The 50392-nt window shown below is 74.0% G+C and carries 30 protein-coding genes and 2 pseudogenes; 19 read left to right on the top strand and 13 right to left on the bottom strand.

Features of this window, described 5'->3' with window-relative positions:
• Both ACZ6EJ_RS19610 and ACZ6EJ_RS19605 read right to left on the bottom strand, forming a co-directional pair.
• A pseudogene (locus tag ACZ6EJ_RS19610) lies at positions 1 to 413 on the bottom strand (hypothetical protein); the annotation flags it as partial.
• A 123-nt stretch (positions 414 to 536) separates the two neighbouring features.
• Positions 537 to 728: pseudogene (locus tag ACZ6EJ_RS19605) on the bottom strand (IS21 family transposase); the annotation flags it as partial.
• 170 nt (positions 729 to 898) lie between these two features.
• Between ACZ6EJ_RS19605 and ACZ6EJ_RS19600 the strand changes: the two are divergent.
• Both ACZ6EJ_RS19600 and ACZ6EJ_RS19595 read left to right on the top strand, forming a co-directional pair.
• The gene (locus tag ACZ6EJ_RS19600) at positions 899 to 1771 is read left to right on the top strand and encodes a DUF4132 domain-containing protein (RefSeq protein WP_469268624.1); all 873 of its coding nucleotides are present in this window, start codon (positions 899 to 901) and stop codon (positions 1769 to 1771) included.
• Between the two features lie 150 nt (positions 1772 to 1921).
• Positions 1922 to 7105 (top strand): DNA-binding protein, encoded by a 5184-nt coding sequence (locus ACZ6EJ_RS19595; RefSeq protein WP_469268622.1) that lies wholly within the window; start codon positions 1922 to 1924, stop codon positions 7103 to 7105.
• A gap of 353 nt (positions 7106 to 7458) precedes the next feature.
• On the opposite strand, the gene ACZ6EJ_RS19590 is transcribed toward ACZ6EJ_RS19595, so the two are convergent.
• From ACZ6EJ_RS19590 to ACZ6EJ_RS19565, 6 genes are all read right to left on the bottom strand, one after another.
• Entirely contained in the window at positions 7459 to 7674 is a 216-nt protein-coding gene (locus ACZ6EJ_RS19590; protein ID WP_469268621.1) for an EF-hand domain-containing protein, read from the bottom strand.
• Between the two features lie 38 nt (positions 7675 to 7712).
• Entirely contained in the window at positions 7713 to 8570 is an 858-nt protein-coding gene (locus tag ACZ6EJ_RS19585) for a polysaccharide deacetylase family protein (RefSeq protein WP_469268619.1), read from the bottom strand.
• 383 nt (positions 8571 to 8953) lie between these two features.
• A complete protein-coding gene (locus ACZ6EJ_RS19580) occupies positions 8954 to 9469 on the bottom strand; it encodes an ATP-binding protein (RefSeq protein WP_469268631.1) in 516 nt (171 codons plus the stop codon).
• A gap of 380 nt (positions 9470 to 9849) precedes the next feature.
• Positions 9850 to 10617, bottom strand: a complete 768-nt coding sequence (locus ACZ6EJ_RS19575) for an enoyl-CoA hydratase/isomerase family protein (RefSeq protein ID WP_469268617.1) — start codon at positions 10615 to 10617, stop codon at positions 9850 to 9852.
• Positions 10618 to 10702: 85 nt separating this feature from the next.
• Complete coding sequence (locus ACZ6EJ_RS19570; protein ID WP_469268616.1) at positions 10703 to 11947, bottom strand: L,D-transpeptidase; 1245 nt, start codon at positions 11945 to 11947, stop codon at positions 10703 to 10705.
• Positions 11948 to 12150: 203 nt separating this feature from the next.
• Positions 12151 to 13392 (bottom strand): L,D-transpeptidase, encoded by a 1242-nt coding sequence (locus tag ACZ6EJ_RS19565; protein ID WP_469268614.1) that lies wholly within the window; start codon positions 13390 to 13392, stop codon positions 12151 to 12153.
• A gap of 152 nt (positions 13393 to 13544) precedes the next feature.
• Between ACZ6EJ_RS19565 and glgX the strand changes: the two genes are divergently transcribed.
• From glgX to ACZ6EJ_RS19550, 3 genes are all read left to right on the top strand, one after another.
• The gene (glgX, locus tag ACZ6EJ_RS19560; protein ID WP_469268613.1) at positions 13545 to 15782 is read left to right on the top strand and encodes a glycogen debranching protein GlgX; all 2238 of its coding nucleotides are present in this window, start codon (positions 13545 to 13547) and stop codon (positions 15780 to 15782) included.
• A gap of 82 nt (positions 15783 to 15864) precedes the next feature.
• Entirely contained in the window at positions 15865 to 17847 is a 1983-nt protein-coding gene (locus ACZ6EJ_RS19555; RefSeq protein ID WP_469268611.1) for an ABC transporter ATP-binding protein, read from the top strand.
• The gene (locus ACZ6EJ_RS19550; RefSeq protein ID WP_469268610.1) at positions 17844 to 19697 is read left to right on the top strand and encodes an ABC transporter ATP-binding protein; all 1854 of its coding nucleotides are present in this window, start codon (positions 17844 to 17846) and stop codon (positions 19695 to 19697) included. Before ACZ6EJ_RS19555 ends, ACZ6EJ_RS19550 begins: the two co-directional genes overlap by 4 nt.
• 244 nt (positions 19698 to 19941) lie before the next feature.
• Here ACZ6EJ_RS19550 and ACZ6EJ_RS19545 read toward each other — a convergent pair whose 3' ends face one another.
• Positions 19942 to 20910, bottom strand: coding sequence for a LysR family transcriptional regulator (locus ACZ6EJ_RS19545; protein WP_469268609.1), 969 nt, complete (start codon positions 20908 to 20910; stop codon positions 19942 to 19944).
• A gap of 98 nt (positions 20911 to 21008) precedes the next feature.
• Between ACZ6EJ_RS19545 and ACZ6EJ_RS19540 the strand changes: the two genes are divergently transcribed.
• On the top strand, positions 21009 to 21854 hold the full coding sequence (locus ACZ6EJ_RS19540) for an alpha/beta fold hydrolase (protein ID WP_469268607.1): 846 nt from the start codon (positions 21009 to 21011) through the stop codon (positions 21852 to 21854).
• Between the two features lie 400 nt (positions 21855 to 22254).
• Positions 22255 to 22662, top strand: coding sequence for a four-helix bundle copper-binding protein (locus tag ACZ6EJ_RS19535; protein WP_469268605.1), 408 nt, complete (start codon positions 22255 to 22257; stop codon positions 22660 to 22662).
• 43 nt (positions 22663 to 22705) lie between these two features.
• Here the strand turns inward: ACZ6EJ_RS19535 and ACZ6EJ_RS19530 are convergent, their stop codons facing one another.
• Complete coding sequence (locus tag ACZ6EJ_RS19530; RefSeq protein ID WP_469268604.1) at positions 22706 to 23092, bottom strand: ArsR/SmtB family transcription factor; 387 nt, start codon at positions 23090 to 23092, stop codon at positions 22706 to 22708.
• A gap of 94 nt (positions 23093 to 23186) precedes the next feature.
• On the opposite strand from ACZ6EJ_RS19530, the gene ACZ6EJ_RS19525 reads away from it, so the two are divergent.
• Positions 23187 to 25163, top strand: coding sequence for a heavy metal translocating P-type ATPase (locus tag ACZ6EJ_RS19525; RefSeq protein ID WP_469268602.1), 1977 nt, complete (start codon positions 23187 to 23189; stop codon positions 25161 to 25163).
• A gap of 405 nt (positions 25164 to 25568) precedes the next feature.
• Positions 25569 to 27608: a M4 family metallopeptidase gene (locus tag ACZ6EJ_RS19520; protein WP_469268600.1), complete on the top strand. Its 2040-nt coding sequence runs from the start codon at positions 25569 to 25571 to the stop codon at positions 27606 to 27608.
• A 90-nt stretch (positions 27609 to 27698) separates the two neighbouring features.
• Here the strand turns inward: ACZ6EJ_RS19520 and glgP are convergent, their stop codons facing one another.
• Complete coding sequence (gene glgP, locus ACZ6EJ_RS19515; RefSeq protein WP_469268598.1) at positions 27699 to 30356, bottom strand: alpha-glucan family phosphorylase; 2658 nt, start codon at positions 30354 to 30356, stop codon at positions 27699 to 27701.
• Between the two features lie 684 nt (positions 30357 to 31040).
• Here glgP and ACZ6EJ_RS19510 point away from each other — a divergent pair.
• The 4 genes from ACZ6EJ_RS19510 to glgB all read left to right on the top strand — a co-directional run bounded on the left by ACZ6EJ_RS19510 (position 31041) and on the right by glgB (position 38839).
• Positions 31041 to 33059: an alpha-1,4-glucan--maltose-1-phosphate maltosyltransferase gene (locus ACZ6EJ_RS19510; protein ID WP_469268596.1), complete on the top strand. Its 2019-nt coding sequence runs from the start codon at positions 31041 to 31043 to the stop codon at positions 33057 to 33059.
• Positions 33056 to 34762: a maltose alpha-D-glucosyltransferase gene (gene treS, locus ACZ6EJ_RS19505; RefSeq protein WP_469268594.1), complete on the top strand. Its 1707-nt coding sequence runs from the start codon at positions 33056 to 33058 to the stop codon at positions 34760 to 34762. Before ACZ6EJ_RS19510 ends, treS begins: the two co-directional genes overlap by 4 nt.
• A 209-nt stretch (positions 34763 to 34971) precedes the next feature.
• Positions 34972 to 36393: a maltokinase N-terminal cap-like domain-containing protein gene (locus ACZ6EJ_RS19500; protein ID WP_469268593.1), complete on the top strand. Its 1422-nt coding sequence runs from the start codon at positions 34972 to 34974 to the stop codon at positions 36391 to 36393.
• A gap of 79 nt (positions 36394 to 36472) precedes the next feature.
• Positions 36473 to 38839, top strand: a complete 2367-nt coding sequence (gene glgB / locus ACZ6EJ_RS19495; RefSeq protein WP_469268591.1) for a 1,4-alpha-glucan branching enzyme — start codon at positions 36473 to 36475, stop codon at positions 38837 to 38839.
• 155 nt (positions 38840 to 38994) lie between these two features.
• Here glgB and ACZ6EJ_RS19490 read toward each other — a convergent pair whose 3' ends face one another.
• Complete coding sequence (locus tag ACZ6EJ_RS19490; protein ID WP_469268590.1) at positions 38995 to 40359, bottom strand: cation:dicarboxylate symporter family transporter; 1365 nt, start codon at positions 40357 to 40359, stop codon at positions 38995 to 38997.
• A 159-nt stretch (positions 40360 to 40518) separates the two neighbouring features.
• Between ACZ6EJ_RS19490 and ACZ6EJ_RS19485 the strand changes: the two genes are divergently transcribed.
• The 3 genes from ACZ6EJ_RS19485 to ACZ6EJ_RS19475 all read left to right on the top strand — a co-directional run bounded on the left by ACZ6EJ_RS19485 (position 40519) and on the right by ACZ6EJ_RS19475 (position 44046).
• Positions 40519 to 42201, top strand: a complete 1683-nt coding sequence (locus tag ACZ6EJ_RS19485) for a sensor histidine kinase (RefSeq protein WP_469268588.1) — start codon at positions 40519 to 40521, stop codon at positions 42199 to 42201.
• Positions 42198 to 42872, top strand: a complete 675-nt coding sequence (locus ACZ6EJ_RS19480; protein WP_469268587.1) for a response regulator — start codon at positions 42198 to 42200, stop codon at positions 42870 to 42872. The genes ACZ6EJ_RS19485 and ACZ6EJ_RS19480 overlap by 4 nt, the downstream gene beginning before the upstream one ends.
• Positions 42873 to 43419: 547 nt before the next feature.
• Positions 43420 to 44046: an XRE family transcriptional regulator gene (locus tag ACZ6EJ_RS19475; RefSeq protein WP_469268629.1), complete on the top strand. Its 627-nt coding sequence runs from the start codon at positions 43420 to 43422 to the stop codon at positions 44044 to 44046.
• A gap of 82 nt (positions 44047 to 44128) precedes the next feature.
• Here ACZ6EJ_RS19475 and ACZ6EJ_RS19470 read toward each other — a convergent pair whose 3' ends face one another.
• Positions 44129 to 45154 carry an ATP-dependent 6-phosphofructokinase gene (locus tag ACZ6EJ_RS19470; protein WP_469268586.1) on the bottom strand — a complete coding sequence of 342 codons (1026 nt, stop codon included), beginning with the start codon at positions 45152 to 45154 and terminating at the stop codon, positions 44129 to 44131.
• 271 nt (positions 45155 to 45425) lie between these two features.
• Between ACZ6EJ_RS19470 and pta the strand changes: the two genes are divergently transcribed.
• The 3 genes from pta (at position 45426) to pyk (ending at position 50282) form a co-directional block, all read left to right on the top strand.
• Positions 45426 to 47507 (top strand): phosphate acetyltransferase, encoded by a 2082-nt coding sequence (gene pta / locus ACZ6EJ_RS19465; RefSeq protein WP_469268584.1) that lies wholly within the window; start codon positions 45426 to 45428, stop codon positions 47505 to 47507.
• A gap of 35 nt (positions 47508 to 47542) precedes the next feature.
• Positions 47543 to 48781, top strand: coding sequence for an acetate kinase (locus ACZ6EJ_RS19460; protein WP_469268627.1), 1239 nt, complete (start codon positions 47543 to 47545; stop codon positions 48779 to 48781).
• A 73-nt stretch (positions 48782 to 48854) separates the two neighbouring features.
• The gene (gene pyk, locus ACZ6EJ_RS19455) at positions 48855 to 50282 is read left to right on the top strand and encodes a pyruvate kinase (RefSeq protein ID WP_469268582.1); all 1428 of its coding nucleotides are present in this window, start codon (positions 48855 to 48857) and stop codon (positions 50280 to 50282) included.
• Positions 50283 to 50392 lie beyond the last annotated feature (110 nt).

The following is a 50392-nucleotide window of genomic DNA, read 5'->3' as shown; positions in this document are numbered from 1 at the left end:
CCCCGCCCCCCGTGTAGGTCCTCCCCCTTTCTCCCCGGATTCCTCTTTCCGCCCCCTCCCCGACGGTGAAGGAGGGTCGGTTGGGCCCCCCCCTCGGTGCCCCCCCACCGGGCACGGGCGGCCCCGCGGGGCGCCCTCGACATGCGGTCGGCGAAGTGGGAATCGGGCGCCGGCTCGGGGAAGTTCGCGTGCGACGTCCACGACGGAACCCAGGTCGCGACCTCGTAGAACCCCTCAGCACGCCATCGATCGAGCTTCTCGTCGGAGCGGGATCGCTCGCACGCGGCCCGCACCGCCCGTCCCAGGCGGGCGAAAGCCGCCCGGACCCCCTCCAGATCCCCACGCAGCCGCAGCGGGAAGCTCCCCTCCTCCGCGTCGAACTCCCGCCTCGGAACCTTGGTGGTCTCGTCCATGGCCGGGATCATGACAGCCCACGGAGAGGCCCCCGGCACTGCCCACGGCCAACCACCACGCCCGACCAGCAAGCGGTCCACGTCTGCCTGTACGTGGCGGAACGCTCGGAGGAGCACGCCGACATCCAGCTCCGCGAGCGTGCCGACCTCGGGAACCGGGACCAGGTGCGAACGGCGGAAGCGGCCTCCCTCGTGCTCGACCCCGCCCTTCTCATGGGCGCCCTCGATGCCGGGACGGCAGGAGAAGGCGTCGAAGCCGTAGTGCGAGCGGAAGGCCACCCGCCTCAACGGCTCCCGGAGACGGAGGCCCCGCCCGGGCGTGCGGCTGCCGCACCGCCCGGAACGCACCGATGTGACCGCACCGCCGGACTTCGACGAGGCGGTGATGTCAGCGCCCGTGACTAGTCTTCGGGCATCGTCGCAGGCGAGCGGCGCCCCGGGGGGCGTTGTGCCGAATTCGGGGACAGGGAAAGGCGGAGACGCACATGGGTTGGCTGGCCGCGGGTGACACGTACGAGATCGCGCTCAGGGAGGGGCGGGTGGTGGCGAGGTCCGCCGCGGGCCAGGGGCCGAGCAGCCCGCCCGAAGAGATACGGGACGATCCGGCGGTGCTCGGACTCCAGCGGTTCGCCGAGTGGATGGAGTGGCACGCGGCCGGGTGCGTGAAGCAGGTGGAGACCTGGATGGTGTCCTCGCTGCCCGTGCCCACCGCCCTGCTGGCGCAGGTATGGCCCGACGAGGCATGGCGCAGCGCGCTGCGCGATCTCGTCGTGGTCGGCGGGGTCCCCGAGGAGACCGGATTCCTGCGGGGCGTCGAGAGGACCGGGGACGCCGGCGGGCTGCCGCTCGTGGTGACGACCGGCGGTGACACCCTTCCCATCTCGTCCCCCACGGTGACCCTGCCGCACCCGGTCCTCCTTCCGCAGTTGGAGGAACTGCGGTCCCACGCAGCCGAGTTCGGTGTCTCCCAAGGGGTCGAGCAGCTCCACCGGTCCACCTGGCGCAAGCCGGAGGCGGCCGACGCCCTCGCGGACGAGGCCGCGACGTTCGCCGGCGCGTACTACGAGTCCTGGTACCGCCTGGCAGGTCGGGCCACCGCCCTCGGCCACAAGGTCGGCGGCGACCACGCCACCGTCCGCGTCCAGGAATCGGGACGGACCCTCACCGCGGCGGTCCGCATCGGCAACGCCTACGACAACGCCGACGGGGCGACGGTCGGCGAAGTGGTCTGGAGCACCCCCCACGGCTCCCCGCTGCCACTCACCGACGTCGGCCCCGTCGCCTGGTCCGAGGGAATGCGCATGGCCGCCGCCCTGCACGCCGGACGCACGGTGACCGCGGGCCACCCCGCCGGCTGAACGGCGCGCGACGCCGGGGGCGAGCGGACGGGCGCCCCGATGACGACCCTGCCCGCCGCACAGGACGAGACCAGCACCGACGGGGCGGGCCCCGGGGACACACAGCTCCTCGCACGCCCCGGCACAGCCACGGAAGAAGGCGCCGACACCATGGACAGCACGAAGACGGAGACCCTCGCGGGGGGCGGCACGACGGAGGACGTGGAGGAACTGCTGCGGGCCGGCGCGGTCCTGCCGCCGGGCGCCGCCAGAGGCGGCGCCCGGGCCGTCCCCGTGGTCGCCCAGACCTACCGGCATCCCGCGCTCGCCGACGACCAGGTCGTCGTCCGTCTGGTATCCGTGGAACCGGGCGACGACCCCGGTACGGGATTCCTCGGCCTGCGGGCCGAGGGCGAGCCGGTGGAGGTCGGGGTGGGGCAGCCGCGGGCGCTGGGCTTCCCGGAATGGGTTCTCGTCCACCACCCCGAGGACGGCCACCTCGCCATGTCCGTCCTCGAACGCATGGAGAAGATCTCGCGGACGGCGAAGTCCAGGCCGAAGCGGGCGCGCGCGTCCTTCGAGGAGATCGGCCGGGAACTCGCGGGCGCCGTACCGCACGTGCTCCCCACCTTCTACGAGCAGGCGGGCCGGGTGTTCCTGGACGCCGACGAGAAGTCGTACGCCTCCATGATGTTCTCCCACGCGCGCAGGGCGGAGACCGCGCACGGGCTGCCGTTCGACGAGGAGCGCATGGACACGGTCTTCCTCGAGTTCTCCCTGGCCGACGCCGTGCAGCCGGCCATGCTCTCCAGCTACGCGAAGGGGCTGTCGTCCCGCTCCCGGCTGACGCCCGGCAGGGCGCTGCGGCACGTGCGCGGACTCTTCGTACGGCTCGCGGCACACGGATTGGCCCCCTCGGGCCCCGCCGTGGGCGATCTGCGCAGGCTGGCGAAGGCGGCCGCGGGCAAGGGCGCGTTCGACGTGGAGGTCGACCATCTGCGGCAGATGCTGGTGCAGCCGGGCACGGCCAAGGCCCCCACGAGCTGGTGGAAGGCGAACACGAAGGCGCTGCTGGAACTCACCCGGCGGGAGCCCGCCTTCCGCGGCGTCCTGCTGGGCATGATGCCCGCGGGCTGGGAGCCTCACGAGCTCACGTACTGGGCGGAGTTGCTGGAGGAGACCGGCGCTCTCGCCGGGCTGTTCGACCCCGCGCTCCCCGCGGACGTACGCCCTCCCGACGGCACCGCCGGCTGGGCGAGCAGGCTGCTGGAGGCCGTGCCGCCCCGCGATCTGTACCCGCTCTTCGACCGGATGGCCGACGTCCTGCGCACCGAACTGGCCGCCGCCGACGCCTCGCTCCCCGCGCCCATGGACGCCGCCCTCCTCGACCGGCTCCTGGCCCTGGGCATAGCGCTGTCCGGCCCGAGATGCTGTTGTGAGCAGATCCAGTTGGACGCGTGGGCGCAGGAGGACGACCGGAGCGATCTCCTCGCCCTGCGGGCCGACGCCCGCTTCCGCCCGGCCTTCCGAAGGGGCTGCGACCGGTATGTGGGCGGCAGGGAACACACCTTGCTGGCCGCGTCCCCCGGCGGGCGGCCGATGCTCGCCGACTGGGTGGCGCATACGGCCCGCGCGTACCTTCCCGCCGAGTTGAGCGCCTTCTCCTCGCGGTACTCCACCCCTCTGTACAGACTGCGGGAGCTGTCGGGAGAGATCCTGGCCGTCGCCGAGGCGGAGGTACGGGCCGCCCTGGCCCCCGGTCTCGCCCCCGCCCTCACCCGCGCCCTGCGGTCCGGAATACTCGACGAACTGGGCTGGCCCGCCTGGGACGAGGCGGTCGCGGCGCTGGACGCGCCGGACCCGGCGGAGGAGATCAAGGTCGCCGACGCCTGGCCCCACCTCGTCCTCCGGGCGAACAGGCAGATCAGGGTGATCGGCGGAGAAGGCGCCGTACTCGCCCACACGCTGGAGGTCCCGGCCGGGACGCCCCCCCTCGCCCACGTCGAGTGCCACTACGTCGACGGTGAACTGGGCGTGTACTGGCAGCCGGTGGACGGGTCCGGCGCGTACGTCCACTGGCCGCGCAGTGCCCCGGAGCCGGCCCCCTCCGGGTACCCGATCCCCCGCATGAGCGGGATCCGTTGGAGCGACGAGGGCACAGGGGTGTGCACCCTGCCGCTGCCCGGCGGAGGACGGGCCACCGGGGGTGGCGTGGTGCGTCCGGGAGATGCCGCCTTCCCGCACGAGCGGCAGCTGCTCAGTGACGGGACGTCGTTCTGGGTACTGGCGCGGGACGGGGACCATCCGCACCGGGAGCCCCGGTGGTACACGTACGATCCGGTCACCGACACGGTGGGCGAGACCGGTATGCCGGACTGGTTCGGCGAGGGCCTGCGCGCCGCCCCGCCGGGGAGCCGGTTGCTGGCGGCCCGGTTGCTGCCGGCCTTCTCCGCCGGACCGGGGCCGCTGTGCGCGCCGGTGGACGGCCTGATCGGCTGGCGCGTGCTGGAACTGCCGGACGGCTCCATGCGGGCCGAGGACCTCGCCGGACGCGCCGTCGTCCTGCCCAAGGGGGCGGAACCTCCCCGGCATGTGCTGGAGTTCCCCGGAACCGGCCGCTTGCTGGCGGTGACCTCTGAGTACGGCACCATCAAGGTGCTCGACGGCGAGGGCGACGGCCGCGTGGTGGCCCTGGTTCCGCGAGGAGAGGGCACTGCCGCCGGCTTCGCCGCCGGAACCCGGCTTCTGCCACCCCTGAACTTCTGGCACCTGCTACGGCCCCGCGACCCCCAGGGCTCCGCGGCGCTCCGCCGGATCGGCGAGGAGACCGTGGCGGAACTGCTGGCCGCCGCCGTCGCCGAGCGGCAGGAGGACGCCGGGGACGAGGCGTCCGGCGCGGGCGGCCCGAGCCGGCTGGTCGACCTGATCAGCACGCTGCTGCCGGAGGTGGGCCACCACGCGCTGCGCACGGGCATCGCCGGAATGGTGCGGTACGCAGCCGAGTACCAGAGCGTCCTGAACGCGGCGCGCGCCCGTTTGGACGCCGCCGTCCTCGCCGCCGGGGGCGCGAAGGAGAACGCGCGGGAGGAGGACGTCCGGGAGGAGGGTCGTGGCGAGGGGGGCGGCGGTCCGGAATGCGACCCGCCGGAGAACGCCGCGCGGGCGGGTGCGCCGGAGACGGGCGGACCGCGGACGGCCGCTTCCGGACCAGGCGCACCGGAGCCGAACGGCCTGCGGGCGGAGTCGGTGGGCGCGGCCCCCCGGGGCGACCTGCCCGAGCCTCCCGACGACGAGACCCTCGCCAGGGCGGTGGGCGGCCTCGACCTGGTCGCCGGCCGTCACCTCAGCTCATACGAACACGACCTCTTCAAGGCCCTGGGGTTGATCGGCGACCTGATCCGGACGCCCATCGGGACCGAGCAGGACGGCAGGCCGGCGTCCCTGGACCCGATCGACGTCCTGAACTGGCGCGACCTGCCCTCGATGGCGGCCCCGCTCGCCCTGCGGGCCGCTTCCCCGGCCACTCCGGACGTCGACCGCGCGGCGCAGCACGCGTACTTCGCCGAAGCGACCGCCCGAGGGCTCTCGGAACTGAATCCCGCGCACTGGCGCGTCGTCCTGTTGGAAGCGGACACGGCCCTGCTCACAGACCCCCGCGAGCTGTACGCTGCCGAGTTCCCGCCGACCGTCCGCGTCGTGGGCGACGGCGCCTTCCTCCTCTTCTGCAGGGCGTGGGAGCACGCCCCGCAGTGGGCTCTCCCCTCGGGCCGGTCGCAGTCCCGGAGAGCTCTCCACCATGATCCGGCGGGCCGGTTCGAGACGCCCACCCCTTACCTGCCGGTGGCCGACGGCCCGTTCGTGCCGGATCCGAAGCGCGCTCCCGGCTGGGGCGCCGCGCTCCTCGCCGAACTCGCCGAACGCGGCCCCGCCCCCTGGTTCCCCGAGGCCGCCGAGACCTTCGCGCGGCTCACCGGGGCCACCCCGACCATGGCCCGGCTCCTGGTCGCCGGGATGCCGCGTATCGACGACGACCGGGCCATGCCCGCCGAGACGCTCAAGACCATCGGCGTGCAGCCTGCCAACGTACGCCTGGCCAAGGACCTGCTGCGGTCCCTGGCCGCCCCCGACGTCCGGCGGGCCGTCCTGGACGCGCTCCTGCCCACCGACCCGACCCGGCTGTGGACGGACGGCCCCGACGCGGTCGCGGCCGCGGAGGTCTGGAACCGCATGGTCGGCCGACGCACTCCCGTCCCCGAGGAGCCGCTCCGGTTGGCGGCCGAGACCCTGGGCGAGAGCTGGTGGCGGCCCTACGACGCGGTGCCCGCGTTCCTCCACGCCGACACCGACCCGCGGTTCCACAGCGCTGTGATCGATGAGGAGTGCTACGGCATCGGCGCCTTGCAGGGGACGCCCGCCGTGGACATCGGGGTGCTGAAGGGGACGGTGGCCCTGACGGCCTGTCTGGCCCACCGGCTCCCCGTCGGTGATCCGGTGCGTACGGCTCTCGCCGGAGCCCTGGCAGCGGTACGCGACCGCGTGGCCGATCCCGAGGTGATGATCGCGCTGGAGGTCAGCGACGCCGATACGGAGAAGCTGCGGCGGCTGCTCGGGGAGCCCGTGGACGTCGGCGAGCACGCCGTGCGCTACGGCCCGGTCGTCGTGGGCAAGGAGGTCCGCAACCCGCACGCGTCCTTCCGCTCGGTGGTGTCCGGCGGGGACGAGGGCGAACCGCTCCTGGAGGCCCTCTTCGGCAGCGGCCCCCGGGGAGCGGAGGAGACCGCGCTCCGCCTGCTCGGCGACGAGCGGTTCGCGGCGCTGCTCGCCGATCCCGGAGAACCGGGGGCCGGCGCACGCGACGAGGACGGCCGGTGGTGGCCCCAGCACCCCGGTCATTCCGCCCCCGCCCTCGTCGCCGAGGTGGCCGAGAAGTACGGCATCGACGAGGACGCCGCCGTCCTCTACCTGATGGTGCTCGCCATGCCCGACCCGACCGACCGCAACACCGCCCTCTGGACCGGCTGGCCGAAGCGGCGAGGCGGTACGGCCCGGCTCCGCGCCGCCCGCGACCGGCTCGCGGCGACCGGCCTCGTGGTGGAAGGCCAACGCACCCGCGCAGGCCGCACCCTGTTCCTGCCGGGGGAATGGGTCTCCCTCCCCAAGCCGTACACCCCGCTCGAACGGTGGAAGCTGCCGCTCCACCCCCTCCTCGACGGCGAGAACGCGCCTCTCGGCGTCGTCGTCCCCACGGAGCCCGCCGCCGACCTCTACCGGCGCGCCTGGCAGCGCGTCGTGGACGGGGACGGCCCCCGCTTCGAGAAGGTCGAGGCGCCGCGACCGCGCAAGCGCCACCGCTGACGGGCAGAACGCGGCCGGGCCGTCCGCGGTCCGGCCGCACCGGAACACGACCGGGCGCGGACCGGTTTGCGGGCCGCCCACGCGGGTGGCCGCCCGCCATGACGCCGACCGGGCTGTCCCAGCCGGTGCGGAAGACGCGGGGATCGCCGGGACCGGCACGACCGCGCCCGGCGCCGCCTGTTCGCGGCGGGCGCGGCCGGGGGCCGGGAGGACGTCTCGGCCCGGTCCTCGCGGGTGGGCGAAGGCGCGGCACGCCGTGCGGGCCCTCCGGGAGGCGTACGGAACGGGCTCCGGCGGAGGTGTCGGCGGCTCCCCGGTCCCGGTCGGCGCGGGACCGGGGAGCGGCCGTACGGTCAGGCCTTGTTCTGCGCGGCCCAGAACTCGTCGAACGTCAGCAGGCCGTCACCGTTGGCGTCGTGCGCGTTGATGATCGCCTGCGCCACCGTCTCGGTGACGAACGGGTCGCCCAGTTGGGCCATCGCGCTCTTGTACTCGTTCGCCGTGATCAGCCCGTCGCCGTCCTTGTCGAACCGCTCGAACGCCGTACGCGCCGACTCGATGTCCGCCACTGTTCCGCCCCTTCGTGATGCCGAATGTCGGGGTCAGATTATCGGGCTGTTCGAGTGAGGTCGGCGGCGGCCGGGGCGGGGGGCCCGGCAGGTCGGCGCGGTGGCCCGTCGACCCGGCTCACCAACTCCGTGGCCGTCACCGCGCGCAGCCCCCGGCGGCCGATCTCGGCGAGGAGCAGCGGCAGGGCGGCGGCGGTGACCGGGCGGCCGAGGCTCAGTTCGACGATCGAGCCGTTGCGCAGCTCCCCGGCGACCTTCCGGGTGACGGCGGCGACGCCGGTGGCCGCGTGGTCCAGCGACCGCACGTCGCAGGCCAGGACGTGGGGGTAGCCGGCCCGCCGGGCGAGGCGCTCGACGAGCGGGGTGGCGTACGGGGCAAAGGAGGGGCGGAACCACGCGCCGACGGACCCGGTGAGGCGGCGGAGGCGGCGGGCGCAGGCGGCGATCTCCTCGTACGCCGCGCGCTCGCCCAGGGCCGCGAGGTCGAGGTGGTGTTCGGTGTGGTTGCCGATCTCGTGGCCGCCGTCGAGGATGCGGCGGGCCATGCCGGGGTGGTCGGCGAGCCAACTGCCGACGGCGAGGACCGTGACGCGGGCCCCGGCGCGTTCGATCCGGGCGAGCGCGGCGCGGGCGAGGTCGGCGTCGCCCCGGCCGTCGAAGGTGAGCGCGACACGGGGCCGGTCGCGGGGGCCGTGGACGATCTGCGCGGGGAGTCCGGGGAAGCGGCGCGGGCCGGGCGCCGCGCCGCCGGGGTCCGGGGCGCGGGCCGGGGCGGGCGGCGCGGCGGCCGGGCCCGCGCCGCCGTCGCGGGCGCATCCGGCGGCGAGAGCGGCGGCCGCCAGCGCTCCGGCGCCCAGCGCCGCGCGGCGGCCCATCGGCGCTCCGCGTCCGTCCATGCCCCGATCACCCGACCTCTCCACCGGGCACACCCTAGAGGCGGAACAGGCGGAATGCGGTGATTGAGCAGTTCGGCGGATGATCTATGAATCATTCGAGCCATGCCATAAAGATGCATGGAAAGCCAGGCGAGTGATCGAGCACACCAAGGATTCACTTCACCATGGTCCGATTAATCCGCAAATACAGCGGAATGACGCTTTGGAGCCGGGGTCGCCTGTCTGTCATAGTCGGAGCCACGACCTCCTTCGACCCGAGCCCAGGTCGTCACCAGCGGCCGCGGACACACCCCCCATTCCGCGGCCTCCCACAGAAGCCCCCGCAGCGAGCCGCACCACGGCCGACCGGGGGCTTCTGTGCGTCCCGCGCCGACGGTCCGGCGTCAGCGGTCGGAGGTGCGCATCTCGAACCAGGTGGTCTTGCCGCGCGGCAGCAGGTCCACGCCCCACCGGTCGGAGAGCTTGTCGACGAGGAAGAGGCCCCGCCCGCTGACGTCCATCTCGCGCACCGGCATCAGGCACGGCAGCCCGCGCGAGGGGTCGCGCACCTCGACGCGGATCCAGCCCCGGCGACGCACCATGCGTAACCCGAAGACGCGGGCCCCGGTGTGGCGCACCGCGTTGCCGACCAGCTCGGAGACGAGGAGCACGGCGTACTCGGCGATCTGCGGGGAGAGCGCCCACTGGTGGAGCACGACGCAGGAGGTGATGCGGCGGGCCGTCGCCGCCGACTCCGGCTGCGACGGCAGCCGGACCTCCCCCTCGGTCGGATTTCCGAACAACTCCAGCGCCTTGAACGCCTGTTCGTCATCCATGGTCGACGTCCACCGTGCCGCCGTCGCGCTGCTGCGCGGTCGCGGCTGCTCCACACCCTCCAGGCCCGCCATGCCCACCATGATGGCCGCACGGACCTGCCGCCGGGACCGTTCCGGGGGAACACGCCCCCCGGAACGCCCCGTTCCGCAGAAGGCTCTCGGCATATGCTTCCGGCATGTCGGTGCCGTGCGGACCACTGCTGACCTGCGCCGACGCTTCAGGCGGCGACTCCGGGAGCGGCGAAGGCGGCCGCGGACCTTAAGGCTTCCTTAAGGTCCGGATAATCCGCTCGCACGGATGAACTCCGCGCGCGGGGCCGCCCGTTCCGACTACGGGCCCGCCCGACCCGACTACGGACCGCCGGTTCGGACCGGACCGGACCGCCGGACCGGACCGGTGATCGGCCCCCGTACGGGCGTCCCGGCCACCGGGCCGGGCCCCGGCGCCCGGCCCGCGGCGCGGATCAGAGGAACGTGGCCTTGCCCGGCCCCTCCTCGACGAAGCTGCGCATCCCGCGCTCGCGGTCCTCGGTGGCGAACAGGCCGGCGAACCAGGTCCGCTCGATGGCCAGCCCGGTGTCGAGGTCCGTCTCCAGTCCCGCGTCCACCGCCTCCTTGGCCGCGCGCAGCGCCAGCGCCGGCCCCTTCGCCAGCCGGGCGGCCCAGGCGTGCGCCTGCTCGTAGACCTCGGCCGCCGGGACCACCCGGTCCACCAGGCCGAGCGTCAGGGCCTCCTGCGCCTTGACCATGCGGCCGGTGAAGATGAGGTCCTTGGCCCTGGACGGGCCGATCAGCCGGGCGAGGCGCTGGGTGCCGCCCGCCCCCGGAATGAGCCCGAGGAGGATCTCCGGCTGGCCGAGCCGGGCGTCCTCCGCCGCGATCCGGAAGTCGGCGCAGAGCGCCAGCTCGCAGCCGCCGCCCAGCGCGTATCCGGTGACGGCGGCGACGACGGGCTTGGGGATGCGGGCGACGGCGGTGAAGGCGTCCTGGAGGCCCCTGGACCGCAGGACCATCGCCGTGTGGTCCATCGCCTGCATCTCCTTGATGTCCGCGCCCGCCGCGAACACCTTCTCCCCGCCGTAGAGGACCACGGCGCGGACGTCGGCGCGCCGGGTCGCCTCCTCGGCCAGCTCCCGCAGCCGGTCCTGGACCGCGACGTCCAGGGCGTTCATGGGCGGCCGGTCCAGCCGGATCGTGCCGACGCCGTCGTGTACTTCGAGGGTTACGGTCATGGGGAGAGGTTAACCACGGCTAACGGGGGCGGGCCCGGTGCCGTTGGTCACAGCGCCGGGCCCGCCCCCGCGGTCGGGGGAAGAGCTACTTCTTCCACTCCTCCCAGTCCATGTTCCAGCCGTTGAGGCCGTTGTCCGGCTGGATCGTCTTGTCCCGCGAGTTCTTCACGATGACCACGTCGCCGATGATCGACCGGTCGTAGAACCAGGCCGCCGGGGTCGAGCCGTCGTAGCCGCCGCGCACGTCCCGCAGGCCGACGCAGCCGTGGCTGGTGTTGGTCCGCCCGAAGATCGAGGGCGCGCCCCAGTAGTTGCCGTGCAGGAAGGTGCCCGAGGTGGAGAGCCGCATGGCGTGCGGCACGTCCTTGATGTCGTACTCGCCGCCGAAGCCGACGGTGTCGCCGTTCATCCGGGTCACCTTGAGCTTCTCGCTGATGACCATCTGCCCGTTGTACGTGGTCGTCGCCGGGGCCCCCGCCGAGATCGGGATGTCCTTGATCTGCTTGCCGTCGCGGACGACCGTCATGCGGTGGGCGGCGGCGTCCACGGTGGAGACCTGGCTGCGGCCGATGGTGAACGTGATCTTCTTGTCCTGCTCGCCGTAGACGCCCGGCCGCCCCTGGACCCCGTCGAGATCCAGGTCGACGGTCACGCGGGTGCCCGGCGTCCAGTACTTCTCCGGGCGGAAGTCGAGGCGGTCGTTGCCGAACCAGTGGCCCTCGATCTCGACGGCCGGCACGGCCGTGACCCGGATCGCCCGCTCCACCGCGGCCGGATCGGTGATGCCGCGGGTGAAGTGGATGGAGACCGGCATCCCGACCCCCACGGTGGAGCCGTCCTCCGGGGTGTACTGCCCGATGAAGGTGTTCTTGGGCACCAGCGTGGTGAAGGTGGTGTCCTTCGCCGACTCGCGCCCCTCGGAGTCCTCGGCGACCGCGTGCACCGCGTACTTGGTGGCGGCGGCGAGGTGCCGCTGGGGCGTCCAGCTCGCGCCGTCCGCCGCGATCGTCCCCTCGACCGCGTTGCCCTCGGGGTCGGCCACCTTCACGGTGGTCAGCTTGCCCTTCGCGGCGCTGATCCTCAGCGCGCCGCTGGTCGCCACCGACTCCGCGCCGTCGGCGGGCGCGACGGTCACCACCGCCTGCGAGGCGCTGGTGTCCCCGGCCTTCTTCCCGCCGCCGGACCGGCCCTTGTCGTCCGCGCCCGCGCTCCCGCCGCCGCACGCCGTCACCAGCAGCAGCAGTGCCCCCATGACCAGGGCCAGAAGCCCCGGTACGCCGCGCTTCCCGCTCGCCCCGGCCGATGTCCCCGCTATCGGCTGCCCGTTCACTGTGGTCGTCTCCCCTCGCACGGCCTGGCCCCGCCATGGCCTGCACCCCCGCGCGCTGCATACGCACGCCGACCGCAAGATAATCACATCGCAGCCGGGGGAGACTGCCTCCGGAGTGTCACCGTTCCGTCCCAACTCGTTCCGGGAGGCGTGCAGGTGGCGAGGGGTGCGGGGCGGGCCGGGGCCGGCCGGGGAGCGGGGCGTCAGCGCAGCGCGGAGCCGGCCTTCCACTTCTTCCAGCCGAGGTTCCAGCCACTGAGCCCGTTGTCCGGCGCGACCTTCCGGTCCTTGGAGTTGACCACCTCGACGACGTCGCCGATCAGGGTGCGGTCGAAGAACCAGCCGCCGTGCGTGGAGCCGCCGCCGCCCTTCGCGTCCCGCAGCCCGATGCAGCCGTGGCTCACGTTCTCCCTGCCGAAGACGTCCTCGTCGGCCCAGTAGTTGCCGTGCAGGAAGGTGCCGGACTCGGTGAGCCGGATCGCGTGCGGCACGTCCTTGATGTCGTACTCCCCCTTGCCCTTCTCGTCCGTGAAGCCGACGGTGGCCCCGTTCATCCGGGTCACCTCGTGCATCTCGCTGACGACCATCTTCCCGTTGTACGTGGTCGTCTTCGGGGCGCCCGCGGTGATCGGGACCGTGCTGACCAGCTCGCCGTCGCGGCGCACCTCCATGGTGTGCGCCGCCGCGTCGACCAGGGAGACCTGGGAGCGGCCGACCGTGAAGACGACCGTCCTGTCCTGGCTGCCGTACACCCCCGGAGCCCCCTCCACGTCGCGCAGCCCGATGTCGACGGTGACCTCGGTGCCCGGCTTCCAGTACGTCCGGGGCCGGAAGTCGAGCCGGTCCTTGCCGAACCAGTGGCCGACCACCTCCACCACCGGATCGGCCGTCACCCGGATGGCCTTCTCCACCGCCGCCCGGTGGACGACCGGGCGGTTGAAGGAGAAGGAGACGATCATGCCGGTGCCGACCGTGGAGCGGTTCTCCGGCTTGAAGTAGCCGATGAAGCGGTGCTCGGGGACGACCGTGGTGAACGTGGCGTGCCGGGCCGAGCGGCGGCCCTCGCCGTCCACGGCCACCGCGTCGACGCTGTACTTCGCGGCGAGGGCCAGCCGGCCCGCGCCCGGCGCCGGGCCCCAGGACCGGCCGTCCGGTGCGATGCGGCCCTCCACCGTCTCCCGCTGCGCGTCCTCGACCCGCGTCACCTCCACGCTCTCCAGCCGCCCGTCGTCGACCTCCACCGCGATCCGGGTGTTCTCGTCGACGCCCTCGGCCCTGTCCTCGGGGAAGACGCGGATCGTGTCGTGCGGGCCGTGCGGCTTGCCGTTGAGGACGGCCTCCCGGACGTCGGCGCAGCCCGCCAGGAGGGCCAGCACGGTCAGCAGTCCTGCCCATGTCGGCACGGCGGCCGTGCGGGCCCGTGCTCTCTTCGCTGTCTGGTTCACGCTCCCCCCAACGACCCGGCCCGCTCGGGGGAAACGTGAGTGCGGGCCGCCCGGTGGGCAGAACAGAGGGAGAGGACCGCCCGGCGGCCGCGGCCGGGACGCCGCGCGCCCCTCCCTCGGCGTCCGTCCTCATGAGCCGCGGGAGGCGACACGTGTCGAGCGCAGCCGAGCAGGAGGCGGTACAGGACCCGGCGGATCGGCCGGCGGCCGCCGGGGAGCGGGGCCCCCGCGCGCGGGCCGGGGCCCCCGCCGTGTGGCCCGGAGCCCCGACGCCGCTGGGGGCGCGCTTCCGGGCGGGCCCCGACGGGGTGGAGGGGACCAACTTCGCGCTGTGGGCGGGCGGGGCCGAGGCGGTCGAGGTGTGCCTGTTCGACGAGCGGGGCGCGGAGACCCGCTGCCCGCTGACCGAGCTGACCCACGAGATCTGGCATGGTTTCGTGCCCGGCGTGCGGCCCGGCCACCGCTACGGCTACCGGGTGCACGGCCGCTGGGACCCGTGGACGGGGGCCCGCTGGAACGCGGCCAAGCTGCTCCTGGACCCGTACGCCCGCGCGGTCGACGGAACGTTCACCCTGCCGCCCGAGGTCTACGGGCACGTCCGGGACTGGCCCCAGCAGCACGTCGCCGACACCGTGCGCGACGAGCGGGACTCCGCGCCCTTCGTGCCCAAGGGCGTCGTCGTCCATGACGACGACGACTGGGCGGATGACCGCCGTCCCAAGACGCCGTGGGCGGACTCGGTCATCTACGAACTCCACGTGCGCGGCTTCACCCGGCTCCACCCGGACGTCCCGCCCGCGCTGCGCGGCACCTACGCCGGGCTCGGGCACCCGGCCGCGATCGAGCACCTGACGCGGCTCGGGGTGACGGCGGTGGAGCTGCTGCCGGTGCACCAGTTCGCCCACGAGGACCACCTGCTCCGGCGCGGCCTGCGCAACTACTGGGGCTACAACTCCATCGGGTACTTCGCCCCGCACGCCGACTACTCCGCCTCCGGCACGGCCGGCGGCCAGGTCGGCGAGTTCAAGCGGATGGTCCGCGCGCTGCACGCCGCCGGGATCGAGGTGATCCTCGACGTCGTCTACAACCACACGGCGGAGGCCGGCGAGCTGGGCCCGACGCTCTCCCTGCGCGGCATCGACAACCGGGGCCACTACCGCCTCCAGGACGACCCCCGCCGCTACGCCGACTACACCGGCTGCGGCAACACCCTGAACGTCGTCCAGCCCCATGTGCTGCGGCTCATCACCGACTCGCTGCGCTACTGGGTCACCGAGATGGGCGTCGACGGCTTCCGCTTCGACCTGGCGGCGGCGCTGGCCCGCTCGATGCACGACGTGGACATGCTCTCCCCGTTCCTCGCGGTGATCGCCCAGGACCCGGTGCTCCGGAGGGTCAAGCTCATCGCCGAGCCGTGGGACGTCGGCGACGGCGGCTACCGGGTCGGGGCGTTCCCGCCCCTGTGGGCCGAGTGGAACGACCGCTACCGCGACGCCGTGCGCGACTTCTGGCGCGGCGCGCTCCCCGACGTACGGGACCTCGGCTACCGGCTGACCGGCTCCAGCGACCTGTACGCCTGGGGCGGCCGCCGCCCGTACGCCTCGGTCAACTTCGTCACCGCGCACGACGGCTTCACCCTGCGCGACCTGGTCAGCTACGAGCGCAAGCACAACGAGGCCAACGGCGAGGGCGGCCGGGACGGGACCGACGACAACCGGGCGTGGAACTGCGGGGCGGAGGGCGAGAGCGGCGACCCGCGGGTGGACGCGCTGCGCCGCCGCCAGCTCCGCAACCTGCTGGCCACCCTCCTCCTCTCCACCGGGGTGCCGATGCTGGTGGCGGGCGACGAGATGGGCCGTACGCAGGGCGGCAACAACAACGCCTACTGCCAGGACAACGAGACCGGCTGGCTGGACTGGTCGCTGCTCGCGCGACCCGAGTGGCGGGAGCTGACCGCGCTGACGGCCCGGCTGCTGCGGCTGCGGCGCGCCCATCCGGTGCTGCGCCGCCGGGCCTTCTTCACCGGCCGGGCCCAGGCCCCGGACGGGCTGCGGGACCTGGCGTGGTTCACCCGCGAGGGCCGGGAGATGACGGAGGCGGACTGGTACGCGCCGACCGCCACGCTCGGCCTGTACCTCTCGGGGCGGGACATCCCGGGGCGGGACGCCCGCGGCGAGCCGGTCATCGGCGACAGCTTCCTGGCGGTGCTGCACGCGGGCGCGGAGCCGACCGGCTTCACCCTGCCCGGAGCCCCGTGGGCCGCCCGCTACGAACTGGTCCTGGACACCGCGCGGGAGGACCAGGCGGAGGCCCCCGGCACGGGGTGCGAGGGCGGCGCGGAGCTGGCCGTGCCCGCCCGTTCGGTCCAGCTCCTGCGCGTCGTGGCGTGAGCGGGGGCCGGACGGCCGGGGAGGGGGCGCGCGGCGAAAATCGCGGGCCTGACGCCCGCGGCGAAACGTAGGGTCGGCCCTGATGCCCGAGAAGCCTGCTGAGCACACGGACCGGTCCGCCGTGCGCTCCCTCCTGCGCCTGTGGCCCTATGTCCGCCCGGTACGGGTACGCCTGTTCAGCGCCGCCTTCGTGGCGGTCCTGGCGTCCTGCCTGGGGCTGGTGATCCCGCTGGTGCTGAAGTGGATGGTGGACGGCCCCGTCGCCGACCGCGATCCGGCCGGGGTCTGGCGGGGGGCGCTGCTCCTGCTGCTGCTCGGCGTCGCGGAGGCCCTGCTGTTCGGGTTCCGGCGCTGGCTGGTGGCGCGTCCGCTGGCGGGGGTCGAGGCGTCGATGCGGGCCGCCCTCCACCACCGGCTCCAGCGGCTGCCGGTCGCGTTCCACGACCGGTGGGCGTCCGGCCAGTTGCTGTCGCGCGGGACCACGGACCTGATGCTGCTGCGGCTGTTCCTGGCGTTCCCGCTGACCTTCCTGTTCGTCAACGCGACGACGATCCTCGTCGGGTTCGTCCTGCTGTTCGCCCAGGACTGGACGCTCGGGCTGGTGCTGCTGGCGCCCGCGCTGCCGCTGATGGTCCTGTGCTCGCTGTTCGAGACGCGGTACTCGCTGGTCGCGCGCCGGGCCCAGGACCAGGTGGGCGACCTCACCACGGTCGTCGAGGAGAGCGTCCTCGGCATCCGCGTCATCAAGGGGTTCGGCCGCCACCGCAGCCAGGCGCACGCCTTCAGGGAGCTGTCGCGGCGGCTGCGCACCACGGAGCTGGGCAAGGCCCGGCTGCTCGCGGGGATCTGGGCGCTCATCACCGCCGTCCCCGAGCTGGCGATCGGCGCGGCGCTGGTCCTCGGCGCCGTCCAGGTGGCCGACGGCGCGCTGTCGGCGGGCACGCTGGTCGCCTTCCTCTCCACGGCGCTGGCGCTGCGCTGGCCGGTGGAGTCGATCGGCTTCCTGCTGGCGATCAGCCAGGAGGCCGCGACCGCGACCGACCGCTACTTCGAGGTGATGGACGAGGCGGAGGAGCCCGCGGCCCCGGTGGTCCGCGCGGACGCGCCCGCCACCGCCGACGGGATGGTGTTCGAGGGCGTGGCGTTCCGCTACCCGGACGCGGACCCGGACTCCGCGCCGGTCCTGGCCCGCGTCGACCTGCACGTGCGGCCGGGCGAGACGATGGCCCTGGTGGGCGGCACCGGGTCGGGCAAGACGACGCTCACCGCGCTGGTGCCCCGGCTGCACGAGGTGACCTGCGGGCGGATCACCCTGGACGGCGAGGACATCGCCGCGATGGAGCGCTCCCGACTGCGGGAGCTGGTGTCGGTGGCCTTCGAGGAGCCCACGCTGTTCTCCACGACGGTCCGCGAGAACGTCCGGATGGGCGCGGTGGACGCGGACGAGGAACAGGTGCGCCGGGCCCTCGCGGTGGCGCAGGCCGACTTCGTGCACGACCTGCCGCAGGGCCTGGACACCGAGGTCGGGGAGCAGGGCCTGAGCCTGTCCGGCGGCCAGCGCCAGCGCCTGGCGCTGGCCCGTGCCGTGGTCGGCGATCCGCGCTTCCTCGTGCTGGACGACCCGCTCTCCGCGCTGGACGTGCACACGGAGACGCTGGTGGAGGCGGCGCTGCGGCAGGTCCTGGCGGGGACGACGGCCCTGGTCGTGGCGCACCGCCCCTCGACCGTGCTGCTCGCGGACCGGGTGGCGCTGCTGTCCGGGGGCCGGATCGCCGCGGTCGGCACCCATCAGGAGCTGCTGCGCGGCAACGCGGAGTACGCCTGGCTGATGTCGGGCGCGGAACCGGGCGGCCCGCCCGGCGCCCCGGCCCCGCCCGAGGGGGCCGGGGCCGCAGGTCCCGAAGAGGCCCGGTCCGCAGGTCCCGAGGGGTTTCGGCCCACCGGACCCGAGGAGACCCGGCCCGCCGGACCCGAGGGAGCCCGGCCCACCGGACCCGAGGAGCCGAAGCCCGCCCCTCCCGCCCCCGCCCAGCAGGTCCCCGCCGAGGAGAGCAGCACCCGATGACCACGACCGCCGACGGCCCCGCGCCCCCCGCCGCCGACCCGGCCGCGCCCGGACCGGGCGGCGACCCGTTCGACCGGGACGCGCTGCCCGCGCCGCCCGGCGCGACGCGCGCGCTGCTGCTCTCGCTGCTGGCCCCGATGCGCGGCCGGGTCGCGCTGGCGGCCCTGCTGATGGTGGTGCAGCAGGCGGCGATGCAGGCGGGGCCGCTGCTGGTGGCGTACGCGATCGACAGCGCGGTCCCGGCGTTCCGGGACCACGACCACGGGCCGCTGATCGCGGTGGCGGTGGGCTACGCCCTGTGCTCCACCGGCGCGGGCCTCCTCCAGTACGGCTTCATCCGGGCCGCCGCCCGGATCAACCAGGACGTGCTGCTCGACCTGCGCGGCCGGATCTTCCGCCACGCGCAGGCGCTGAGTGTGGACTTCCACGAGCGCTACACCTCGGGCCGGTTGATCTCGCGGTCCACGTCGGACGTGGAGTCGCTGCGGGAGCTGCTGAGCGAGGGGCTCCAGGAGCTGATCGGCGTGGTCCTCTCGTTCGTGTCGATCTCGCTGGTGCTGCTCTGGCTGGACCTGGGGATCGGGGCGATCGCCGCGCTCTCCTTCGTACCGCTGTACCTGCTGGTGCGGATGTACCGGCGGCGGGCGGCCGTCGCGTTCGGGGCCCGGTCGACGGCGATCGCCTCGGTGATCGTGAAGTTCGCGGAGACGATGAACGGCATCCGCCCGGTCCGGGCCTTCCGCCGGGAGCGGGCCAACGACGAGGTGTTCGCCGAGCTGAACGCCCGCCACGAGCGGCGGAACGGCGACGCGATGCTGGAGATGGCCCGCTACGTCGTCGGCTCCCGGCTGGTGGCCAACACGGCGGTCGCCGGCATGGTGCTGTACGGCGCGTACCGGGTGGCGTCGGGGACGCTGGCGCTCGGCGTGCTGGCGGCGGCCGTGCTGTACGTGCGGCGGCTGTACGACCCGATCGACCGGCTCGGCATGTTCCTCAACTCCTACGAGTCGGCGGCCGCGTCGCTGGAGAAGATCGCCGGCCTGCTGGCGCAGACGCCGACCGTCCCGGAGACGGCCGAGCCGAAGGAGCTGCCGCCCCGCTCCGGCGGAACGCCGGGCCGGGAGGTCGTGTTCGAGGGGGTGCGCTTCGCCTACCGCACGGGCGGCGAGGTGCTGCCCCGCTTCGACCTGCGCATCCCGGCGGGCCGTACGGTGGCGGTCGTCGGCTCGACGGGCGCGGGCAAGTCGACGCTGGCCAAACTGCTGGCCCGGTTCTACGACCCGACCGAGGGCCGGGTGCTGCTGGACGGCGTGGACCTGCGGGACCTGGACACGGCGGAGCTGCGCCGGGGCGTGGTGATGGTGACGCAGGAGGCGTTCCTGTTCTCCGGGACGGTCGCGGAGAACATCGCGATCGGCCGCCCGGACGCCTGCCGCGAGGAGGTCGAGCAGGCCGCCAAGGCGATCGGCGCGCACGACTTCATCGCCTCCCTGCCCGAGGGGTACGACACCGACGTGCGCAAGCGCGGCGGCCGGATCTCGGCGGGTCAGCGGCAGTTGGTGGCCTTCGCCCGCGCCCTGCTGGCGGACCCGGCGGTGCTCATCCTCGACGAGGCGACCAGCTCCCTGGACGTCCCCGGCGAGCGAGCGGTGCAGCGGGCCATGGACACGGTGCTGCACGGCCGTACGGCGGTGGTGATCGCGCACCGGCTGTCGACGGTGGAGATCGCGGACCGGGTGCTGGTGATGGAGCACGGCCGGATCGTGGAGGACGGCGCACCGGCCGAACTGATCGGCGGCGACGGCCGGTTCGCGGGGCTGCACCGGACGTGGAAGGACAGCCTGGTCTGAGGGCGGGGTGGGGGGCCGCGGTTCCGCGAGCCCTTCCGCGGGGTGACGAGCGCCGAGCGCGTACGCCCGCGTCATGAGCGCCGGGGGCGTTCCGTGGCGGTCGGTCGTGCCGACGATCCGCCGCCCGCCCGGCGAAGTGCCTGGGCGATGGCTGCGAGACGTCATCGTGGGTGGATCACGGTGGGGTGATACGGCGTCATGGACGGTCGCGGCGGGAGCGCCGCCGTCGTGCGGCGAAACGCGGTCAGGCGGGGGCCGCGTCGCGGTCGCCCACCTCTCGTGGTCCCGGTGGGTCGAGCCGGTGGTCGAGCGCGGCGCCCACCTCGGGGCAGTGTGCGCGGATGACGTCGAGGAAGGCGTGCAGGGCCGGGGAACGGTCCCGGTCCCGGAAGGACAGGACCAGATCGGGCAGGGGCGTGCGCGGGGTCACCTCGCAGAACCACGTGCCCCGTCGCGGGGCCGTCGCCATGCGGGAGGGTCCCAGGCCGACGCCCACCCCGCAGGCGGCGAGGCCGATGATGGTGTGGACGTCCCTCGCGACGGTCGCGCCGGCGAGCGCCGGGGAGTCCCTGCCCAACAGGGCCCGAAGCCCGGTGACGACGGCGGGCTCGTCCTCCCCCGGTGCGACGATCAGCGGCTGTTGCCGCAGCCGGTCCACATCCACCGACGGCCGGCCCGCGTACGGGTGCGTGCTGCTCACGACCGCGACCAGGTGGTCGTGGCCGATCGGGACCGATACCAGCCGCTCGGCCCCGACGCCCCGTGGCGGGCCGAGGCCGATCGCCACGTCCAGTTCGCCGGCGAGGAGTGCGGCCGTGCTGCGGTTGGTCGCCATCTCGTGCAGTTCCAGCCGCACGTCGGGCCGTTCGCGGCCGAACCGGCCGAGGACGTCCGGCAGAGGCGCCAGCAACGCCGAGGCGATGAACCCGAGGCGCAGCCGGCCCGTCTCGCCGCGCGCCGCCCTGGCCGCGTCGACCGAGGCCGCCTTCATCTCGTCGAGCGCCCTGCGCGCTCGGGAGAGGAAGGCCGTGCCCGCGGCCGTCGGGAACACCCCCTGGCGCGTGCGGTCGAACAGGCGGGCGCCCACCTCGCGTTCGAGGTCGGCGATCTGCTTGGACAGCGGAGGCTGCGCGATGCCCAGGGCGCCGGCCGCCCGGCCGAAGTGCTCGTGCTCGGCGAGGGCCAGTGCGTACCGCAGGTGCCGCGCCTCCATGCCCGCGTCAGCCTTCCCGTCATATCTCACAGGTATCGTCGGCCAGCTTGTCAGATCTTTCGGTGGATGTTCGGGGCCGGGTCGCGTGGAATGCGGCCATGACTGAACCCTCCTCCACGGACAGCGTCTTCGTCTTCGTGCACGGGGCCTGGCACGCCTCCTGGCAGTGGGCGGCGACGCAGCGCGCACTCGCCGCGCTCGGCGCCGCGAGCCTGGCCGTCGATCTGCCGGGGCACGGCTTCGACGCGCCGCTGCCCAGCGGATACCTTCAGCCGGGGCAGCCGGGCCTGCCGACCGAGAAGTCCGCGCTCGCCACCGTGACGATGGACGACTGCGCCGACGCCGTGCTCGACACGCTGCGCCGGACCCGCCGCCACCGTCGTGTCGTGCTCGTCGCCCACAGCGCCGGCGGCGGCCCCGCGTCACTGGCCGTCGAGCGGGCGCCCGAACTGGTCGACGAGATCGTCTACCTCTCGGCCTTCGTGCCCGTCGGGCGGCCGCACTTCTTCGACTATCTCGAAGCGCCCGAGAACGCCGCGGCACGAGGCCAGGACCTCGGCTTCGGCGACCCCGGCGCACTGGGCGCCGTTCGGATCAACCCGCTCTCACCGGAGCCCGCCTACGTCGAGGAGCTGCGGCAGGCCTACTACCACGACATCCCCCGGGGCCGCTTCGACCGCTGGCGCTCGGCGCTGAGCCCCGATCTGCCGCTGGCCATCCCCACCGCCCCGGTCATCGTGACCCCGCGGCGGTGGGGGCGCGTCCCGCGGACCTTCCTGCGCTGCGCGGACGACCGGGCGCTGACGGCAGCCGTGCAGGACCTGATGATCGCGGAAGCCGACCGGGCCATGCCCGACAACCCGTTCACCGTGCGCACCCTGCCGGGCAGCCACAGCCCGTTCGCCGCCCGGCCCCGCGAGCTCGCCGCGGCTCTGCTGCCGTGACCGGCGGCCGCCCGTGCCGCGGTGGTGCGCAGCGCCCCTTCCGCGCGGCCGGCCGACGTCCCTCGCTACTCGGGCCGCCACGTTGGGGGGGCCAGGGCCGGGCCGTACGGCCGTACGACCGGTCCTCGCCGGACGCACCCCGGCGCAGCCCCGCCCGCTCGCCCCGCCGGGCAGCCGTCCTCACCGCGGGCTCGGCGGCCGGCCCCGCCGCCGTACGGTCGCGCACGGGCGGCCCCGGCGCGCCGGGGCCGGTCCCGTTCGCGGTGCCGCGCGACGCGGCGGCCGGGGGCGCTCCGGGCGCGTTTGCGCGCACCGCGGGCCGGTCGGACGCTGGACCGAGGGGCTCGAACAGGCGCGGCCACCGGGCGCGCCGGCTCCCGCCGCGGAGGAGGCGACCGCGATGACCGTGGTCAAGGACATGCTCGCGACCTACCCGGCCGACGTCGGCGGCGTCGACCGCGACCGGCTCGCCCGCTGCGTCGAGGAGTGCATGGTCTGCGCGCAGGCGTGCACCGCGTGCGCGGACGCCTGCCTGTCCGAGCCGATGGTGGGCGACCTCACCCGGTGCGTCCGCACCGACCTGGACTGCGCGGACGTCTGCGCCGCCACCGTCGCCGTGCTCTCCCGCCGCACCGGCTACGACCCCGACGTGACCCGCGCGCTCGTCCAGGCGTGCGCGCGGGCCTGCGCGGCGTGCGCCGACGAGTGCGCGTCCCACGCCGACCGGCACGCGCACTGCCGTGTCTGCGCCGACGTCTGCCGCTCCTGCGAGCAGGCGTGCGGCGAACTCCTGCGCGTACTCGCCTGAGCGCCGGTCGTCCCCGCGCGACCGGCGCGGCGAGGGCCGGCGGTCACTCGGCCGCCACGGGCTCCGCCCGTTCGGCCGGGAGGTCGCGGATGCCCAGGCGCAGGTGCTCCACGTGGTGGAGGGCCTGGTCCAGCAGTTCGGCGACGTGGTGGTCGTGGAGCGCGTAGACGATCGAGCGCCCGTGGCGCTCCCCGGTCACCAGCCCGAGGTTGCGCAGGACGCGCAACTGGTGGGAACAGGCGGAGGCCTCCATCCCGGCCGCGTCGGCGAGGTCGCCGACCGAGCAGGGGCTCTCGCGGAGGCGGGCCAGGATGTACAGCCGCGACGGGGTGGCGAGGGCCTGGAGGGTGGCGGCGACGTCGGCGGTGCCGACCGCGTCGAGACGTTCGCGGATGGTCGCGCTGCCGGCAGTGTCCGATCCGTGGCCCATACGGACATCATACGCACGACACATGAAGACCTGTTCATCTGTTCCTGTATGGTGGGACGCGTCCTCCCGTCCGCCCGCGAAGGGTCGTCCCGTCATGCCTTCCGTCCTGGACCAGCGGCCCGTGCCCTCCGCCGCCGGACCGCGTCCGGCGCCGCCGCGCCGGCGTACGCGGGTCCTGGCGCTGCCACGGGCCCGGTGGGCGCTGGCCTCGCTGACGCTGTTCCTGACCGCCCTCCCGCTGGACCTGCTCGGCGCCCCGGCCTGGCTGTGGGCTCCGCTGTACGCCGGGGTCTACGCCACCGGCGGCTGGGAGCCCGGCCGGGAGGGCCTGAAGGCCCTGCGGGAGAGGACCCTGGACGTGGACCTGCTGATGGTGGTCGCCGCGCTCGGCGCCGCCGCCATCGGCCAGGTCCTGGACGGGGCACTGCTGATCGTCATCTTCGCCACGTCCGGCGCGCTGGAGGCGGTCGCGACCGCCCGGACCGCGGACTCGGTGCGCGGCCTGCTCGACCTCGCGCCGACGACCGCCGCCCGGCTCCGGCCGGACGGCGGGGAGGAGACCGTGCCGGCCGGCTCCCTGGCCGTCGGCGACACGGTCCTGGTGCGGCCCGGCGAGCGGATCGGCGCCGACGGCCGGGTGCTCGACGGAGCCGGCGACGTCGACCAGGCCACCATCACCGGCGAGCCGCTGCCGGTGGCCAAGCGGCCCGGGGACGAGGTGTTCGCCGGCACGGTGAACGGCGCCGGCGTCCTGCGGGTGCGGGTCGATCGCGACCCGGCGGACTCGGTGATCGCCCGCATCGTGAAGATGGTCGAGGAGGCGTCCGAGACCAAGGCCCCCACCCAGATGTTCATCGAGAAGGTCGAGCAGCGGTACTCCCTCGGCATGGTGGTGGCGACCCTCGCCGTCTTCGCGGTCCCGCTCGCCTTCGGCTCCGCGCTCCAGCCCGCCCTGCTCCGTGCGATGACGTTCATGATCGTCGCCTCGCCGTGCGCGGTGGTGCTCTCCACCATGCCGCCGCTGCTGTCCGCGATCGCCAACGCCGGGCGGCACGGCGTCCTCGCGAAGTCCGCCGTCGTCATGGAGCGCCTGGGCCGCGTCGACACCGTCGCCCTGGACAAGACCGGCACCCTCACCGAAGGGACCCCGAGGGTCACCCGCATCCGGCCCACGACCGGGTCGGGCCTCGACGAGGACGGGCTGCTGGCCCTCGCCGCGGCGGCCGAGCACCCCAGCGAGCACCCCCTCGGCCGCGCGGTCGTCCGGGCGGCCCGCGAACGCGGCCTCGCCCTCGCCGGGGCGACCGGCTTCGCCTCCTCCCCCGGCGCCGGCGTCACCGCCACCGTCGACGGCCGCACCGTCCAGGTCGGCTCCCCGGCCCGCCTCGCCCCCGCCGGCGGGCCGGAGGCCGGCGGCGCGGTCCGGGCGTTCGAGGACGAGGGCCTCACCGCGGTCCTGGTCCTGCGCGACGGCACGGCGGTCGGCGTGCTGGGCCTCGCCGACCGCCCGCGCCCGGACGCGAGGGCGACGGTGGCAGCGCTCACCCGGCTGACCGGCCGGACGCCGGTCCTGCTGACGGGCGACAACGAGCGCGCCGCCCGCCGCCTGGCCGCCGAGGTCGGCATCGCGGACGTCCGCGCCGGCCTGCTCCCGCAGGACAAGGCGGCCGCGGTCAGGCGGTGGGAGGCGGAGGGCCGCCGGGTGCTGGTGGTCGGCGACGGCGTCAACGACGCCCCCGCGCTGGCCGCCGCGCACGTCGGCGTCGCGATGGGCGAGGCCGGCTCCGACCTCGCCCTGGAGACCGCCGACGCCGTGGTCGTACGCGACGAACTCGCCACCCTCCCCGCCGCCGTGGCCCTCTCCCGCGCGGCCCGCCGCCTGGTCGTGCAGAACCTGGCGATCGCCGGGGCCTTCATCACCGCGCTGGTGGCCTGGGACCTGATCGGCACGCTCCCGCTGCCGCTCGGCGTCGCCGGCCACGAGGGCTCCACCGTCCTCGTCGGCCTCAACGGCCTGCGCCTGCTGCGCGAGCGCGCCTGGCCGGGGCCGTTCGGCGAGGACCCCGCGTAGGGGCGCGCGTCCGGCGCGTCCGGGGCGTTCGCGGGGGCGCGGCGGCCGGGTCGGACCGGTGGATTCCGGCAACGGGATCTGGCCAGAGCGCGGCTCCGTCTCATCAGGTGGTCCGCGCCGCCCCGCACGCCCGCGGCGGGCGCGCGCCCGCCGCGGGCGGAACCGTCGAGCACCCGGCGGACGCCGGATCCCCCGGCAGCCGGTAACACCGCGGCAATGATCGGTGAAACGTCCGCTTAACGAACGTGACCTTTCCGGCAACGAACGAAAACCGGCCAACTTGTTGACGCGCTCCTGACAGGTGCGGTCATCTGCTGACACTCTTCACCCCGTTCTGCGCACCGCCTGCACCGCCCGGAAGCCCCTTCCAGGGCCGCCGGAACCCCCCTCGCAGAAGGAGTCCGCGTGAGATCCACGCCCAGCCGACGCGCCACCGCGTCCGGCGCTCTGATCGCCGCAGCCGCCCTCATCGCCGTCGCCGTCCCGTCCGGCGCCGCGACCGCCACCTCCGCCTCGGCCGCGCTCGGCGGCATCACCGCCGGCACGAAGGCCGATCCGGGCGCGCTGCCCGCCAAGCTCTCCCCCGCCCAGCGCGCCGAGCTGCTTCGCGAGGCGAACGCCACCCGCGCGGACACCGCCGAGCGACTGGGTCTCGGGGCCACCGAGAAGCTCGTCGTCCGCGACGTCGTCCAGGACCGCGACGGCACCACGCACACCCGCTACGAGCGCACCCTGGGTGGGCTCCCCGTCCTCGGCGGCGACCTGGTGGTCAAGGAGTCCCCGGCCGGCCGGACCGAGGGCGTCAGCAAGGCCTCCACCACGACCTCCGCGCAGTTGCGGGCCGTCGGGCTCACGGCCGACGTGACCCCGGCCGCCGCCGAGAAGCAGGCGCTCGGCGCGGCCAGGGCCGAGGGGTCGAAGGCGACCGAGGCGAGCCGCGCCCCGCGCAAGGTCGTCTGGCTGGGCGGCGGCGCGCCGCAGCTCGCGTACGAGACCGTGGTCGGCGGGCTCCAGCACGACGGCACCCCGAACGAGCTGCACGTGCTCACCGACGCCTCCTCCGGCGAGAAGCTGTACGAGTGGCAGGCCGTCCACAACGGCACGGGCAACACCCAGTACAACGGCCAGGTCACGTTGGGCACCGCGCCCTCGTACACGCTGACGGACACCACGCGCGGCAACCACAAGACGTACAACCTGAACCGGGGCTCCTCCGGCACCGGCACCCTGTTCTCCGGCCCGGACGACGTCTGGGGCGACGGCACCCCGCAGAACGCCGAGACGGCCGGCGCGGACGCCCACTACGGCGCGGCCGAGACGTGGGACTACTACAAGAGCGTCCACGGCCGCACCGGCATCCGGGGCGACGGCGTCGGCGCGTACTCCCGCGTCCACTACGGCAACAACTACGTCAACGCGTTCTGGACCGACAGCTGCTTCTGCATGACGTACGGCGACGGCAGCGGCAACGTCAAGCCGCTGACGTCCCTGGACGTGGCCGCCCACGAGATGACGCACGGCCTGACCTCGGTCACGGCCAAGCTGGTCTACAGCGGCGAGTCCGGCGGTCTCAACGAGGCCACCTCCGACATCTTCGCCGCGGGCGTGGAGTTCTACTCCAACACCACCCAGGACCCCGGCGACTACCTGGTCGGCGAGAAGATCGACATCCGCGGCGACGGCACCCCGCTGCGCTACATGGACAAGCCCTCCAAAGACGGCTCGTCCAAGGACGCCTGGTACTCGGGCATCGGCAACGTCGACGTCCACTACTCCTCGGGCCCGGCGAACCACTGGTTCTACCTGCTCTCCGAGGGCAGCGGCGCCAAGACCGTCAACGGCGTCTCCTACGACTCGCCGACCTCCGACGGGCTCCCGGTGACCGGCATCGGCCGCGACAAGGCGCTGCAGATCTGGTTCAAGGCGCTCACCACCAAGTTCACCTCCACGACCAACTACGCCGCCGCCCGCACCGGCACGCTGGCGGTCGCCAGTGAGCTGTACGGCGCCACGAGCCCCGAGTACGCCGCGGTGGCCCACGCCTGGGCCGGCGTCAACGTCGGGGCCCGCCCCGGCGGCGGCAACCCCGACCCGGGCGGCAAGGTCTTCGAGAACACCACCCCGGTCGCGATACCGGACGGCGGTGCGGCCGTCACCAGCGCGGTCACCGTCTCCGGCGTCACCGGCAACGCCCCCAGCACCCTCAAGGTCGGCGTGGACATCACCCACACCTGGCGCGGTGACCTGGTCATCGACCTGCTGGCCCCGGACGGCACCGCCTACCGGCTGAAGAACTCCTCCTCCGGCGACTCCGCGGACGACGTGGTGGCCACCTACACGGTCAACGCCTCCTCCGAGGTCGCCAACGGCGTCTGGAAGCTCCGCGTCCAGGACGTCGCGCTGCAGGACACCGGGCGCGTCAACAGCGTCAAGCTCACCTTCTGATCCCACCGGCTCACGGCCGGCGGGACCGCACACGGAACGGCCCGGAAGGGGGACGCGTCCCCTTCCGGGCCGTTCGCCATGGGCGGGCGGTCAGCGCAGCAGCACGCCCGACCCCTCCACCATCGTCTCGGCGGGCAGCGCGACCAGGCCCAGCTCGGCGCCGGAGGCCAGCAGCCGGTGCGCGGGCAGGACCCGCACGGTGTAGCCGTAGGGCCCGGTCCGCTCCAGGGTGAGCGGGCCCTCGTACAGCCAGCGGTCCTCCAGGTCCGGGCCGCCCGCCGGCTTCAGCGCGAAGGCCTGGGCTTCGGCGATGGCGTCGCCGGAGTCGACCCGGCCCGCGACCACCTGCACCTCCACGTCGTCCGGTTCCAGGCCGCCGAGCGCGACCCGCACCCGCAGCGCCAGGGTCCCGCCCAGCTCGGCCGTGGCGCCCGCGGCGGTCTCGGCGACGGACTCCACGTGGTCGACGGAGACGTCGGGCCAGGCCGCCCGGACCCTCGCCTTCCACTGGGCGAGCGCCCGCGCGGCCGCCGGCTCCAGGGCCCGCCGGGACCGCGCGGCCGGGGCGTACAGCCGCTCCACGTACTCGCGCACCATCCGCCCCGCGAGCACCTTGGGCCCCAGCGTGGCGAGGGTGGACCGGACCATCTCGATCCACCGGTCGGGCAGGCCCTCGGCCCCCCGGTCGTAGAAGCGCGGGGCGACCCGGTCCTCGATCAGGGCGTACAGGGCGCCCGCCTCCAGCTCGTCGCGCCGGTCCTCGTCGACCGCCGAGCCGTCGGCCGTGGGGATCTCCCAGCCGAAGTCCGGGTGGAACCACTCGTCCCACCAGCCGTCGCGCACCGACAGGTTGAGGCAGCCGTTCAGGGCCGCCTTCATCCCGCTGGTGCCGCACGCCTCCAGCGGCCGCAGCGGGTTGTTGAGCCAGACGTCGCAGCCCGGATAGAGCTTCTGCGCCATGCCCATGCCGTAGTCCGGCAGGAAGACGATGCGGTGGCGCACCCGCGGGTCGTCCGCGAACCGCACCAGCTCCTGCACCAGCCGCTTGCCGCCGTCGTCGGCCGGGTGCGCCTTGCCCGCGACGACGATCTGGACCGGCCGCTCGGGGTGCAGCAGCAGGGCGCGCAGCCGGTCGCGGTCGCGCAGCATCAGCGTGAGCCGCTTGTACGAGGGGACCCGGCGGGCGAAGCCGATGGTCAGGACGTCCGGGTCCAGGACGTCGTCGATCCAGCCCAGCTCCGCGGCGCCCGCCCCGCGCGTGCGCCAGGAGGCGTGGAGCCGGCGGCGGACCTCGGTGACCAGTCGGCCGCGCAGGCTCCGGCGCAGCTCCCAGATCTCCCGGTCCCCGACGCCGCTCAGCGCCTCCCGGCAGCGCGGCGTGCCGCTCCGCGCGGTGGCGGGGCCCTCGTCCGCCGCGGCGCCCGCGAGCGCCTGGCGGGCGCGCTCCTCGCCGAGCCGGAACACCTCGGGGGCGACCCAGGTCGGCGCGTGCACCCCGTTGGTGACGGAGGTGATCGGCACCTCGGCGGGGTCGAATCCGGGCCACAGGCCGGAGAACATCTCGCGGCTGACCGCCCCGTGCAGGGTGGAGACGCCGTTGGCGCGCTGGGCGAGCCGGAGCCCCATCACCGCCATGTTGAAGACCTCCGGCTCCCCGCCGGGGTAGGTCTCGGCGCCCAGCCGCAGGATCCTCTCGGCGGCGACGCCGGGCAGCTCGGCGTCCTCGCCGAAGTGGCGGGCCACCAACTGCCGGTCGAAGCGGTCTATCCCGGCGGGCACCGGGGTGTGGGTGGTGAAGACGGTCCCGGCCCGGACGGTCTCCAGGGCGGCGTCGAAGTCGAGGCCGTCGGCGGCCAGCTCCCGGATGCGCTCCAGGCCGAGGAAGCCGGCGTGGCCCTCGTTGGTGTGGAAGACCTCCGGCTCCGGGGAGCCGGTCAGCCGGCACCAGGTGCGCACGGCGCGCACCCCGCCGATGCCGAGCAGCATCTCCTGGAGGAGCCGGTGGTCGCTGCCGCCGCCGTAGAGGCGGTCGGTGACGTCGCGTTCGCCCGGCGCGTTCTCCTCGACGTCGGAGTCGAGCAGGAGCAGCGGGACGCGGCCGACGCGGGCCAGCCAGACGCAGGCGTGCAGCGAGCGCCCGCCGGGCAGGGCGAGCACCACCCGCGCGGGGGCGCCGTCGGCCTCCCGGACCAGGTCGAGCGGGAGTTCGTGGGGGTCCAGGACGGGATAGTGCTCCTGCTGCCAGCCCTCGCGGGAGAGGGTCTGGCGGAAGTAGCCGTGCCGGTAGAGCAGGCCGACGCCGACGAGCGGGACGCCGAGGTCGCTGGCGGCCTTGAGGTGGTCCCCGGCCAGGATGCCGAGGCCGCCGCTGTACTGGGGCAGGGCCGCGGTGACGCCGAACTCGGGCGAGAAGTAGGCGACGGCCGCGGGCAGTTCGGCCCCGACGGCCCGCTGCTCCTGGTACCAGCGGGGGCCTTCCAGGTACTCCCGCAGGTCGGCTGAGGCGCGGGCGAGGCGCTGGAGGTACTGCTCGTCCCGCGCCAGCTCGGCCAACCGCCCGGCGGACAGGGAGCCGAGCAGGCGTACGGGGTCGGCGTCCGCGGGCGGCCGGCCCTCGGGGTCGGCCGCCCGGAAGAGGTCGCGGGTCTCGGGGTGCCAGGACCAGCGCAGGTTGTGCGCGAGGTCGTGGAGGGGTCGCAGGGGTTCGGGGAGGACAGGACGCACGGTGAATCGACGAATGGCCTTCACGTACTCCACCTTTACAGGGGACTTGCGCATCCGAGCGGACGCACCACGGGGTGCGCCCCTTCCGTCACCCTCGACGGTAGCGGTCGCCCCCGGCCCCGGACCACGGCGCGCGGACGGCTCGCGGAGGCCGGGGCGCTGTCGGCGCGCGCCTCCCCCCAGGAGCCACGGGCGCCCCGTGCGCCCCCTCCCGTCACACGGCTCACCTGGGGGTTTGGCCGATTCCCCTCCGTACGCGGCCTTGTGGACCTCTGCGGCACAGGGAAGGCTGCCGTGTGACGGCGCGGAACGGGTACCCGGAACCCGTGGCGGCGTCTCGGGAGCGGCACGCCCGCCGGAGCGTGCGCCGCGCGCGACGGCTCCCGAGGTCCGACGACGGCCGGGCAGTCGGCCCAGCGCCGGATTCTCCGCCCGCGAACGCGGGGAAGGCTTCCCGCGGACGCGGTCCGCCCCCCGGCCCCGCGCACGCCCTTCACGCGTCGGAAACACACGTGAAACCCCCGCGACCCACCCATTCGAGTGCCATTCGAGTGAATGCGGACAGGAGCGGCCATGCCCACAGCCCGTCAGCAGTCGGCCGAGCAGTTACAAAGGACCGATCCCCATCATCGCGGCACGCGCGGTCGGTCCTCCGCGCCCCCGCCTCCCCCCGCGCAGACCGAACTCCTCCGGCCCCCAGGTGATTCCATGATCGGTCGTATTCCCGTGCTCGACGTCCGCCCCCTCGTCGACTGCGGCAGACGGGCGGCGAAGGCCGTCGTGGGCGAGGTCTTCCAGGTCACCGCCACCGTCTTCCGGGAAGGCCACGACGCGGTCGCGGCCAACGTCGTGCTGCGGGACCCGAGCGGGCGGGTCGGGCCGTGGACCCCGATGCGCGAGCTGGCGCCGGGGACGGACCGGTGGGGGGCCGAGGTCGCCCTGGGCTCCGAGGGGCGCTGGACGTACACGGTGGAGGCGTGGAGCGATCCGGTCGCCACCTGGCGGCGCCACGCCGCGATCAAGATTCCGGCGGGCATCGACACCGACCTGGTGCTGGCCGAGGGCGCGGCCCTGCTGGAGCGGGCCGCGGCCGGCGTGCCGAAGAAGAACGGGCGCGAGGCGGTGCTCGCCGCGGTGGACGCGCTGCGCGACGCCGCCCATCCGCCGCAGGCCCGGCTGGACGCCGCCCTGACCCCGGCGGCTGAGGCCGTCCTCGCCCGCCACCCGCTGCGCGAACTGGTCACCCGGTCCAAGCCGCTGGCGGTGCGCGTGGAGCGGCAGCGGGCGCTGTACGGGGCCTGGTACGAGCTGTTCCCGCGCTCGGAGGGGGCCCGGCGGGTGCCGGTGGACCCCTCCGACACCCGGCCCGACGCGCCGACCCGGCTGGTGGGCGGGACCTTCCGGACGGCCGCCGAGCGGCTGCCCGCGGTCGCGGCCATGGGCTTCGACGTGGTGTACCTGCCGCCGATCCACCCCATCGGCGCCACGCACCGCAAGGGCCCGGACAACAGCCTGACGGCCGGGGAGCACGATCCGGGGGTGCCGTGGGCGATCGGCTCGCCGGAGGGCGGGCACGACGCGGTCCACCCGGAGCTGGGGACGCTGGAGGACTTCGACCACTTCGTGGCGACCGCCCGCGACCTGCGGATGGAGGTCGCGCTGGACTTCGCCCTCCAGTGCTCGCCGGACCACCCCTGGGTGAAGGAGCACCCGGAGTGGTTCCACCACCGGCCGGACGGCTCGATCGCGTACGCCGAGAACCCGCCGAAGAAGTACCAGGACATCTATCCGATCGCCTTCGACAAGGACATGCGCGGCCTGGTCGCCGAGTCCGTGCGCGTCCTGCGCTTCTGGATGGACCGCGGGGTGCGGATCTTCCGGGTGGACAACCCGCACACCAAGCCGGTGGTCTTCTGGGAGAAGGTCATCGCGGAGGTCAACGGGACCGACCCCGACGTGGTCTTCCTGGCGGAGGCGTTCACCCGCCCGGCGATGATGCACACGCTGGGCGCGATCGGCTTCCAGCAGTCGTACACGTACTTCACCTGGCGCAACACCAAGCGGGAGCTGACCGAGTACGTCACGGAGCTGGCCGGCGAGGCCGCCTCGTACATGCGGCCCAACTTCTTCGTGAACACCCCCGACATCCTTCCCGGATACCTCCAGGAGGGCGGCCGCCCGGCCTTCGAGGCACGGGCGGTGCTGGCCGCGACCCTCGCCCCGTCCTGGGGCGTGTACGCGGGGTTCGAGCTGTGCGAGAACACCCCGGCGGCGCCGGGGAGCGAGGAGTACCTGCACTCGGAGAAGTACGAACTGCGCCCGCGGGACTGGGAGTCGGCGGAGCGCGAGGGCCGCACGCTGACTCCCCTGATCACCGCGCTCAACCGCGTCCGACGCCGCAACCCCGCACTCCAGCAGTTGCGCGACGTCCACTTCCACCATGCCGACAATGAAGCGCTGATCGTGTACAGCAAGCGCTCCGGAGCGAACACCGTCCTGGTGGTCGTGAACCTCGACCCGCACCACACCCAGGAGGCCACGGTCTCGTTGGACATGGAGCGGCTCGGCCTCGCACGGCACGAGCGCGTACCGGTGCGCGACGAGCTCACCGGCGACACCTATCACTGGGGCAGGACCTTCTATGTGCGCCTGGAGCCGGGCACCGCGCCCGCGCACATCGCCGTCCTGCGACCGTCCCCGCCGACCGGAGGGTCACCCACACCATGATCGTCAATGAGCCCGTCCACGACACGTTCGAGGACACGCCCGCCAAGGACCGCGACCCCGACTGGTTCAAGCGCGCCGTCTTCTACGAGGTGCTCGTCCGGTCCTTCCAGGACTCCAACGGCGACGGCATCGGCGACCTCAAGGGCATCACCGCCAAGCTGGACTACCTCCAGTGGCTCGGCGTCGACTGCCTCTGGCTGCCGCCGTTCTTCAAGTCACCGCTGCGCGACGGCGGTTACGACGTCTCCGACTACACCGCCGTGCTGCCGGAGTTCGGCGACCTCGCCGACTTCGTGGAGTTCGTGGACGCCGCGCACCAGCGCGGTATGCGCGTGATCATCGACTTCGTCATGAACCACACGAGCGACCAGCACGAGTGGTTCCAGCAGTCCCGCAGCGATCCGGACGGCCCCTACGGGGACTACTACGTCTGGGCCGACGACGACAAGCAGTTCCAGGACGCCCGGATCATCTTCGTCGACACCGAGACGTCCAACTGGACCTTCGACCCGGTGCGCAAGCAGTACTACTGGCACCGCTTCTTCTCGCACCAGCCGGACCTCAACTACGAGAACCCGGCGGTCCAGGAGGAGATCCTGGCGGCCCTGCGCTTCTGGCTCGACCTGGGCATCGACGGCTTCCGGGTCGACGCGGTGCCCTACCTCTACCAGCGCGAGGGCACCAACTGCGAGAACCTCCCCGAGACCCACCACTTCCTCAAGCGGGTCCGCAAGGAGATCGACGCCAACTACCCGGACACGGTGCTCCTCGCCGAGGCCAACCAGTGGCCGGAGGACGTCGTCGACTACTTCGGCGACTACGAGGCCGGCGGCGACGAGTGCCACATGGCGTTCCACTTCCCGGTGATGCCGCGGATCTTCATGGCCGTGCGCCGGGAGAGCCGCTACCCGGTCTCCGAGATCCTGGCGAAGACCCCGGCGATCCCGAAGAACTGCCAGTGGGGCATCTTCCTGCGCAACCACGACGAGTTGACCCTCGAAATGGTCACGGACGAAGAGCGCGACTACATGTACGCGGAGTACGCCAAGGACCCGCGGATGCGCGCCAACATCGGCATCCGCCGGCGCCTGGCCCCGCTGCTGGACAACGACCGCAACCAGATCGAGCTGTTCACGGCCCTGCTGCTGTCGCTGCCCGGCTCCCCGATCCTCTACTACGGGGACGAGATCGGGATGGGCGACAACATCTGGCTGGGCGACCGGGACGCGGTGCGCACGCCCATGCAGTGGACGCCCGACCGCAACGCGGGCTTCTCCTCCAGCGATCCGGGGCGGCTCTACCTCCCCACGATCATGGACCCGGTCTACGGCTACCAGGTCGCCAACGTCGAGGCGTCGATGGCCTCGCCCTCCTCGCTGCTGCACTGGACCCGCCGGATGATCGAGATCCGGAAGCAGAACCCGGCGTTCGGCCTCGGCACGTACACCGAACTGCCCTCCTCCAACCCGGCGGTGCTCGCCTTCACCCGCGAGTACCGCGACGACCTCGTCCTGTGCGTGCACAACTTCTCGCGGTTCGCCCAGCCGACCGAACTGGACCTGCGGTCGTTCAACGGGCGGCATCCGGTGGAGTTGATCGGCGGGGTGCGCTTCCCGGCGATCGGGCAGTGGCCCTATCTGCTGACCCTGGCGGGCCACGGCTTCTACTGGTTCCGGCTGCGCAAGGACGCACCGCCGGCCTGATGCGGCGCACCACCCGTGCGGGACGGTTTCCCCCGCCCCGCACGGGGCACCCTGAAGCTGGCGGTGTCCGCCAGAGCGCTCACGGTTCCGCCGTTCGAGTCCGTCAGGACCCTCCTCACCCGACACGTCCCGCACAGCCGGACAGCCATTGCCGCAATCCGGGACACTCTTCGCATCCTGTGGTGTGCCCGGGGAAAGGACGCGATGCCATGTCGGAGGCTGCATCCCCTCACGTCGCCCTGGCCAAGAACTCGAGGATCGGCGCGAACCGCGACAGCACGCCGGACGGGCCCCTGCTCCCGTCCCTGGCCCCCCTGCTCCACGAATGGCTCCCCCGACAGCGGTGGTTCGCGGGCAAGGGGCAGCCGGTCACCGGCTTCCGCCTGGTCTCGGCCACCGAGATGCTTCCGCTGGAGGGCACGGCGGGTCCGGGACTGCTGCACCTGCTGCTGCGCGTCCGGCAGCCGGTGCGGGAGGACGGCCCGGCCGGCGACTGCTACCAGCTCCTCCTCGGTGCAAGAACGTCACTGCCCCCGCTGCCCGCCGGCGCCGTGGTCGGCCGGGTGGAGCGGGGCCCCCTGGCCGGGCGGACCGTCTACGACGCGCTGCACGACCCGCGCCTGGCCGGCCTCCTGCTGGAGCGCCTGCGCCGGCCGGGCGCCCTGGGCGCGCTCCGGTTCGAGCGGACCGCCGAGATCCCGGCCGGGCTGGCGCCCCGCGTGCTGGCGGCCGAGCAGTCCAACTCCTCGCTCGTCTACGGCGACGCGTACATCCTCAAGGTCTTCCGCCGGGTCTTCCCCGGCGCCAACCCGGACCTGGAACTGCCCCTGGCCCTCGCCCGCCAGGGGTGCGGCCGGGTGCCGGCCCCGGTCGCCTGGTTCGAGGCGCCCGGCCCCGAACCCCTCACCCTCGGCGTCCTCCAGCCCTTCCTGCACGGCGCGCGCGACGGCTGGCAGCTCGCGCTGGGCGCGCTCGCCGCGGGCCGCGACTTCCTGCCCGAGGCGCGGGCGCTGGGCCGGGCCACCGCCGAGGTGCACACCGCGCTCGCCGCTGCGCTGCCGGCCCCCGCGCTGCGCGGCCCGCAGACCCGGCAGCTCGCCGCCGAGATGACCCAGCGGCTGGAGGCCGCCGCCCAGGCGGTGCCCGCGCTCGTGCCGTACGTCCCCGGACTGCGCGCCGCGTTCGACGCGGTGGCCGACCTCGGGCGCCGGAGCGGCGGCCGGGCGCAGCAGCGGGTCCACGGGGATCTGCACCTGGGGCAGGCGCTCCGCTCCCCGGACGGCTTCTGGTCGCTGATCGACTTCGAGGGCGAACCGGCGCGGCCGCTGCCCGAGCGCCGCCGCCCCCAGCCCCCGGTGCGCGACATCGCGGGCATGTTGCGGTCCTTCGACTACGCGGCCCGCTCGCACCGCCCGTGGAACCCGGAGTGGGCGTCCCGCTGCCGCACCGCCTACTGCGAGGGCTACGCGCAGGCGTCGGGCGCCGATCCGCGCGCCGAACCGGAGCTGCTGCGCGCCCATGAGACCGACAAGGCGGTGTACGAGGTGCTGTACGAGGCCCGGCACCGCCCCGACTGGCTGCCGGTGCCGATGGCGGCCATCCAACGGCTGGCCCGGTCCGCGGCCGCCTGATGCGTCCGCGGCGGGCCGTCCACGCCCGCACCCCCTCCGTCCGTGCTTCTCCCCTTCACCCTCCGAGGAGGCCGTCCCCGTGACCGCCCGCAAACCGTCCCGCAAGGCGCCCCGCAAGACCGACCGGGCCGCCGCCGAGACCACCCCCGTCGAGGCTCCCGCCGCCGAGGCGCCCGCCGAGACCACCGCCACGGCGACCGCGGCCGCCCCGCCCCGGCGCGTGGAGGCGGGCCCGCCGCGCCCCCGGCAGGGCGACGACGTCCGGGGCGCGCGTCCGGCGCCCGCGCTGGACGGTGCGGACCGCGGCCGGCTGCTGGCCGGCGACCACCACGCGCCGCACGACGTGCTCGGCGCGCGTCCGGCGCCGGGCGGGGTGCTGGTGCGGGCGCTGCGCCCGTGCGCGCGCTCCGTCACCGTGCTGGCGGCGGGGGTGCGGGCCGAACTGCACGCGGAAGGCGACGGGTTCTTCTCCGGCGTGCTGCCGGTGGCCACCGTCCCGGACTACCGGCTCCGGGTGGCGTACGACGAGGACGTCATCGAGGTCGATGACCCCTACCGCTTCCTGCCCGCGCTCGGCGAGCTGGATCTGCACCTGATCGGCGAGGGCCGCCACGAGGAGCTGTGGCGGGCGCTGGGCGCGCAGCCGATGGTGCACCAGGGGGTGGCCGGGACCCGGTTCACGGTGTGGGCCCCGAACGCCCGCGGGGTGCGGGTGACCGGTGACTTCACCTGCTGGGACGGCACGGGGCTGCCGATGCGCTCGCTGGGCTCGTCGGGGGTGTGGGAGCTGTTCCTGCCCGGTGTCGGGGAGGGCGCGCTGTACAAGTTCGACATCTGCCGCCCCGACGGCTCGCACACCGTGCGGGCCGATCCGATGGCCCGGCGCACCGAGGTCCCGCCCGCGACCGCCTCGGTGGTCACCGCCTCGCACCACGCGTGGCAGGACGCCGACTGGATGGCGCACCGGGGCGACCGGCCGGTCCACGAGGCCCCGTTCTCGGTGTACGAGGTGCACCTGCCGTCGTGGCGCCCAGGCCTGACATACCGTCAACTGGCTGAGCAACTGCCCGCGTACGTCAAGGACCTGGGCTTCACGCACGTCGAGCTGATGCCGGTCTCCGAGCACCCCTTCGGCGGCTCCTGGGGCTACCAGGTCACCGGGTTCTACGCGCCCACCGCGCGGCTGGGCGCCCCGGACGACTTCCGCTTCCTGGTGGACGCGCTGCACCGGGCGGGCATCGGCGTGATCATGGACTGGGTGCCCGCGCACTTCCCGCGCGACGACTGGGCGCTCGCCGAGTTCGACGGGCGCCCGCTGTACGAGCACCCCGACCCGCGGCGCGCGGCGCACCCGGACTGGGGGACGCTGGAGTTCGACTACGGGCGCACCGAGGTCCGCAACTTCCTGGTCGCGAACGCCACGTACTGGTGCGAGGAGTTCCACATCGACGGACTGCGGGTCGACGCGGTCGCCTCGATGCTCTACCTCGACTACTCCCGCGAGGAGGGCCAGTGGTCGCCCAACGAGCAGGGCGGGCGGGAGAACTGGGACGCGGTCGCCTTCCTCCAGGAGATGAACGCGACGGTCTACCGCCGCAGTCCGGGCGTCGTGACCGTCGCCGAGGAGTCCACCGCGTGGGACGGCGTCACGCGCCCCACCGACCGGGGCGGGCTGGGCTTCGGGCTGAAGTGGAACATGGGGTGGATGCACGACTCGCTCCAGTACATGGCCAAGGAGCCGGTGCACCGCAAGTACCACCACGACGAGATGACGTTCTCGATGGTGTACGCGTACAGCGAGAACTACGTGCTGCCGATCTCGCACGACGAGGTGGTGCACGGCAAGCGGTCGCTGGTGTCGAAGATGCCCGGCGACTGGTGGCGGCAGCGCGCCGACCACCGCGCCTACCTGGGCTTCATGTGGGCCCACCCCGGCAAGCAACTGCTGTTCATGGGCCAGGAGTTCGCCCAGGGCGCGGAGTGGTCCGAGGGGCACGGGCCGGACTGGTGGCTGCTGGACCCGGCCTACGGCGCCTCCGGTGACCACCGCGGGGTGCGGGACCTGGTGCGCGATCTCAACGCGGTGTACGGGGCGGTGCCCGCGCTGTGGCAGCGCGACACCGCGCCGGAGGGGTTCGCCTGGGTGGACGGCGGCGCGGCCGAGGACAACGTGTTCGCGTTCCTGCGCTACGACGCGGACGGCTCCCCGCTGCTGGCCGTCTCCCACTTCTCCCCGGTGGTCCGCCACGACTACCGGCTCGGGGTCCCGGAGACCGGGACCGAGGGGTGGGTGGAGGTGCTGAACACGGACGCGGCCCGCTACGGCGGGAGCGACGTGCGCAACGAGGAGCCGCTGAAGGCGGAGGCGGCGGCCGCGCACGGCCGGCCCGTCAGCATCGCGCTGACCCTGCCGCCGCTCGCGACGGTGTGGCTGCGCCCGGCGTAGCCGGGCACGGGGAAGGGGCCCGCGCCGCGTCGTCGTGACGCGGGCGCGGGCCCCTTTGGAGGGCGTCCGCAACGGGGGCTACGGACGCCCTCCGGGCGAGGAGACCCGTACCGGGGGATACGGGTTTCCTCGGGCGCGATGGTTCGTGGGGCCGGTCAGACCTTGGCGGGCTGCTCGGCGGGGGTCTCGGCCTGCGCGGGGGCCTCGACCGGGTCGGCGGGGGCGGCGTGGTCGTCGACCAGGGTGCGCTCGTCGAACGGGATCCGGCCGGCCAGCACCTCGCCCACGCGGGCCTTGTCGATCTCCTTGGTCCAGTGCCCGACCAGGACCGTGGCGACCGCGTTGCCGGCGAAGTTGGTGAGGGCGCGGGCCTCGCTCATGAAGCGGTCGATGCCGACGATCAGGCCGACGCCGTCGACCAGTTCGGGGCGGTGCGACTGGAGGCCGCCGGCCAGAGTGGCCAGACCCGCGCCGGTCACGCCCGCCGCGCCCTTCGAGGCGATGACCATGAAGACCAGCAGCGAGATCTGCTCACCGGCGCTCAGCGGGTCGCCCATCGCGTTGGCGATGAAGAGCGAGGCCATCGTGAGGTAGATCGCGGTGCCGTCGAGGTTGAAGGAGTAGCCGGTCGGCACGGTGATGCCGACGACGGGCTTGCTGACGCCCAGGTGCTCCATCTTGGCGATCAGCCGCGGCAGGGCCGACTCGGAGGAGGAGGTGGAGAGGATGAGCAGGAACTCGCGGCCGAGGTAGCGCAGCAGGGAGAGCAGGTTCACCCCGGCGACCAGGCGCAGGAGCGCGCCGAGCACCACGAAGACGAAGAGCGCGCAGGTGACGTAGAAGCCGATCATGATGATGGCGAGGGACTTGAGGGCGTCGAGTCCGGTCTCGCCGACCACCGCGGCGATCGCGCCGAACGCGCCGAGCGGGGCCACCCACATGATCATCGCGAGGATGCGGAAGACGAGCCGCTGGATGTGGCCGATGCCGCGCAGCACGGGCTCCCCGGCCGAGCCCATCGCCTGGAGGGCGAAGCCGGCGAGCAGGGCGACGAGCAGGGTCTGGAGGACCTCGCCCTCGGTGAAGGCGGAGACGATCGTGGTCGGGATGATGCCGAGCAGGAAGTCCACGGTGGACTCGCTCGCCCCGGACGCCTGCTTCTCGCCCGCCGCGCGGGCCGCCTCGGTGATGTTGAGGCTGGCGCCGGGCTCCAGGAAGTTGCCGACCAGCAGGCCGATGGCGAGGGCGACGGTGGACATGACCAGGAAGTAGCCGAGGGCCAGTCCGCCGACCGCGCCGACCTTGGCGGCCTTGCGGACCGAGCCGACGCCCAGCACGATCGTGCAGAAGATGATCGGCGAGATCATCATCTTGATGAGGTTGACGAAGCCCGCGCCGATGGGCTTCAGCTCGACGGCCACTCCGGGGGCGGCGAAGCCGACCAGGATGCCGAGCGCGACGGCGGCGATGACGGCGATATAGAGATAGTGGGTTCTGTCCCGCTTGGCTGCCACTGCCACGGTTGGCTCCTCGGCTCGGTCACGACGGCACCCCCGTCCCTGGGGGCTCCGGTGACTATCCACCGCCCTGTGATGCCGGTCACCCTTGTGTTCATATCGTTCACAGGTGCTTTTCGGCCACTGCGGAGCCGTCCGGGCGGGCGAGGCACACTGTGGGACATGCCTCTGCCCCGTGCCCTCCCCCGCAGCCTGGCGGGTCAACTCTTCGCGATGCAGGTCGTGCTCATCGCCGCGGTGGTGGCGGGATGCGCCGTCTTCACGTACGTCTCGGGCAGCGCGCGGGCCGAGGAGACGGCCGCCCGCCAGGCGCGGGCGGTGGCCGTCGCGGTCGCCGGCTCGCCGTCCGTGCGCGAGGCCATCCGTACCCCGGACCCGTCCGCCGTACTCCAGCCGTACGCGGAGCGGGTGCGCAAGGACGCCCACATCGCCTTCGTGACGATCATGGATCCCCGGCGGGTGCGCTGGACGCACCCCGACGCGGCGCTGATCGGCGAGACCTTCCTCGGCCACACCGAGGAGGCGCTGCGCGGCGAGACCTTCACCGAGACGTACACCGGCACGCTGGGCCCCTCGATACGGGTGGTGACCCCGATCCGCGACGGCGACCGGATCGTCGGCCTGGTCAGCGCGGGCATCACCGTGGACCGGGTCTCCTCGCAGGTGCGCGGGCAGCTCGGCGCCCTCGCGCTCGCGGCGGGCGGGGCGCTGGCGATCGGCGGCGCGGGCACCTACGTGATCAACGCCCGGCTGCGCCGGCACACGCACGGGATGAACGCCGCCGAGCTGAGCCGGCTGCACGACTACCACCAGGCCACCCTGCACGCGGTGCGCGAGGGGCTGCTGATGCTGGACGGGCGGCGGCGGGTCGCGCTGATCAACGACGCCGGGCGGGAACTGCTGGGCCTGGGGCCGGAGTCGGACGTGGTGGGCCGGACGGTCGACGAACTGGCCCTGCCCGCGCCGCTGACCGGGGCGCTGCTGGCCTGCGAGGCGCGGGTGGACGAACTGCACCTGACGGCGGAGCGGGTGATCGTGGTCAACACCCGTGCGGTGGTCGGCGGCGAGCGGCGCGGCACGGTGGTGACCCTGCGGGACCACACCGAGTTGCAGGCGCTCACCGGCGAGCTGGACTCCGAGCGCGGCTTCAGCCAGGCGCTGCGCTCGCAGGCCCACGAGGCGGCGAACCGGCTGCACACCGTGGTCTCGCTGATCGAGCTGGGCCGGGCCCGCGAGGCGGTGGAGTTCGCGACGGCGGAGCTGGAGCTGGCCCAGGTGCTGACCGACCGGGTGGTGGGCGCGGTCGAGGAGCCGGTGCTGGCCGCGCTGCTGCTCGGCAAGGCGGCTCGGGCGAACGAGCGCGGCGTGGAGCTGGTGCTGGCCGAGGACAGCCTGATCGACGACGGCGCGCTGCCCGGCGCGCCGGCCCGGCGCGACCTGGTGACGATCCTGGGGAACCTGATCGACAACGCCGTGGAGGCGGCGTCGGAGAACGCCGAGGGCGCGGACGGCCGCGCCGCCCCCGGACGTGCCGCCGGGCGGGCCCGTGTCACGGTCACCGCGCTCGCGGACGACCGGGAGCTGCTGCTGCGGGTCGCGGACACCGGGGCGGGCATCGGGCCCGAGGCGGCGGACGCGGTGTTCCGGCGCGGCTGGTCGACGCACGGGGCGGGGCGGGGCCTGGGGCTCGCCCTCGTACGGCAGGCGGCGCACCGCAACGGGGGCACGGTGGAGCTGGACGAGGGGCCGGAGGGCGGCGCGCGGTTCACCGTACGGCTGCCGCTCCCGGCCCGCGCGGAGGCGGCGGGCGCGGCGGGTTCGGCGGACAGGGGGGCGCCGGCGTGATCCGGGTGCTGGTGGTGGAGGACGACCCGGTGGCCGCGGACGCCCACCGGATGTACGTGGAACGGGTGGAGGGCTTCACGGTGGCCTCGGTGGCGCACAGCCGGGCGCAGGCGGTGCGGGCGCTGGAGCGCACCCCGGTGGACCTGCTGCTGCTCGACTTCTTCCTGCCCGACGGGCACGGGCTGGCGCTGCTGCGGTCGCTGCGGGCCGCCGGGCACGGGGCCGACGTGATCGCGGTGACCTCGGCGCGGGATCTCGCGGTGGTCCGGGAGGGGGTGTCCCTCGGCGTCGTGCAGTACGTCCTGAAGCCGTTCACCTACCCCACGCTCCGGGACCGCCTGGTCCGTTACGCCGAGTTCCGGGGGGCCGCCGGGGAGGCGAGCGGCCAGGAGGAGGTGGACCGGGCGCTGGGCGCGCTGCGGGTCGCCGGCCCGGTGGCGCTGCCCAAGGGGCTGAGCGGGCCGACGCTGGAGGCGGTGACGCGCGTGCTGAAGCAGTCGCCCGACGGGGTCACGGCGGCGGCCGCCGGGGAGGCGCTGGGGATCTCCCGCATCACCGCGCGGCGGTACCTGGAACACCTGGTGACCGTGGGGAGCGCCGCCCGCCGCCCGCACTACGGACAGGTCGGCCGACCGGAGCTGCACTACCGGTGGCTGGCCGGGGGCCGCTGAGCGCGAACGGCCGGGCCGGAGGAGCCGCACCCGCCACCGGCCGGGCGGGGCGCCCGCATGACGGCCGCACACGCCGCCGGCCGGGCGCGGGCGCGCGGATCACGGCCGCACACGCCCACCGGCCGCACACGGACCCCCCGACCGGAGGGGACCGCACACACCGCCGGTTGGGCCCGGACACCCCGACCGGCGACCCGCCCACGCCACCGGTCGGCCGCGGACGTCCGCGTCGAGGCCGCGCACGGACGACCGGACCGGAGGGACCCGCACACGCCCACCGGCCGCGCACGGACACCCCGCCCGGCGGCCCGCACATGCCACCGGCACGGGCCGCGTTTTCGGGCGTTTCTCCCCGCGAGAGGGAAAGGGCTGGTCGGACGGGTTTTCCCGTACCGGGCGCGCGGTTCTTCCCGGTAGGTTCCTACGAAGCGTTTTCCGAGGGCCACACACCGTAGCCAGAGGCGTTCCGGCCTCCTACGGTGGGGCCGTGCATCCCTCCCCACCGTTCAACGCCCCCGCCGCGCGCCGCCTCCGCGAGGCTCTGGGGATGGCCCCCGGCCACGTCGCCTACGGGCTCGCCGCCCAGTACGGACTCCGCGTCAGCTCCGAGACGGTCCTCGCCTGGGAGCGGGGCGCCGCCGTGCCGGGGGAACGCGAGCTGACCGCCCTGGCCGGCGTCCTGTGGTGCGCCCCCGGCGAGTTGCTGGCCGCCGCCACGACCCTGCGCGAGCACCGGTCGGCCCGCAACCTGAGCGCGGACGACCTGGCCCGGCACCTGGGGATGACCGGGGCGGCGTACCTGCGGATGGAGGAGACGGGGCGCTGGCGGGGCAACGACCGGCAGTCCGCCGCGCTCCGCCGGGCGCTGGGCCTGTCGGTGGCTCAGTTCCTCACGGCCACCGGCCGCGACGCGGAGCTGGCGGAGCTGCTGAGCCATGCGGTCACCACGCGCTGGCAGAACTACGTCCGGCCCGTCGCCAAGATCGTCCCGCTGGAACGGGCGCTGGTGCAGGAGGCGTTGGAGCGGCTCCACGCCGACTACCGGGCACTGACGGCCCCCGCGGTGAGCTGGGGCGGCGCGAGCCGGCCCGGCGACGCGGGCTCAGCGGGCGAGGCGGGGCGGATGTTCCTGGCCGGGGTGGTGGAGCGCTTCTGGCGGGCCGCCCGGATGTGAGTCCGCCGCAAGCGGGCCGCACGCACCGCACCCGCCGGCCCGGTCGGGGCGGCGGGTGCGGTGCGCGGCGGAGCGGCAGGGTCTAGAAGACCGACTCCGCCTCGTACATCCGATCGGCGGGGACGGTCTTGAGGCGGGCGACCGCGTCGGCGAGCGGCACCATGACGATGTCGTTGCCGCGCAGCGCGGTCATCCGGCCGAAGTCGCCCCGGTGCACGGCCTCCACCGCGTTCCAGCCGAAGCGGGTGGCGAGGACCCGGTCGTACGCGGTGGGCGTGCCGCCGCGCTGGACGTGGCCGAGAATGACCGGCCGGGCCTCCTTGCCGAGCCGGCTCTCCAGCTCGACGGCGAGGCGGTTGCCGATGCCCTGGAAGCGCTCGTGGCCGTACTGGTCGATCTCGCCCCGGTCGTACGGCATGGAGCCCGCGGCCGGGTGGGCGCCCTCGGCGACGCAGACGACGGCGAACTTCTTGCCGCGGGCGAACCGCTCCTCGACCATCTTGACCAGGTCGTCGACCTGGAAGGGGCGCTCCGGCAGGCAGATGCCGTGGGCGCCGCCGGCCATCCCCGACTCCAGCGCGATCCAGCCCGCGTGCCGGCCCATGACCTCGACGACCATCACCCGCTGGTGGGACTCGGCGGTGGTCTTGAGACGGTCTATGGCCTCGGTCGCCACGCCGACCGCCGTGTCGAATCCGAACGTCCGATCGGTGGCGGAGATGTCGTTGTCGATGGTCTTCGGGACGCCGACGACCGGCATCCCCGCCTCGGCGAGCATCCGCGCCGCGGTGAGCGTGCCCTCGCCGCCGATCGGGATGAGCGCGTCGATGCCGTAGCGGCGGGACAGCTCCTCGCAGTTCTCGGCGGCCTCGCGCAGCCGGGCGCGCTCCAGTCGGGCCGAACCCAGTATCGTCCCGCCGCGGGCCAGGATGCCGCTGACCGCGTTGATGTCCAGGGGGCGGACATGGCCGTCGAGCAGTCCCTTGAAGCCGTCCTCGAAGCCGACGACCTCGTCCCCGTGGCCCACGACGGCCCGGTGCACGACCGAACGGATCACTGCGTTCAGCCCTGGGCAGTCGCCGCCCGCGGTGAGAATTCCGATGCGCATCGTGGTGTGTCTCCTGCTCGCTAGTGCCGCGCCGTACGGGGGTGTGGACGGACCGTTCCCCGCGCCCTGAGCCAGCTCGATTGTCCCACGCCGCGCACGGACCCCGCGTTCCCGGCCGGACAGGGCCTCCGCCGGGCGGCATAGCGGCCCCCGCGGGTATCGTCAAGAGGCGATGCAGGCCAAGGCCGCGGCCGGGGGCGGCACGGGGGCACCACCGCTCGTCCCGTCGCCCCGCTGGTCTCGGCGCCCACACAACGACGGGAGAGCACGCGTGGCGCGCAGCGTGTACGTGACCGGGATCGACCGGGGGGACGGCCGTCAGGTCGTCGAGCTGGGGGTCATGGAGCTCCTGACCCGTCAGGTGGACCGGGTGGGGGTCTTCCGCCCGCTGGTCCACGACGGGCCCGACCGGCTCTACGAGCTGCTGCGGGCCCGCTACCGGCTCTCCCAGGACCCGGCCACCGTCCACGGCCTGGACTACCACGAGGCCTCCGCCGTGCAGGCGGAGCAGGGCACCGACGAGCTGGTCTCGCAGCTCGTCGAGCGGTTCCACCGGGTGGCCCGCGACTACGAGGCGGTGCTCGTCCTCGGCACCGACTTCGCCGCCACCCAGCTCCCCGACGAGCTGGCCCTGAACGCCCGGCTGGCCAACGAGCTGGGCGCCTCGGTGATCGCGGTGGTCGGCGGCAAGGGGCAGGACGCGCCCTCCGTGCGCGCCGAGACCCGCAACGCCTACCGCGCCTACGCCGGCCTCGGCTGCGACGTGCTGGCGATGGTGGTGAACCGGGTCGCCGCCGAGGACCGCGACGCGCTGGCGGAGCGGCTCGCGGCCCGGCTGCCCGTGCCCGTCTCGGTGCTCCCCGACGACCCGGCGCTCTCCGCCCCCACGGTCGCCCAGATCACGGCGGCGCTGGACGGCACCGTGCTGCTCGGCGACGACTCGGGGCTCGCCCGCGACGCGCTGGACTTCGTCTTCGGCGGGGCGATGCTCCCGAACCTGCTGAACGCGCTGACCCCCGGCTGCCTGGTCGTGACGCCCGGCGACCGGGCCGACCTGGTGGTCGGGTCGCTGGCCGCGCACAGCGCGGGCACCCCGCCCATAGCGGGCGTCCTGCTGACCCTGGACGAGCACCCCGGCGAGGAGATACTCACCCTGGCCGCCCGGCTGGCGCCGGGGACCCCGGTCGTCTCGGTGGCCGGCGGCTCCTTCCCCACGGCGGAGAAGCTGTTCACGCTGGAGGGGAAGCTGAACGCGGCGACGCCCCGGAAGGCGGAGACCGCGCTCGGACTGTTCGAGCGCCATGTGGACACCGGCGCGCTGCTGGAGCGGATCTCGGTGGCCCGCAGCGGCCGGGTCACGCCGATGATGTTCGAGCACGAACTGCTGGAGCAGGCCCGCTCCGACCGCAAGCGCGTGGTGCTGCCCGAGGGGACCGAGGAGCGGGTGCTGCGCGCCGCCGACGTCCTGCTGCGCCGCGCCGTCTGCGACCTCACCCTGCTGGGCGACGCCGACGCGATCCGCAAGAAGGCCGCCGACCTGGGCATCGACCTGGCGGACACCCAGGTGATCGACCCGAACACCTCGGAGCTGCGGCAGTCCTTCGCCGAGCGGTACGCCGAACTGCGCGCGCACCGCGGGGTGACGGTGGAGCTGGCGCACGACGTGGTGGCGGACGTGAACTACTTCGGCACGCTGATGGTGCGGGAGGGCCTGGCGGACGGGATGGTGTCCGGGTCGGTGCACTCCACGGCGGCCACGATCCGCCCCGCCTTCGAGATCATCAAGACCAAGCCGGACGCCTCGATCGTCTCCTCGGTCTTCTTCATGTGCCTGGCCGACAAGGTGCTCGTCTACGGCGACTGCGCGGTCAACCCGGACCCGGACGCCGAGCAGCTCGCGGACATCGCCGTGCAGTCGGCGGTGACGGCGGCCCGGTTCGGCGTGGAGCCGCGCGTGGCGATGCTGTCGTACTCCACCGGGACCTCCGGCTCCGGCGCGGACGTGGACAAGGTGCGCGAGGCGACCGAGCGGGTGCGGGCGGCCCGGCCCGAGCTGCGGGTGGAGGGGCCGATCCAGTACGACGCGGCGGTCGAGCCGTCCGTCGCGGCGACGAAGCTGCCCGGCTCGGAGGTGGCGGGCCGGGCGACCGTGCTGATCTTCCCGGACCTGAACACCGGCAACAACACCTACAAGGCCGTGCAGCGCTCGGCGGGCGCGGTGGCGGTCGGCCCGGTCCTCCAGGGACTGCGCAAGCCCGTCAACGACCTCTCGCGCGGCGCGCTCGTCCAGGACATCGTCAACACGGTGGCGATCACGGCGATCCAGGCGCAGGGCGAGGAGCGCCCCGCGTGACGACCCCCTCCCCCGACCACGAAGGCACGGCCCCTGTGCGACCGCACCGCGTACTCGTCCTCAACTCCGGCTCCTCGTCGGTGAAGTACCAACTCCTCGACATGCGCGACCGCTCGCGGCTCGCCTCGGGCCTGGTCGAGCGGATCGGGGAGGAGACCTCGCGCCTGGTCCACACCCCGGCGCCCGGCGGCGGCGCGGAGGCCCGCGAGCGCACGGGCCGCATCGCGGACCACACGCAGGCGCTCCGGGCGGCCGCCGAGGAGCTGGTGGCGGACGGGCTGGGGCTCGACTCCCCCGAACTCGCCGCGATCGGGCACCGGGTGGTGCACGGCGGGCTGAGGTTCAGCGAGCCGACCGTGATCACCGACGAGGTGCTGAAGGAGATCGAGCGCCTGGTCCCGGTCGCCCCGCTGCACAACCCGGCCAACATCACCGGCATCCGCACCGCGCGGGAGCTGCGCCCCGACCTGCCGCAGGTCGCGGTCTTCGACACGGCGTTCCACACGACGATCCCGGAGGCGGCCGCCCGGTACGCGATCGACGTGGAGACCGCCGACGCGCACCGCATCCGCCGGTATGGGTTCCACGGCACCTCGCACGCGTACGTCTCGCGGAGGACGGCGGAGCTGCTGGGCCGCTCGCCGCAGGACGTGAACGTGATCGTGCTGCACCTGGGCAACGGCGCGTCCGCGTCGGCGGTCGCGGGCGGGCGGTGCGTGGAGACCTCGATGGGGCTGACGCCCCTGGAGGGGCTCGTGATGGGTACGCGCTCGGGGGACGTCGACCCGGCGGTCACCTTCCACCTGAAGCGGGTGGCGGGCATGTCGACGGACGAGATCGACGTCCTGCTGAACAAGAGGAGCGGGCTGGTCGGCCTGTGCGGCGACAACGACATGCGGGAGATCCGCCGCCGGGTGGACGAGGGCGACGAACGCGCCGCGCTCGCGTTCGACATCTACATCCACCGGCTGAAGAAGTACATCGGCGCCTACACGGCGGTGCTCGGGCGGGTGGACGCGGTGGTCTTCACGGCGGGGGTCGGTGAGAACGCGGCCCCCGTGCGGGAAGCTGCCATCGCCGGCCTGGAGGGACTGGGCATGGCGGTCGACGCCGGCCTGAACGCCGTACGGTCCGGCGAGCCGCGGCTGATCTCGCCGCGGGACGCGCGCGTCGCCATCGCCGTGGTGCCGACGGACGAGGAGCTGGAGATCGCCGAGCAGACCTTCGCGCTGGTCGACCACGCCGGTACGGACGCCGTCCGGGTCGACACCTGAGCACCCCCGCGCCCCTTTGTATCTTCCACCAGACGAAATATTCCGCAGCGAAACAAACCGATAGGATGCGCCCATGCGCCGTTCCAAAATCGTCTGCACCCTCGGTCCCGCCGTCGACTCCCACGAGCAGCTCGTCGCTCTGATCGAGGCCGGCATGAGCGTGGCCCGTTTCAACTTCAGTCACGGCACCCACGAGGAACACCAGGGCCGTTACGACCGCGTCCGCAGGGCGGCCGAGGAGACCGGCCGGGCGGTGGGCGTGCTCGCCGACCTCCAGGGCCCGAAGATCCGGCTGGCGAAGTTCGCCGAGGGCCCGGTCGAACTGGTCCGCGGCGACGAGTTCACCATCACCTCCGAGGACGTCCCCGGCGACCGGTCGATCTGCGGCACCACCTACAAGGGCCTGCCCGGCGACGTCGTCAAGGGCGACCCGATCCTGATCAACGACGGCAACGTCGAGCTGAAGGTCGTCGAGGTCGAGGGCCCCCGCGTGAAGACGATCGTCATCGAGGGCGGCGTCATCTCCGACCACAAGGGCATCAACCTGCCCGGCGCGGCGGTGAACGTCCCGGCCCTGTCCGAGAAGGACGTCGAGGACCTGCGCTTCGCCCTGCGGATGGGCTGCGACCTGGTCGCCCTCTCCTTCGTCCGGGACGCCGAGGACGTCAAGGACGTGCACAAGGTGATGGACGAGGTGGGCCGCCGGGTCCCCGTCATCGCCAAGGTGGAGAAGCCGCAGGCGGTCGAGCACATGGAGGGCGTCGTCATGGCGTTCGACGGTGTGATGGTGGCCCGCGGCGACCTGGCCGTGGAGTATCCGCTGGAGAAGGTCCCGATGGTGCAGAAGCGCCTGGTGGAGCTGTGCCGGCGCAACGCCAAGCCGGTGATCGTGGCGACCCAGATGATGGAGTCGATGATCACCAACTCGCGGCCGACGCGCGCCGAGGCGTCCGACGTCGCGAACGCGATCCTGGACGGCGCGGACGCGGTCATGCTGTCCGCCGAGTCCTCGGTGGGCGCGTACCCGATCGAGACGGTCAAGACGATGTCGAAGATCGTCGTCGCCGCCGAGGAGGAGCTGCTCTCCAAGGGCCTCCAGCCGCTGGTCCCCGGCAAGAAGCCCCGTACGCAGGGCGGTTCGGTGGCCCGCGCGGCCTGCGAGATCGCGGACTTCCTGGACGGCAAGGCCCTGGTCGCCTTCACCAAGTCCGGCGACACCGCCCGCCGCCTCTCCCGCTACCGCGTGGCGCAGCCCATCCTGGCCTTCACCACGGACGAGGCCACCCGCAACCAGCTCGCGCTGAGCTGGGGCGTCGAGGCGTACGTGGTCCCGCACGTGGACAACACGGACGCCATGGTCGAGCTGGTCGACGCGGAGCTGCTGAAGCTGAACCGCTACAACGACGGCGACACGATGGTCATCACCGCCGGTTCGCCCCCCGGCATCCCCGGCAGCACCAACATGGTCCGGGTGCACCACCTGGGCGGCGAGCAGATCTGACCGCTCCGCACGACGGACGCCGTGGGGGGGGGGGGGGCGGGGGGGGGGGGGGGGGAGGGAGGGGGGGGGGGGGGGGGGGGGGGGGGGGGGGTGGGGGGGGGGGGGGTGTG

The sequence above is a fragment of the Streptomyces sp. NPDC041970 genome (assembly GCF_055588985.1).
The sequence above is the reverse complement of the archived record's forward strand: the minus strand, read 5'-3'. Positions and strand labels throughout refer to the sequence as shown.

Coding starts and splice junctions, on each gene's coding strand:
- ACZ6EJ_RS19535 (WP_469268605.1), top strand. CDS start 22,255: ATGACCGTGGTCAAGGACATGCTCGCGACCTACCCGGCCGACGTCGGC.
- ACZ6EJ_RS19600 (WP_469268624.1), top strand. CDS start 899: ATGGGTTGGCTGGCCGCGGGTGACACGTACGAGATCGCGCTCAGGGAG.
- ACZ6EJ_RS19595 (WP_469268622.1), top strand. CDS start 1,922: ATGGACAGCACGAAGACGGAGACCCTCGCGGGGGGCGGCACGACGGAG.
- ACZ6EJ_RS19470 (WP_469268586.1), bottom strand. CDS start 45,154: ATGCGCATCGGAATTCTCACCGCGGGCGGCGACTGCCCAGGGCTGAAC.
- ACZ6EJ_RS19555 (WP_469268611.1), top strand. CDS start 15,865: ATGCCCGAGAAGCCTGCTGAGCACACGGACCGGTCCGCCGTGCGCTCC.
- ACZ6EJ_RS19540 (WP_469268607.1), top strand. CDS start 21,009: ATGACTGAACCCTCCTCCACGGACAGCGTCTTCGTCTTCGTGCACGGG.
- ACZ6EJ_RS19475 (WP_469268629.1), top strand. CDS start 43,420: ATGGCCCCCGGCCACGTCGCCTACGGGCTCGCCGCCCAGTACGGACTC.
- ACZ6EJ_RS19500 (WP_469268593.1), top strand. CDS start 34,972: ATGTCGGAGGCTGCATCCCCTCACGTCGCCCTGGCCAAGAACTCGAGG.
- ACZ6EJ_RS19585 (WP_469268619.1), bottom strand. CDS start 8,570: ATGGACGGACGCGGAGCGCCGATGGGCCGCCGCGCGGCGCTGGGCGCC.
- ACZ6EJ_RS19525 (WP_469268602.1), top strand. CDS start 23,187: ATGCCTTCCGTCCTGGACCAGCGGCCCGTGCCCTCCGCCGCCGGACCG.
- ACZ6EJ_RS19550 (WP_469268610.1), top strand. CDS start 17,844: ATGACCACGACCGCCGACGGCCCCGCGCCCCCCGCCGCCGACCCGGCC.
- ACZ6EJ_RS19485 (WP_469268588.1), top strand. CDS start 40,519: ATGCCTCTGCCCCGTGCCCTCCCCCGCAGCCTGGCGGGTCAACTCTTC.
- treS (WP_469268594.1), top strand. CDS start 33,056: ATGATCGTCAATGAGCCCGTCCACGACACGTTCGAGGACACGCCCGCC.
- pyk (WP_469268582.1), top strand. CDS start 48,855: ATGCGCCGTTCCAAAATCGTCTGCACCCTCGGTCCCGCCGTCGACTCC.
- ACZ6EJ_RS19530 (WP_469268604.1), bottom strand. CDS start 23,092: ATGGGCCACGGATCGGACACTGCCGGCAGCGCGACCATCCGCGAACGT.
- ACZ6EJ_RS19510 (WP_469268596.1), top strand. CDS start 31,041: ATGATCGGTCGTATTCCCGTGCTCGACGTCCGCCCCCTCGTCGACTGC.
- ACZ6EJ_RS19575 (WP_469268617.1), bottom strand. CDS start 10,617: ATGACCGTAACCCTCGAAGTACACGACGGCGTCGGCACGATCCGGCTG.
- ACZ6EJ_RS19545 (WP_469268609.1), bottom strand. CDS start 20,910: ATGGAGGCGCGGCACCTGCGGTACGCACTGGCCCTCGCCGAGCACGAG.